Consider the following 48,903-nt stretch of genomic DNA (forward strand, 5'->3'; position numbering starts at 1 on the left):
GAGCTGCGCCAATTGTTCGACCGCGCCTTCGGCAAGGACGGCGATCAGCGGCCGAGCGCGGCCGAATGGAGCCGGGCCCTGCGCAGCTACGCGCAGCCTTCCAGCGGGCGCCTGGTCGTGTGCGGGCGCAATCGCGAGCACCAGCATTACGCCGGCCAGCCGTGTGCGTCGTGCGCGCGTGCCGATCTGATCGCGAAAACCGCGCGCGATGCCCGGCCGCGGCCGAAACCGAATCCGCGGCCCGAGCCGATGCGCGGCCGGCGCGGCCCGGTGTCGGCGGTGACCGCGGCGCAGATGGCGCAGATGCAGGCGCAACTGACCCGCATGCAGACGCAGATGCAGGCGCAGACCGCGCAGAACGTGGCGCAGGCGCAACGCTCCTGGTGGCGGCGGAGCCCCGCGGCGCCGCCCGCACGCGGTGGGTGGTCGTCGTGGCTCGCAACCGCGGTGCGGGTCGGCGTGGCGGTGGCCTTGTCCTGGTCGTTCGCCAGGCTCGCTCAGTTCGTCCAGGGCATGTACGCGCAGTTGCTGCCGAAGTCGGGCGCGGCGGCGCTGGACGGCTGGATGAACGCGATCCTGATGACCTTGCTCGGCGCCGGTTTCCTGGTCGCCTGCGCGGTGTTCATGCTGACCCTGCCGAGGATGCTCAAGAACCGATGAGCCGGCCGATGCCCGCGCGTTTCCGCTACACCCGCATGGCCTGGGGCAAGCTGGCGGTGCTGTTGCTGTTCACCTTGGTCCTGCTGGCGCCGTTCACCGGCTGGTTGATGTCCCTGCCGTTGTGGGCGATGGACGTGGCCGGGCATTGGGTGTCCTCGCCGCTGCACAGCCGCGACGAGCGTTGGTTCAACCTGGCCCTGCTGATGGCCGCGGTGCCCAGCCTGATCGCGTTGTTGATGCGATCGATCGAGCGCAACGACCGCGAGCTGCGCGTCGGCGTGGTGGTGGGGGCGTTCGCCGTGCTCGCGATCCTGTTCGCGCCGGCGCGCAACGCCCAGCGCTTTTCCACCGACGCGATCGTCGGCGCATCGGAATTCGCGGGCGCGAACGAGCGCAAGCCCGCGGCGATGTCCGATGCGCTGACCTCGCCGGCGCGCGCGGCCGCGCCGCCGCCGCAGCGTTCGGCGCGCGAACGCGAGGCCGAGATCGATGCGTTGATCCGTGGCGCCGCGGCCAGCGCGGCGCACGGCGATACTTTCTATCGCCAGCAACTGGCGATGATCGCGGTGCAGGCGCTAGGTTCGAATGCGCAGCGCGATGCCGGCCGCTACGACGGCGCGATGCGGTTGTATCGCGAAACCTCGGCGGCCCTGCAGCCGGGCGCCGCGGCCGAGCGGATCGAACCGATCGAACGCGCGCTGTCCGCGGCGATGGCGGCCGACCCTGCGCGCGCGTTGCCGCCGCGCGAGCTCGGTACCTGGCGGCTCGGCGCTTTCATGCAAGGGCTCAGCCGGCATGGCGACGCGGCCGAGCGGCCGCTCGACATCGTCGACGCCGAGAGCCTGCGCCGCTGGCGCGAGGCGGCGCGGACGAATTTCCTTCAGGCCTTGCGGGTCAACCCGACTTTCGACGGCGCCTGGCGCGGCCTGGCCTGGACCTGGATCTACGACCAGCCGGACCTGGCGCTCGGGGCGTTGACGATCGAGGCCGAACACGCCGGCCGCGCCGGCGGTTCGCGTGCGGTGCGCCAACGCATCGACGCCGCCGGCGGGGCCGAGGCCTCGCCGCGCTTCCAGATCCTGCAGGCGCGCGCCCAGGAAGCGGCGATGGAACAGCATGGCCTGTCGATTCCGGCCGCGGTGCGGGTGATGGCGCGCCGGTCGTTGCCGCCGCTGCCGCCGGCGGTGGCGGCGATGCAGAAGATGGTCGGCGACGGCGCGGCGGTCGAGTCCGCGCCCGAGGACCTGTCGACGATTCCGCGCCTGTCCGATGCCCTGGATGCGGTCGCCTTTCGCGGTGGGAAGCCTGCGCCGAGCGCGACCGCGCTGTTGGCCGGCCCCTGGCGTCGCGGCGCTCTCGTCGTCGCCGGCCCGCTCGACCTCGGCCGCTGGCGCGCGCGCGTCGGGGCCGCCGGACAAAAATCCTTCGATGCCCGCATCGCCGGTTGGCCGCGCTATCGCATTGCGCGCGGCTTCGATCTGCCGCGCGGGCTGGACCGCGCCGCGCCGGCGATCCTGGTCCTGCCGGCGATGATCGAACAGCCGCGCGGCGACCTCGGCAACCTGGTGTTGCTCGATGCTTCCAGCGGCGCCTGTTCGGGCCGCTACTGCGGCTGGGTCCTGCGCGGCCCCTGAGGCTCGCGCCGCGCGAAGTACTCTAGCGGCGAGCTGTGAGGCGCCGGCGAGGCGATGCCGGGCGGACCCGCCTCGCCTCGTCGCGGATCAGGCGTTCGGCAGTTCGGCGATGGTCACGCCGATGATCAAGGGCACTTCCGAGCTGGTGGTGCCGGTGAAGCTCAGGCTCGCCGGGTCGGCTTTCCAGCCGGCACGCGCGCTGCCGCCTTCGGCTTCGAGAGTAAAAGGACCGATGCGCAGGCCGGTGGCGAACTTGAAGACATTGGCGAAGCGGCGGAAGGTCGAGGTGGTGGTGCGGATGCTGAAGCTCGGCTTGTAGCCGACCACCATGCCGCTCTTGACCAGGCCGAAGAAGCCTTTCTCGCCGAACACCGCCTGGCCGCGTTCGTCGCCGAACGGGCTGTAGCCGTGGACGAAGGGGCCGTCGATCATGCTGCGCGCGAATTCGCCGTCGTACCAGCCGCCCGGGCGGATACCCACATGGCCGACCGCCTGGAAATCCAGCGACAGCTCGAGCTGGTTGTCGAACTCGAATTCGTCGATGCGTTCCCAGCGGCCGTTGATGCGCACCTGCCAGAACAACTGGCGGATCTTGCCCTGGCGCCCGGCCCAACTGCGGCCGAAATCGTAGCGCGCTTCGCGGTTGCTGAAACCGACGGTGGCGCCGGCCGGGCCTTGCCCGGCCCGGACCCGCGCGACCCAGCCGGCGGCATCGTGTTCGACCTGCCAGTCGGGCACCTTGGCCATCTTGATCAGGTTGAGATCGGCCAGGCGGACATGGAAATCGTCGCTGCCACAGCGGCGCTGGGCGGCGCCGAGTTCGGCGGCGTCGCACTGCGCGACCAGCGCCGAGTAATGCGCCTGCGCCTGGTTCATCGCCGCCTCGGCGGCGATGATGCGGGCCTGATAACGGCGGCCGCCGCTGCGGCCCAGCCATTCGGTGAAGCACGGCTCGTTGCCGGCGACCTGGTTGGCGTAGGCCGAGGCGGCCGAGGTCGTGGCCAGGGTGTAGTGGTTGGTAGCCACGACCAGTTCGTCGTCGGCGTCGTGCAGGTGCTGGCGCAGGCTCGGGTATTCGGTCGCGGCCGGGATCACGTTGAGGAACTGCTGATACGCCTGATGTACCGGATCGCCGCTCGATACGTAGGCGCCGATCGCGCTCCATTGCGGCGCGGTCGCGCAGAAATCGTGCTGGGCGGCGCTGATGAAACCGGCCTGGGTCAGCGGCCAATCCCAGCGCGTCGACGGATACACCAGTTGGAAATCGTCGGGCGAGACCTCGATCGAATCGGTCAGCGCCCGGTACAGCAGCCCCCAGGGCTTGTCGTCGAAGTCGTTATTGGCGGCCAGGCCGGCATCGAGGCGGGCGAGTTCGAGCAAGCGCCGATCCTGGGCGCCGTGACGGAACTGCGAGAGAGGGCCGATGTCGTCCTGCGAGTCGAGCGTGTCGCCGCCGTCGCCGCAGAACGTGTAGGGATGGTCGGACTCGGACATGGCCGGGCTCCTGCGAATCCGCCGGGGCGGTTCGTGCCGGGCTCCGTGCGCCGGCCGGCGCATCGGCCCCGGCGGCGGCACGCGGCGGTCCGGGTCGGCGCAGACTCCTCGCTGCGCCCGCGGCCCGCCTTACGGCAACCTTACGGTCGGTTTTTTATTTTCCTATCAATGACTTGGCATGAGTCTGCGGGCCCTCCGAACGGCCGCCGGCAGGTGCCGTGCGGCCGCATCCGCGGCGGTTCGGATCGGCAATGGCCGCTTTGCGGCGGGCCCGACGTGGGCCGCGAGGGCCGCCGATCGGGGCGCCCGCGCCCGCTGATTGCGCTGCGCCATCGGCGATAGCGGCGCTCGGCGGCAGGTTCGTATCGACCGCGAGGCGGGGACGTGGACGGCCTCGGCGAGTCGGCAACCGCGCAGCGGCGCTTGGGTGTCCGGGCCTCGGCAACTGCCTGGAGGCATCAGGCGCAAAGCCTCGCTGGGCGCCGGCGGCGGCGCGAGGTCTGCCGCGTTCGGCGGAAGGGAGCGGCCGCGACCGGCCGCGCCCTGCGGCGGATCGGATCAGCGCTTGCGCTTGCCGCCCTGCGGGGTGATTTCCGGGTCGTTGCCGACCTGCGGGTCGCAGGCGACCAGGTTGCCGCGCTTGTGGTCGCGCACCAGCACCGAGAAGAAGATCAGGGTCTGCACGTCGTTGCGGTTCATCATGCTGGCGCTGCGCCCGTCGGCGGCGATCTTGACGTCGTAGATCTGGTCCTTGGCGTCGGAGTTCAGCACGCCCTCGATCTTCAGGTGCTTGGACACTTCCTTCTCGAGGCGATAGGTGATCTTGACCGGGCTCTGGTCCTTGCCGACCGTGACCACGTCCGGCGAGAAACTGTAGAAGTACCGGCCTTGCCCGGCATTGCCGCCGAACACGACGTGGGCGACGGTCAGCTCGATGTCGAGGGTGGCCGTCTTGGTCTTGCTCTTGGTTTTCTGAGTCATTGCAGGAGTTCCTGAGGAGTGGGTGCAGCGTAGAAGGCGATGAAGTCAGGGTGGCGATAGCCGCGCTCGCGCAGCCATTCGATCTGGTGCGCAACCTCGGCCCGGGCGCCGAGATGAACCTGGGCGCGCACCCAACTGTCGAGCAGGACCCGGTCGCGCGACCGCGGGGCGCTGGCGGCGAGCAGTCCGTGCGCGCGGCGCCAGTCGGCGACGGCGCGCTCGCGTTGGCCGGCGGCGGCCAGACGTTCGCCGCGCGAGACCAGGGCGCGCGCCAGGGTCGACAGACTGGCGCCGTCGCTGCCGTCCGAATGCAGGGCTTCCAGGTCGGCCACCGCCCGGTCGATCTGCGCCGGCCACGGCGCCGTCGCGACCGCGCTGTCGACCTGGGCCAGGCGCAGGCGCACCACCGCGTCGAGCCGTCGCCATTCCGGCAAGGACTGCGCTTGCGCGAGCAGGGGCGCCAGGGTCGCCTGCGCCTCGCGCAATTGCCGGGCCGCCTGCGGGCGTGCGTCGCGCAGGGCGGCGATCCAACCGGCATGGGCGTAGGCGTGGGCGAGGTCGCGCCGCCAGGTGCGATTGTCTGGCTGCTGCTCGACCAGGCTGCGCAACAGGGACAGGGTTTCCTCGGCGTCGCGCGCGGCCTCGTCGAGCCGGCCGCGGTCCAGCGCCAGGATCGAGCTGCGCAGCAGCGCGGTCGCGAGTTTGCGCCGCCATGCGTTGGCATCGGGCTCGTCGGCGACCAGTTCGCGCAGCATCCCGGTCTGCAGGGCATAGCCGGAAGCGGCGGCGTCGAACTGGCCGCGCGATTCCTGCGCGGTGCTGAGCCAGGACAGGCTATCGACCAGTTCGTAGCGCAGCGACTTGTCGCCGGGCTTGCGCGCGAGCAAGGCGCGCTTGATCGCGACCGAACGCGCGAACAGGTCGGCGGCATCGTCGGTGCGCTGGCGGCTGTTGGCCAAGGTGCCGAGGTTGTTCAGCGCATACGACAGTTCGAGCTGCCAGCGCGGATCGGCGGGCGCGCGTGCGACCAGTTGCTCGGCCGCGCGCAAATAGTCGAGCCAGTGCGCATGCGCGGAGTCCATGCGTTTCTGGCGGAAATCGTAATAGCCCTGCCAATAGGCGACCGTGCCCGATTCGGCCAGGGCCTCCAGCGAGTCGGGCGTCTCCCGGCGCGCCCGCGCGACCGCCTCGGCGGCGCGTTCGAAGGCGGCGTTGGCCTCGTCGAACCGGGCCAGGTTCATCAGTACCTCGCCGACGGTGCGCAGGGCGCGCGCGTGGTTGACCAGTTCGCGCGGCTGCATGTCGGCTTCGGGCATGCGTTCGAGATAGGCCAGGGCCTGGCTGCCGACGCTGTCGAGCAGTTGCAGGTTGCCGATCGGGCGCAGTTGTTCGGCGAGGTCGCCGAGCATGAAGCCGACCAGTTGCTGGGCCTGGTCGCGGCGTTGTTCGGCCTCGCGCCGCGCCTGCCAGGCCTGCAGGCCCAGGCCGATCGAGACCAGGGTCAGCGCGGCCAGGGCGCCGATCGCGCCGGCCCGCAGCCATTGCTTGCGGCGTTGCTGGCGTTCGCTGGCGCGCAGGAATTCGAGGTCGGCCGCGCTGAGGTCGGCCGGCAGGCGGCGCGCGGCTTCGCGCGCTTCGGCCAGCGGCCGGCCGGGATTGAGCAGATGGTCGGAGCGGCGGCCTTCGCCGGCCCAGCGCCGTGCCGCGCGCTGCAGGCGTTCGCGCGCCTGCAGCAACTGGCGGTTGTCGCCGGCCCACTCGCGCGCGCGCGGCCATTGCCTCAGCAGCGCTTCGTGGGCGACGCCGAAGCCCGGCTCGCCGCCGCTGAGTTCGCCGACGAACAGCCGCGCGCGCACGAAGGCCTCGGCCAGCTCGCGCGCCGCGGCATCGTCGAGCGCGGACCACAGCACCCGCCGCGCGGTGATCGCGTCGCTGTCGGGGCGGATCACGATCAGGGCCGCGAGCACCCGCTCCAGGCTGGCCTGCGCGCTCGCCGGCAAGGCCGCGAACACCTGCTCGGCGCGATGCGCGAGCGCGCCTTCCAGGCCGCCGAGCTCGCGGTAAGTGCGCAGGCTCAACACGCCGCCTTCGTCCTGGCGCTCGTACAGGGCCTGCAGGGTGTGCTGCAGCAGCGGCAGCGAGTCCGGGTGCTCGGCGGCGGCGTCGCGCAGCACGTCGTCGAGCCGGATCGAGCTTTCCGGGTCTTCCTCGAAGCTCAGCCCGGCCAGGGCGGCTGGCGCGCGGATGATCTGGCCGATCTCGCCCAAGCGCGGAGTCAGCAGATCGATATGGCCGTCGCCGGCCTTGAGCTCGGCCAGGCCGGGCACCGCCTCGATCAGGCGCGGATAGAAATCGCTGCGGGTGATCGCGATCGCGGCGACGTGCCGGCAGCCGCACAGCGCCGCCATCGCCGCGCCGAAATCGCTGCGGTCGCGGGCGTCGATCGCCGGTTCGGCGACCACCGCTTCGCTGTGGTCGACGACCAGCAGCAGATGGGCGCGTTCGGCGCGGTGGCCGGTCATGCGCAGGAAGGCGTCTTCGATGCGGAACTGGACCTGCTCGGGCGCGTCGCGCAACTGCTGCTCCAGCGCTTCGGCCTCGGTCTCCAGGAACACCGGCCGCCCCAGCAGCGACCAGCCGCACAAGGCCTGCGCGAGCCGCGCGAGCAGGTCGCCGCCGCGGCAGGCGCCGAGGTCGAAGTAGACGCTGCTCAGCGCATGCAGGCCGTCGAAGCCGCCGTCCTGCTCCAACAGCGGCATCACCGCCGCGCGCAGCAGCGAAGTCTTGCCGCAGCCGCTGGCGCCGGAGACCAGGACGAAGCGGCGCTGGCTGTCGACTTGCTCGCGCAGAGTCGCCAACAACTCGGCGGTGGCGCGGCCGCGCCCGAAGAACACCCCGGCATGAGCCTGGTCGAACGAGCGCAGGCCCACGTAGGGACTGCCCTCGGTCCATGCCGCCGCGCGCGGCAGCCCGCTGCGGTAGTCGTCGGGGAAGGTGACCCGCGCGGCCAGGCGGTAGCCGCGCTTGCGGATGGTTTCGATGTAGTCGGGCTCGCGGCTGCGATCGCCGAGCCGGCGCCGCAGTTGGGCGATGGTCTTGTGAACCGGATTGTCGCCGTAGAACGTGCCGCGCCAGATCTCGATCAGCAGTTGCTCGGCGCTGATCACTTCGCCGGCGCGTTCGGCCAGCGCGACCAGCACTTCCATCATCCGCGGCTCGAGCGCGGTGGTGACGCCGTCGCGCACGATCGAAAGACGGTCGGGCTGTACCAGCAGTGCGCCGATGCGGAACTGCGATACCGATGCCAGGTTCTTGATCCGGTCGATGCGTTGATGCATCGCAGGGCACGCTCGCGAGAAGAGTCGGTCGATGTCCGGGGCCAAAAACGCACGAAGGCTTCATGCGCGCCCCGTCATCCATAACGACCGGTGCAGCGAGTCGGCGTAACAGGTGAAAGGCCGCCAGCGTCGTCGCGCCCCATCGCGACGTCGGGCAGGGAGGTGAATCCATGGGCAAGCTAACAAAATGTCGCGCGTTCGTGTGTGCTGGATCACGAATTTCAGTGACACGGTCGCGAATGGTCGCGGTCGGGCCTTGAGGTGGCCGGGCGCGGGGTGGTTTTGCGTAGGTCGAGCGCCGCGCCGGTGTCGGTGTTGGCCGGCCGTCGCGGCCGTTGCCTCGTCGGACTGGCCTGACCTGACCTGACCTGGCCTGGCCTGGCGTGGCCTGGCTGGCGTTGTCCGGCTCGGCATGGCCCGGCCAGGAGTGATGTGGAGCGAGGAATAAAAAAAGCCGGCCGGGGGCCACCCCCCGCGGCCGGCAGACGCTTGCGGCCGAGGGGGATCAGCCGCAGCAATAGCAGACCAGCGGACGGCCCGGGCCGCCGGGGCCGAGTTCGCCGCCGAATTCCGGGCATTCGCTGCGACACGCGAACGAGTCGCACGATTCCGATTGGGCCGGTGCCGCGCCGTTGCCGGCGATCACCTGGAAGGCGCCGAAGCCCATCGCCGCGGAGAACAGCAGGGCGGCGAGGACGACACGGGCACCACGATTGCGCTTGTTCATTACTGAGCTCCTGTCGATGTTCGCCGCGCCCTCTCCCAAGACCGCGGCGGATACGCCGGAGCCCGGCTCGACGCCGGTCCGGCCGGGAAACGCGGCCGGGGGCCGCGTCGTCGGCGGATGCCTGGGCATCCGCCGCAGCGTCGAGTCCGTCGACGCCGCATGTCTCATCGCGGCATCACCGGGGCGGCGAGCGCGGTCTGCACGGCGCTGCGCGGCGGCGCCGGCCGCACCGCGCGCATCAGTTCCTGCAAGGTTTGTTTGCTGTTGATGGCGCCGACGTGGTGGTAGCGCACCCGGCCATCGCGGCCGATCACCAGCAGCGACGGCACCTTGCGCGCGCGGAACAGCGCCGAGGTGCGGCGGTCGTCGTGGGCGATCAGGGGAAACTCCAGGCGGTGTTCGTCGGCGTAGCGGCGGGTCTGCTCGGGCGTGGCGAAGGCCACGCCGATCAGTTCGGCGCCGCCGCCGGAGGCGGCCTGCAACTGCGACGCGGCGAGTTTCAGCTGCGGCAACGAGGCGCGGCAATGCGGGCAGGTGGTGGTGAAGAAAAACACCACCTGGCTGTCGCCGGGCGGCTGGCCGAGCTCGCGCTGACGCCCGTCCAGCGATCGCAGCGCGACGCGCGGCACGTACATGCCGACATAGGGCTGGGTGACGCGATCGACCAGCCATTGCTGGTCGCTGCGCAGGCGCCCGACCTGCCAGGCGAGCGCGACGACGAGCGCGGTGGCGACGAGCAGCGCGGCCCAGAGCAGGCGCTGACCGGACCGCGAGGCCGAGGTTTCGATGTCGGGTGGCGACGACATGTCACGACCCTAACAGCGAGTGTCAATGCCGAACTTGACGAGGCTCACAATGGCGATGCGCGCGACGCGCAGGCGCGGTGGCGAGTTATCCAGGGTAGGAGCGGCGCGAGCCGCGACCTGCTTCAGTCGCGACGAGCCTCCGGTAGGCCGATTCAGGCTCCCACTGCTTCCCGAGCTGCGGACTTTCGCTGTCAGCTCGCGCACTCCTGCGCGCGCAGCGGCGCCAGCGGGCGCTGGCGCAACAACTGCGCCACGGCGACGCCGAGCAGGGTCAGCACGCCGCCGATCCAGTGATAGGCCTGCAGCGGTTCGCCGAGGAAGACCACCGCGAACAGCCCGGTGAACACCGGGGTCAGGTTCATCAGCACCGAGGTCTTGTCGGCGCCCAGGCGCAGCAGGCCGTGCATCCAGAACCAAGGCGCCACGGTCGAGGCGAGCAGCCCGGCGTACAGCACCAGCGGCAGGTTCTGCGCGGTCAACGCCACCGACGGCGCGAGCAGGAAGCCCGGCAGCAACAGCACGCTGCCGCACAGCACCTGCAGGTACAGCGACTCGCCATTCGGAATCGGCAGCGCCCAGCGCTTCACCAGCACGCCGTACAGTGCGTACGAAGACGCCGCCAGCAGCATCATCAGTTCGCCGCGGCCGAGGCCTTGCTGCAGCAGCCGCGCCGGATGGCCGCCGCTGAGCAGCCAGCTCAGGCCGGCGAAGGAAATCGCCGCGCCGATCAACATCCCCGGCGACGGCCGGGTCTTCAGCACCAACATGCCGATCACCATCGTCATCGGCGGAATCGCCGCAACGATCAGGCCCATCGACATCGCGCTGACGCTGTGCGCGGCGAAATAAGCCAGCGACTGGTACATGACCATGCCGAGCGCGGCCAGCACCACCAGCTTGCGCCAGTAGGGGCGCACCTGCGCGCGCAGCTTCCATACCCGCGGCAGCATGAAGGGGGTGAGCACGAGCAGGGCGACCAGCCAGCGGTAGAACGAGATCGCCGCCGGTTCGATGGCGTCGGCGGACAGCTTGCTGACGATCGTGTTGCCGGCCCAGATCAACGTGGCCAGGATCGGCAGTAACAAATGCATTGCGGCGGTTCCGTACAACGTGGGGCGGGCCATTCTAGAATGTCGGGTAATCGACAGATGTCTATAACCAGACAGGGCGTAGCGAGGCCCGGACAAGATGCGCCGCCACCGCCGTTTTGATTACCCCTACCGCTCGCTGCCGGGGCCCTTGCTGCTGCGCTACGAGGCGCTGGCGGTCGATACCGAAAGCGCCCTGCATCAGCATCCCTGGGGCCAGTTGGCCTTCGTCGAGTCCGGCAGCATGGCGTTCCTGATCGAGGAACAGCCGTTCTTCGCGCCGCCCGGCTATGCGGTGTGGATCCCGCCGAAGATGGACCACACCTCGCACAACCGGCGCGAGGTGCAGTGCCGCCTGATCAACATCGCCGAGCGCTACACGCCGATGCTGCCGAAAGCGCCGGGCATCGTGCGCCTGCATCCGTTGTTCGTCGCCGGGGTGGAGGATTTGTTCGACCGCGGCATCGAAATACCGGACACCCCGGCCGACCGGCGCCTGGCGCGGGTGTTGATCGACAAGCTGTTGGCCACGCCGATGCTGTCGCGCTTCGTACCGCAGAGCGAAGACCGTCTGCTGGGCCCGATCCTCGATGCCCTGCAGCACCGTCCCGGCGACAACACCACCCTGGAGCAATGGGCGCAGCGCGTGCACACCACCGAGCGCACCCTGAGCCGGCGCTGCCGCGACGAACTGGGCATGTCGTTCAGCCAATGGCGCCAGCGCCTGCGTTTCCAGCAATCGATCCCGCTGCTCGAACAAGGCCGCAGCGTGCAGCAGGTGGCGGTGGCGATGGGCTATGCCAGCGCCTCGGCCTTCATCGCCATGTTCCAGCAGTTCAGCGGCACCACCCCGCAGAAATTCCGGCGCTGACGGCCCCCGCCGACAGGCTTCAAGGACAGGAGCGGCGCGAGCCGCGACCGCGATCCCGCCACGACGGCGCGGGCGCCGATTCCCGCTCGCGTCTTGCGACCAAGGCAGGCGCTGGCCTTATTCGGCAAAGGTTACGGCGCGGCTTTGGCGGCGCTCTGCGCTGTTACCTTCCTGCGCACACCCTCCAGCATCGCATCCAGCGCCTTGCGGTCGTGGACCTTGCCGCGCAACACGAAGGTATCGATGCGCCGGGTGGCGCCGATGTCGCGCAGCGGGTCGGCGTCGAGCAGGACGATGTCGGCGGCCTTGCCGGCGGCGAGCCGGCCGTGCAGGCCGTCCTGGCCGAGGAAACGGGCGCCGTTGATGGTCGCCGCCTGCAGCGCCTGCAACGGGGTCAGGCCGTGGTCGACGAAGCGCTGCAGTTCGTCGTGCAGGCCGATGCCGGGGTGGTTGAAGGAATTGAGGAAGCCCGCATCGGTGCCGGCGAGGATCGCGACCCCCGACGACTGCAGCAGGGGCAGGATCGCCGCACTGCGTTCGTAGCGTCGGTGGCGGCGCTCGATCGCCGCAGCGTCGTCCTTGGCCGCGCGTTCGACCCGCCAGGCGTAGGTCGCCTGCAGGCCTGGGCCGATGTAGCGCAGATAGGCGTCGCCGCGGTGGTCGTCGCGGTCGAGGTAGGTCGTGACGAAACTGCCGTTGAGGGTCGGCGTGACCGCGGTGCCGCGTTTCGCCAGGCGGCGATAAGCGGCGCGCGCGGTGTCCTCGTCGAAGCTGGCCTGGATCCGGTTCCAGCCCTCGCGGCTGTCGATCTCGCCCCGCGCGACCATCGCGCCGATCTCGGCTTCCTGCGGCGAGCCGGCCTTGTAGGCGTATTCGATGTGCTCGATCGAGCTGAGCCCGGCGGCGCTGACCGCATCGATGGTCAGGGTGAACGGCACGTGCGCCGAAGTGCGCAGGCCGCGCGCATGGGCCTGTTTCAGGGCGTCGAGGAACAACTCCGGCGACAAGGTGTTGTCGGTGATCTTGACGAAATCGACCTTCCAGCCCTGCAGCCGGTCGAGCGCCTGGGAAATCTCCGCGGCGCTGCCGACCTCGATGTCGCCGGGCCAGATCGACTCGTAGCCTTCGAGTTTCGGACCCGAGGTGAAGATGGTCGGGCCGTCGAGACGGCCGGCGGCGATCGCCTCGCGCCACTCGAACACGCTCGGGCTGAGGTCGCCGGCGGCGTCGCGCACCGCGGCGATGCCGTGGGCCACGTACAACGGCAGCAAGTTCTTGTTTTCTTCGATCAGCTTGTCGCCGCCGCCGAAATGGACGTGCATGTCCCACAGCGCCGGGATCGCATATTTGGCCCGGGCTTCGATGGTTTGTGCGGCTTCGTAGCTGCTGGCCTTGGCGTCGTCGACGATGGCGACGATGCGCTCGCCGCGCACCGCGATGGCCTGGTCGGCGCGGGTCTCGCCGTCGACCACGTCGATCACGTTGGCATGCCGGATCAGCAGGTCGATGCGTTCGGCGGCGGCGCCGGCGGTGGACGAGAGCGCGAGCAGCAAGGCGGCGGACAGGCGGATCGAGGGGGGCATGCGGAACTCCGGGAGCGCGGCCGCCGCGACGGCGACCAGGACGGTGACGGCGCAAGCGCGGGCCGCATCGGCATTGTGCCCGAGGCCGGCCCCGCTTCGGCTTCGCGATCTCCGACCGAGTGCCATTCCGCCAGACCCGGCCATGTTCATAATGACGGCGGTCCGCCGCCCGGCGCAGCTACGCAAGCCGGCGCAGCCACGAAAATCCGGGCCGCCCGCGGCCGCCGAAGCCCTGCGGAGGGGCCGCATGAGGAAAGTGAAAAGGTTGGCGACGCCGCCGTCGTTGCGCCGGCCGGAATTGCTGGACTGGGCCCGCGAAATCACCGCGTTCTACAGCCGCCCGGTCGAGGAACGCCAACGCCAGCGCGCACCGTTCGAACGTTACGAACCCCTGTTCCTCGGCCCGGACGTGTTCGCCGCGCTGCACGCGCAGTTCAACGGCAATTGCGCGTACTGCGAATCCGGTCTGCAACCACACGAAAGCCGCATCGATCCGTTCCGCCCGATCCTGGCCGCGGCCGATCCGCGCACGCGCGAGGAAAGCCCCGATCACTACGGTTGGCTGGCGTTCGAATGGCGCAACCTGATGTATGCCTGCAACGAATGCGTTTCGGCCAAGCGCAATCTGTTCCCGGTCGATACGCCGCGCGCCTTGCCGATGACCGCGTGGCGGCAAACGGTGGCAAGCGAGAACGCGTTGTTGATCGACCCCTGCCGCGACGACCCGGTGCGGCATCTGCTGTTCCGGCCCGACGGCCTGCTGGCCGCCAAAACCGACAAGGGCGAGGCGACCATCGCGGTATTGAATCTCAACCGCCCGCGTTTGGTGGATGCGCGGCGCTCGGCGATATTCGATTTGCTGCGATGGATCCATCAAGCGATCGATCCGGGAGCCGACCCGATCGAAAACCAATGGATCGAGGAACTCGACAACCTCCGGTACAGCGGCGCGATCCGGTCCGCACTCGACACCGTGGCCAAGGAAACCGCGCGCCGGGCCGGGCTCAAGCCCATCGTCGGCTTCCGCCCGTCGCGCGATATTCCGCGTCTGGCCGGGCACCATGAGGTCTGGGACCGGGTCGCCTACGAATACCTGTCGGGCGCGGACAAAACGCCGGTCTCCGAATCCCTGCGGAGCGCGGCGAGCGAGTATTACGCAGTCAGGCCCAGGCTGGACGCGTCCCGCGTCGAGCGCGTGCGCATCTTCAACTTCAAGGGCATCGACACCCTGGAGCTGGAGTTCGCCCATGCGCAGGCCTCCGACAGCAATGCCTCCGGGGTGATGCTGCTCGGCGAGAACGCCGCCGGCAAAAGCACCGTGCTGCAAGCGCTGGCCCTGGCCTTGATGGACCAGCGCCTGCGCAAGGGCTGCCGGGTGGAGGGCGCCGATTTCCTGCCGCGCCAGCGCGAGTCCTGGGAAGTGCTGACCGACCGGCCCTATGTGGAAGTGCTGCTGTCGTCGGGCGACACCCGCCGCATCGAGATCGATTCGCTCGGCCGCATCGAAGACCATACCGAGGCGGCGCCGTCGATGGTTCTGGCCTACGGGGCGAGGCGCTTCTTCCGCTCGCAGGACCGCATCCACAAGAACGCGGTCAACCGCAGCCTGTTCGATCCTTTCGCCAAGCTCGAAGACCCCTCGCCGTGGCTGGTCGAGGCGAGCCGGCAGCATTTCAACGCGGTGGCGCGGGCGATGCGCGAGGTGTTCTCGTTGCACGATGACGACGACATCTTCCGCGGCCCGGGCGGCCACGTCATGGTGCGCGCCCACGGGCGGGTGACCCCGGTCGAGCGCATGAGCGACGGCTATCGTTCCCTGTTCGCGATGGCCGTGGACATCATGCGGCGCATGGTCGAGGCCTGGGGCAATCTGGAATACGCACAGGGCATCGTCCTGATCGACGAGATCGACGTGCACCTGCACCCGCGCTGGAAGATCGAGGTGATGTCGGCGCTGCGGCGGGCGATGCCGAAGGTGCAGTTCATCGTCACCGCCCACGACGCACTGTGCCTGCGCGGCATGCGCGACGGCGAAGTGCATGTGCTGTACCGCGACCGGCACGACCGCATCCGCCCGCGCGAAGACCTGCCGAACATCGAGCTGTTGCGCAGCGACCAGTTGCTGACCTCGGACTTCTTCGGCCTGGCCAGCACGGCGCGGCCGCAGACCGAGGCGGCGCTGAACCGTTATGCCTACCTGCTTGGGTTGCCCGAACCGAAGCCGGAAGAGGCGCAGGAACGCGCGCGCCTCGCCAGCTCGTTGCAGGCGCTGCCGCGCGGCGACACGCCCGCCGGGCAACTGATCGGCGAGGCCACCGAGCGCTATATCGAATCCCGGCGCCGCGGCTCGGCGATCGAACGCAGCGCGATGCGCGAAGACGCGTTGGAGGAAATCGTGCGCCGGCTGGAACGGCACTTGGGCGTGGAGACGAGCCGATGAGATATGTCGACCGTCGCGGCGTCGCAGCCCCGCCGTCGCTGACGGCCGATGACGGCGCCGGGGCCAGGGAGCTCGAGCGGGCCCACGGCCACTATCGCGACCAGCGCGCGGGCAGCTTCGCCTTCGCCGCCTACAAGAGCGCCGATGTGGCCGAGGCGATGCGGACCCTGTTCGGCGGCAAGTGCGCGTACTGCGAGTCCTTCCACAGCGCCAGTTCGCCGACCGACGTCGAGCACTATCGGCCCAAGGCCGGCGTGGAGGGCGATGCCGCGCACCGCGGCTATTGGTGGCTGGCGGCCGACTGGTCCAACCTGCTGCCCAGCTGCGCCTTGTGCAATCGCCGCAACGGCTTGCGCATAGCGCAATCGGGCATGGGGCGTGCGGCCGTGGCGGGACAGGCGCTGGTGACGGTGGGCAAGGGCAATCTGTTTCCGATCCGGGGCCGGCGCGCGACCGGACCGCGCGAAAACTGCGAGGCCGAAGATCCGCTGCTGATCGATCCGACCCGGCGCGACCCGGCCGCTCATCTCGACTGGCCCGAAGACAAGCTGTCGCTGGTGGCGCCGCGCTTCGACGGTCGCGAGCACGATGTCTACGGCAAGGCCAGTATCGACATTCTGGGCTTGAATCGGCAGGACCTGGTCGAAGAACGCACTCGCTATCTCGCGCTGGCGCGGGCCTTGCTGGCCGGGGCCGAGTCCCTGCTGGCCGTCGCCAGCGGCCTGGCCGACGAGGCGCGGCAGGATTGCCTGCAGCGCTTCGACGAACAGCTGACGGTGCTGCAGAAGATGTGCGCGGCCGATCAGCCGTACTCGGCCATGCTCGGCGCGCATCTGAATCAGCGGCTGCACGGTTTGCTCGAGGAGTACCGCGCCTTGCTGGCGCAGCGGCGGGCACTCGACGCGCCTCGGCAGAGTCGAGACGAAGTCGCCGAGGACGCGATCGACGCCTGATCTCGGCGCTGGGGAGTCATAGCCGGGGTCTGCGTAGCCATTGCCAGAGTGGTCGTTGGTCCTCTGCCCCAGGCAGATGCGCTATGGGCGAGCAGGGCAGACAGGACGGCTGCCGCGCCCATCGGCGCCCAAAGAAAAACCGGCCGAAGCCGGTTTTTCTTTTCGCTTGCGGTCGCGTACGCCGCGAGGCCCGGGCTCAGCCCTGCGCGGGCTTGGCCGGCTTCGCCTCGGGCTTGGCCGCCGCCGGCTTGGCGCCTGCAGGAGCCGGCGCGCCCGCCGCCGAAGCCTGCCAGCCGCAGCTCTGGCCTTCGTTCTGCTGCTTCAGCCAGGTCTGCAGCGGAGCGAAATATTCCAGCACCGCCGAGGCGTCCATTTTCTCGTTGCCGGTCAGTTCCTTCATGGTCTGCTGCCACGGCTGGCTCGCGCCCTTGCTCAGCATCGCCTGGAACTTCGCGCCGGCGGCCTTGTTGCCGTAGAAGCTGCACTCGTACAGCGGGCCCTTGAAGCCCGCCGCGTCGCACAGCGACTTGTAGAACTGGAACTGCAGCACGTGCGAGAGGAAGTAACGCGTGTACGGGGTATTGCCCGGCACGTGGTACTTGGCGCCGGCATCGAAGAACTCTTCGCCGCGCGCCTCGACCGGGGCCACGCCCTGGTACTTCGCTTTCAGGTCCCACCAGGCCTTGTTGTACTCGCCCGGCTTGATCGAGCCGTCGAACACGCCCCAGCGCCAGCGGTCGATCATCAGGCCGAACGGCAGGAACGAGACCTTGGCCAGGGCCATGCGCATCTGCGCGTTGATCAGCGCCTCGTGGCTCTGCTGCTGGCTGCCGACCAGGCCGATCGACTGCAGATACTTCGGCGTCATCGCCAGCACGATGGTGTCGCCGATGGCTTCGTGGAAACCATCGTGCGCGCCGGTCTGGAACAGCGGCGGCTGGTTGTTGTAGGCCAGGTAGTAATAGACGTGGCCGAGCTCGTGGTAGATCGTGGTGAAGTCTTCTTCGTTCGGCTTGATGCACATCTTGGTGCGCACGTCGCCGGCCATGTTCATGTCCCAGGCGCTGGCGTGGCAGACCACGTCGCGGTCGCGCGGCTTGATGAACTGGGTCTTGGTCCAGTAGCTGTCGGGCAGCTTGGGCATGCCGAGCGAGACGTAGAAGTCCTGAGCGCGTTCGGTCATCTGCTTGGCGTTGGCCAGGTTGGCGTCGACCTCGATCTGAGCCTGCTCGGCGGCGGCGCGGTCGCCCGGGTTCTTCGCCGTCTGCAGGTCGAAGTTGTGCTGGTACTGCCGCGCGAGCGCACCGTTGATGTCGAGGCTGCCGGCCTGCTGCTCGCTGTACGGCGCCAGTACGTCCCACATGTTGCCCCAGTCCTGCTGCCACATATTGCCGAGCAGATGCGCCGGCAGCATGCCGCCGGTGGTCTCGCCCTTGTCGGCGCCGTACTTGGCTTCCAGGCGCGAGCGGGTATAGCAGTGCAGTTGTTCGTACAGCGGCTTGACCTGGCCCCACAGGCGATCGGTTTCCGCGGCGAGTTCGACCGGGCTCATGTCGTAGCCCGAGCGCCAAAGTTCGCCGGTGTCGGCATAGCCGAGGTTGCGCGCGCCTTCGTTGACCAGTTCGACGAAGCGCGTGTAGTCCTTGCGCATCGGCTTGGAGATCGTGTGCCAGCCCTTCCATGCGTCGAGCTGAGCGTCGTAGTCGCGGCTGTTGCGCAGCACATCTTCGAGATCGCCGAGCTGGCGGCAATCGGTGTCGCCGGTGCCGCTGCAGTAGGTGCCCGAGCCGTACATGCCTTCCATGCGCGTGGCGATCTGGGTCAGTTCGGCGAGCTTGGCCGGGTCCTTCGGCGCCGGCATCGAGGTGGCGATCTTCAGCAACTGGATCGCGCGCGCGCTCGCCGGCGACATCTGCTGGCCTTCGAACTTCTTCGACTGTTCGATCCAGCTGTTGAGCTGGGTCAGATAGCGCTCGTTGGCCTTGGCCGAGAGCAACTGGCTGTCGTCGTTGATGTAGGTCGAGGACAACCACTGTGCCGAGGTCATCTCCGGATACATTTTCTTGTATTCGTCGTTGACCCGGGCGATGAACTGGTCGGCGGTTTCGCCTTCCGGCGCGGCGGGCGCCGTGGTGCTGGAGGAGGGGGTGGGGTCCTTCTTGCACCCGGCCAGGCCGATCACGGCCGCAGCGATGCCAAGCGCCAACAAGGCGCGAACATGGTTCATGTGTGCTCTCTCCAGGAAGTGCCGCGCTGTGCCGCGCGAGCCAGAAGGCTAGAGGCCGGTTCGATCCGGCGCAAGCCGACCGTCGTCAGGGCGTCCGGGCGACGCGCCGGGAAGCTCCGGACACCGCTGGTCCGACCGAGGTTCTGCGCACATTCGGCACATCAGCTGAACTGAAAACGGTTACGCGCGGGGCGGTTCAGATCGATATTTGACCGATTCAGGCCGTTCAGCTCACGCACGGCAGCGAGACACGCCTTCAATTTCGTTATTTTATCGTTACGTGTAATCGTTTAAATTGTTAATTTTTCGGTATTCATTTTCACCTAGTGCAACACACAGAGACTTTGTGAGAATTTCGTTCAGATTTCGGGACGGCGCAACTCGGCCAGGTTCCTACCCATGTCACAAAAAGGGATTTGATTTGTGACGCCAAAACGGAAAAAGTGACGCCCAGCGGCAGCCGTTCATCGGCGACGCTTGGGATGGGTGGATCCCACGGGGAATCGTTTTGGCTTCAACAGGAAAGGCATGAAACACACGATGAGCTCTTCCGATGGCAGGCGGTACCGGCCCCTGGCGACGACTTCGTCGCAGCGCAACCGGCGCGAAGGTGGCGAATGCCTGTTCACGGCCGATCTGAGTTGGGCGCGCGACGAAGCGCCGGTCGAACCTCCCCACGGCAGCCTCAACCTGAGGCGCGTCGCCATGGCTGCCTTGCTGGCGCTGGCGGTGGTGGGGATCGTGATGATGAATGGGCCGGCCGACGCCGGTCCCGTCCGGCGCGTCGAATCGGCGCTGCCGGCGCCGGTCAGCGAAGCCGAGCCCGCGGCGGTCGACGCCGCGCGGACCGCGCAGATTTCGCCGGTCGCGTTCTGAGAACGCGGCCGGCAGGCACTCGGTGGGGGTAAGCGCCTGGATGGCGCAGTCAGGGGAAGGGAAGCTGTAAGAAGACGGAAAGGGTTATGGGGATAGCCCGATCCGCACGGTTCGAATGGCGTCGGCGCCAGGGAGGGCGTCGGTGGCCGCTCGCAGTGTCCTTATTCTCTTCCTTGGTACTTTCCTTCAGGTGCGAGGCCTTACTCGTATCCAGGTTGCCTCTCTCTGCTTTTTGTAGGAACGACATGAGTCGCGACCGCGGGGGGGCGCGCAGAGATGAAAGGCCGTCGCCGTTCGTTGAAGCGGCGTGCCCTCGCCAGGGTAGGGCGGCGCAAGCCGCGACATCGTTGTAACCATCTCGCATCCAGAGGCTGTCTCTGCATCCTGTAGGAGCGGCGTGAGTCGCGACCCCGGACGCGCAGAGATGATGAGGCCGTCGCCGGTCTTAGAAGCGGCGTTTCTTTCGCAGGGTAGAAGCGGCGCAAGCCGCGACCGCGTCGTTACGGTCTCGCGGCGCATCGTTCATCGAACGATGATCAAAGATCAAGATCAAACCCAAAGCTTCCGCCACTAAAGCGGCGGGTTACTTTCTTTTGTCTAAAGCAACAAAAGAAAGGTAACCAAAGAAAAGTGCTTTTCTTTGAATCAAGGGCCCACGCGTTCGATGCATCCGCGGTGATTTTTCATACGGGACATCCCTGTCCCGATGAAAAACGGCGCGCATCCTTGCGCGCCGCCCTCCGGGTCTTCTTTGGCCTTCGCGAATACTCTGCGACGCACGGCAACAGCAACAGCAACAGCAACAGCAACAGCAACGGCAACGGCAACGGCCAATGCCAAGGTCAAGGTCAAGGTCAAGGCCAAGGCCAAGGCCAAGGCCACCGGCCACCGGCCACCGGCCGAAATCCGAGCGTGGCGACGCGCTCTCTCTGTAGGAGCGCCGCAAGCCGCGACGTCGTTGCAACTATCTCGCGTCGTCACTCCCATCCAGGTTACCTCTGCTTCCTGTAGGAGCGACGTGAGTCGCGACAAGGGACGCGCAGAGATGACGAGGCCGTCGCCGTCCGGCGAAGCGGAGTGCTATAGCCAGGGTAGGAGCGGCGCAAGCCGCGACGTCGTTGCGACCATCTCGCGTCGTCACTCCCCTCCAGGTTACCTCTGCTTCCTGTAGGAGCGACGTGAGTCGCGACAAGGGACGCGCAGAAATGACGAGGCCGTCGCCGGTCTTAGAAGCGGCGTTTCTTTCGCAGGGTAGGAGCGGCGCAAGCCGCGACATCGCCGCCACAGTCTTGCGGCGCATATTTCAAGAAGGATCTGGATCTGGATCGGATCAAGATCAAACCCAAAGCTTCCGCCACTAAAGCGGCGGGTTACTTTCTTTTGTCTAAAGCAACAAAAGAAAGGTAACCAAAGAAAAGTGCTTTTCCTTGAATCACAAGCCCGCGCGTTCGATGCCTCCGCGGTGATTTTTCATACGGGACATCCCTGTCCCGATGAAAAACGGCGCGCATCCTTGCGCGCCGCCCTCCAAGTCTTCTTTGGCCTTCGCGAATACTCTGCGACGCACAGCAACAGTAATAGCAACAGCAACAGCAACAGCAACAGCAACAGCAACGGCAACGGCAACAGCCAAAGCCACCGGCCGAAATCCGAGCGTGGAGACGCGCTCCGTGTAGGAGCGGCGTGCGCCGCGCCCAAGGGACGCGCTGTCCCATCAATGCCTATGTGATCGGTCGCAGCGGCGCCGCTTTCGCCGGGTGGGCGGCGCAAGCCGCGCTGCGAATCCGCGGCTGGCGGCGCGGTCGACCGGGGTTGCGCGGTCGCGGCTTGCGTCGCTCCTACCCTGGGTCCGGGACTGCGTTCGACGCGATATCGATGCTGTGCGGTCGCGACTTACGTCGCTCCTGCAGAGGCTGCGGACGCGGTGCCGCGAGGTCGAGCCGAGGTAGCAGCCTGACCCGAAAACGCACCGATGGCGCAGGCGACCCGCCGAGGGCTACAACGCCAACACCCGCTCCGGCAGCCGCACCAATCCGCGCTCGGCCAGCCACTGCCACGAGCTTTCGGCGTCCTGCTCGACGTAGGCACGCGCCGAGCCGAGGCGGAAGCTGTAGCCCCAGGTGTCCATGTCTTCGAATATGCGCTCGCGGCTGGCGCCGGGGATGGCGTCGCCCATCAGGCATTGGAGCACGCACACAGCGTCCTCTTCCTCGATCGAGTCGGTGGCGTCGGTGTGGACCTCGGCGCGGCGCTCGGGCGGCAGCACGATCAGATGGGCGGCTTCGTGCAGCAGGGAATGCAAGGGGGTGTCGCCGCGGGCGTACACGGTGCTGCCGATCAGGCCGGCTTCGGTGTCGCCCCAGTAGCTGCCCGGGATCGGCTCGCCGTCGTCGACGCGCTGCAGGCGCAGATCGTAGCGTGCGAGCAGGGCGGCGACGTCGTCGAAGGCGAGGTGGGACAGGGTCAGCATGGCGCGCTTTGGCAGGGTGTTGTCGTTTGAAGCTAAGCCCGTGCTGCTGGTAACGAGTGGCGAGCAACCAGCGGTGAAGAGCGAGTAGTGGGGAGTGAGTGCCAGCGAAGAGCGGACGCGGTGGCGGCGCAGCTATGCCGATGTGTCCGGCGGATGCGCTCGTCGGTCATGCGCATCGCTGGTCTTGCGGCGATGGCGAACCGGACTCGCGGCCCGGCAAGGCGGCTTGCGCCGCCCGCTGGGCGCTCCGGCAGGTTCGCGGCCGGCAGGCCGGCCGCGCCGGTCAGGCCTGCGCCGGGTTTTCCGGCAGGGCCACCGAGATGTCGAGGACCTTGTTGTCGCCTTCTCCGATCAGGTCGACCTTGACCGATTCGGCGTCGACGTTGACGTATTTGCGGATCACCTCGAGCAATTCGCGCTGCAGCATCGGCAGATAGTCGGGGCCGCCACCGCCGCGGCCGGCGCGCTCGTGGGCGACGATGATCCGCAAACGGTCCTTGGCGACCGATGCGGTCTGCTTCTTGGCCAGCAGGAAGTCGAACAGACCCATAAGCTCAGCCTCCGAAAATCTTGCTGAAGAAGCCCTTCTTTTCCACTTGCGTGAAGCGCATCGGTCGGGTGTCGCCGAGCAGGCGGGCGACGGCGTCGTCGTAGGCCTGGGCGGCGTCGGATTCGGTTTCCAGGATCACCGGCTCGCCCTTGTTCGAAGCGTTGAGCACGTCGCCGGATTCCGGGATGACGCCGATGGTCTTGAGGCCGAGGATTTCTTCGACGTCGCCGATGCTGAGCATCTCGCCGCCTTCCACGCGCTTGGGGCTGTAGCGGGTCAGCAGCAAGTGCTCTTTGACGCGCTCGCCGTTCTCGGCGCGGCGGGTCTTGGACGACAGCAGGCCCAGGATGCGGTCGGAGTCGCGCACCGAGGAGACTTCCGGGTTGACCACGACCACCGCCTGGTCGGCGAAGTACATCGCCAGGAACGCGCCCTTCTCGATGCCGGCCGGAGAGTCGCAGACGATGTAGTCGAAGCCTTCGGCGGCGATGTCCTCGAGGACCTTCTGCACGCCTTCCTTGGTCAGCGCGTCCTTGTCGCGGGTTTGCGAGGCGGCCAGGATGTAGAGGTTGTCGAAACGCTTGTCCTTGATCAGCGCCTGCTTGAGGTTGGCTTCGCCGTTGACGACGTTGACGAAGTCGTAAACCACGCGGCGTTCGCAGCCCATGATCAGGTCGAGGTTGCGCAGGCCGACGTCGAAGTCGATCACGGCGACCTTGTGGCCGCGACGGGCGAGCCCGCAGGAAAGGCTGGCGCTGGTGGTGGTCTTGCCGACACCGCCCTTGCCCGAAGTGACTACGATGATTTCGGTCAAAACTCGTTCCTCCAATGGTGCGGCTTCAATCCAGAGCCGCAATTTTGATTTGTTCGTCTTCCAGCCAGATCTGCACGGCCTTGCCGCGCAGTTCCTTCGGGATGTCTTCGAGCACCTTGTAGTGGCCCGCGATCGCTACGAGTTCGGCATGGAACTCGCGACAGAAGATGCGGGCTTTTTCGTTGCCTTGGGCGCCGGCCAGGGCGCGGCCGCGCAGCGGGCCGTAAATGTGGACCGAGCCGTCGGCGATGACCTCGGCGCCGGCGCCGACCGTGGTCAGCACGGTCAGGTCGCGGTTGTCGGCATAGATCTGCTGGCCGGAACGGACCGGGGCGGACTGAATCATGCCCACCGACGACGCGGCCGGCGCGGCGGCGGCCGGGGCGGCCGCGCGCGACCGCGCCGGCTCCGGGGCCGGCGCGACCGCCGGGGCTTCGCGGCGCGGCGGGGGCGGGGCGGCTTCCGCGGCGGCGCCGTCGGCGCGCTCGTAGGAGGCGCGGAACTTGGCCAGCAGCGGCAAGCCCAGGGCCTGGGCCAGGCGATCGGTTTCGCTGGTGCCGTAGGCCAGGGCCACCGGCAGCACGCCGGCGGCGCGCAGGCCGTCGAGCAAGGCCTGGGCGGTGCCGGCATCCGGGGGCTGGCTGAGACCCCCGAAGTCGATCACCACCGCGGCCCGGCCGAACATGTTCGGGGCGCGCTGGACCCGGCTGCGCATCTCCTCGACCAGGCGTTCGACGTCGAGGGTGCGGATGCGCAGGTTGGCGATGCCGACCTGGCCGATCTTGAGTTCGCCGGCCTGTTCGTAATCCACGGCCACGTTCACAGGCCGGTCCCGGTAGGACGCGGCGCCTGGGCGGCGAGCGGGGCGTGCTGGACCGGCACCCGCGGGCGGGCCAGCCAGCTGGCCTCGGGGAGGGCGTCGCCATAGGTCTCGCGGACCCAGGCATAGCTGCACAGCGGTTTCATCAGCATGGCCGCGCGCACGCCAGCCTCTTCCATGACGTGCTGGCCGACTTCGCGGAAGCCGAAACTGCCATGGAACAACAGCGCCGGGTCGTTGCCGCCTTCGAGGAAGACCTCGCAGGCCAACTGCGGATAGCGCAGTTCGGCATAACTCTGGGCGTCGGCGTAGAAGGCACGGCCGACACCGCCGCCGCGGCGCCGGCTGGCGACGACGATGCGGTCGATATAGAAGAAATCCGGATAACGCTCGCGAAACCAGCGGAAATTGCTGCTGTCGTGGTCGCTGCTGGCACCGACGCCGATCAGGAATCCGGCCAGGGTGCCGTCACGTTCGGCGACGCGGAAATATTCGGCGGTGTCGAAAAAATGACGCAGACGGGCCGCATCCAGCGGCAGGATCGCGGGTCCGGCGGCATTGTTGAGGGCAAGGACGGAATCCAGCTCGTGCTCTCGCACGTCGCGGACAACGATCGACATTCCACGCTCCAAGTATTCAAAAGCCGGCACGCGTTCCGTGCCGGCGTCCCGATTATCGCATGGCGGTCGCTCCGGGGGCGAACGCCAAGTGCATGACTTCTGGACGGCTCCGGCGCGTGCCCCATACCGTTAGCATGCATTCATGCTGGCCCGCCTCACCCCCACCCAATTGATGCGCTTCGCGGGGCTGTTCACCTGGGCCATGGCCGGGTGCTGGCTGGTGACCGTGTGGCTGGAGCCCGAGGCGGTGTCGACGCTGCCCGGCAGCGGCGAGCACCCCTTCTTCCTGCTGGTCCTGCGTTGGCTGGCGGTCTACCTGACCTTCGGCGTGGTCTATTGGTGGGCCAGCCGCGGCCTGGGCCAGCGCCGGCCGGGGCCGGCCGACCATGCCCTGCTGCTGGTCCTGACCTGCTGCGCCATCGGCGCGGGCTATTACTCCAACAGCGGCATCGGCAGCATCCTGCTGATGGTCGTGGCCGGGCTGCTGCCGTGGCTGTTGCCGCTGCGGATCGGCGTGGCCTGGCTGATCCTGAGCAATCTGTCGATCATTCCGGTATTCGTGATCGCGATCCACTACCCGCTGCTGGTGGCGGTGGTGCAGTCGGTGGCCTACGCCGGCTTTTCCAGCCTGGTGTTCGTCAGTTCGCTGGTGGCGATGCAGCAGGCCCAGGCGCGCGAGGACCAGCGCCGGCTCAACGCCGAACTGCGCGCGACCCGCGCCCTGCTGGCCGAAAGCGCGCGCATCAACGAGCGCACCCGCATCTCGCGCGAGCTGCACGACCTGCTCGGTCATCACCTGACCGCGCTGAGCCTGAACCTGGAAGTCGCCGGCCACCTCTCGGAAGGGCGGGTCAAGGAGCACGTCCAGCAGGCGCATACTCTGGCCAGGTTGCTGCTGACCGACGTGCGCGAGGCGGTGAGCCAGCTGCGCGAGAACGGCGCGATCGACCTGGCCCTGGCCCTGCGCCCGCTGGCCGAAAACGTTCCGGCGCTGGATATCCGCATGGACATCGAGACGCCGCTGACCCTCGACGACCCGGAGCGCGCCCACGTGCTGCTGCGCTGCACCCAGGAAATCATCACCAACACCGTGCGCCATGCCGGCGCCGAACACCTGTGGATCGACGTGCGCCGCAACGACGGCCACATCGTCATGAGCGCGCGCGACGACGGCCGCGGCGCCGATCACCTGGTCACCGGCAACGGCCTGCGCGGCATGCGCGAGCGCCTGCAGCAATACGGCGGCCTGCTCAGCATCGAAACCCGTGCGGATGCCGGCTTCTGCCTGCAACTGACTCTGCCCGCCACCGCGGCCATCATGGCCCGCGAAGGAGCTTTGACATGATTCCCAACCCCATCCGCGTGCTGCTGGTCGACGACCAGACCCTGGTCCGCCAGGGCGTGCGCTCACTGCTGGCCCTGGCCGACGGCATCGAGGTCGTGGCCGAGGCCGGCGACGGCCGTCAGGCCGTCGAGATCATCCCGACCGTGCGCCCGGACGTGGTCCTGATGGACATGCGCATGCCGGTGATGTCGGGCCTGGAGGCGCTGCAGGCCCTGGCGCGCTCGGGCTACCTGCCGCCGACCATCATCCTGACCACCTTCGACGACGACCAACTGGTCCTGGCCGGGCTCAAGGCCGGCGCCAAGGGCTATCTGCTCAAGGACGTGTCGCTGGAGCAACTGGTCGGGGCGATTCAGGCCGTGGCCGACGGCGGTTCGCTGGTTCAGCCGGCGGTAACCCAGCGCCTGCTGTCGGGCCTGGAGCACATGCGCAACGATTTCGTCAGCCTGGACCGGCCCGACCCGCTGACCGAGCGCGAGACCGAGATCCTGCGCCTGATGGCCGGCGGCTTTTCCAACAAGGAAATCGCCAACTCGCTGGGCGTGGCCGAAGGCACGATCAAGAACCACGTGTCCAACATCCTGTCCAAGCTCGGCGTGCGCGACCGCACCCGCGCCGTGCTCAAGGCCTTCGAGCTGCAACTGGTCTGAGCATCGGTCGGCGCCGAAGCCCGCGCGGATCCGCGCGCGAGGGCGTTCGGTGCGACCGCCGCGCGCCGCGCCGGTCCGGGCGGCCGCGTCGATGCGGTGTGCGATTGACTGCAGTTGCGCATCGGCGCGCCGGCGAGGGCCGGGCGTACTCTCGCGAATGTGGCGCCTTGGCGGCGAAAAGCCGGCCGTTTCCGGGCTTTTGGGCGCGCAATGCCGGGCTCTGCACGGCCTCGGGCCTGCGACCGGCACCGTGCAAGATGCGGCCCGTCGATTTTCTTGCCTGTGATGGCTGCCCTTGCCGGGATTTATCTTGCTACGATTGTGGGTCTGCGCCCCGGCCCGATCCGGGCCCGGCCCTGGAGAACCTGAATGACCCGTCTGATCGAGATTTTGATTTCACTGGCGATCGTCGCCGTGCTGTTTCTGGTTGTCGGCGTGGTTTTGCCGTCGAGCCGCCATCTGTCGCACTCGGTTGAGACCAACCGCAAGCTGACCATCGTGTTCGACACCTTGAACAGCCTGCGTCGCTTCAAGGATTGGAACCCGCTGGTGCTGCGCGACCCGGCCATGGAGGTCAAGCTGACCGGCAAGGATGAGGGCGTGGGCGCCCGCCTGGAGTATTCGTCCAAGGAACGCGGCCTGGGCAAGGGCAGCTGGGAAATCGTCAGCAGCGAGCCGGGCAAGTCGGTCGGCTACAAGATCGTCAACGAGGAGCGCGGCGACAACAAGCGCACCGAGTTCAAGCTGCGTCCGACCGGCAAGAACAACCGCAACGTCGAGATCACCCAGACCTACGACGTCGACTACGGCTGGAACCTGCTCGGCCGTTACTCCGGCCTGTACGTCAGCAGCAACGTCGGCGAAGACATCAAGATGGGTCTGGCGCGCCTGAGCAACCTGCTGGCGACCGTTCCGAACTACGACTATTCCAAGCTCGCCGAGACCGATCCGGCCAACGCGCCGAAGGTCCTCGACCGTCCGGCCGAGAACGTGCTCAGCGTGACCGCCGCGGTCGAGCGCGACAACGAGAAGATCAAGTCGCAGATCCACTCCAACATGGAATGGATCAAGAAAGTCATCGCCGCCAACGGCCTCGAGGCGGTCGGTCCGATCCGCGTGGTGACCAACGAGTTCGGCAGCGAAACCTATTCGTTCGACGTGGTGCAGGTGGTGCGCAAGATCGGCGACACCAGCACCGAAGCGACCAAGCTCGACGTCAAGATCGACGGTGCCGGCAACCCGGTCAAGGCCGAACTGTGGCCGGCGAGCAAGGTCGTCGTCGCCTCGAGCGGCGGCCACAACATGGCCGCGCTGGCTCCGGTCCGCGACGCCGTCCGCGCCTGGGCGCTGACCCGCGGCTACACCACGACCGAGCGTCCGTACGAAGTCTGGAAGGCCGGCATCGACCAGAGCTTCGACCCGGCCCTGGGCCAGTTCGACGTGTACTGGCCGATCAAGTAATACCGGACGTGGGGGCCGCTGCGGCGGACCCGCGCTCGACGAAACGCGCCGCGGTTTTCGCGGCGCGTTTTTTTTGGGGCGCTGGTCGGCGCTGGCGCCTGTTCGGCTTCGGCTACGACTTTTGCTCTTGCTTGGAGGATGCGCCGCGAGCCGGCTGGGCCGTGGTCGCGACTCACGTCGCTCCTACAGGGGACTGATTGCGGCATTGCGGCGCAGGCGTCGCCTTTGCAGGAGCGAGCTAAGTCGCGATTGCGAGCTTTCAAGCTCGTGCTCAGGCCGGCCATAGCCCGGTCAGGGCAGGAGCGGCGCAAGCCGCGACCGCCATGTCTCCATTTCGCTTCGCCATTGTGGTTTTGTGTAGGAGCGAGGTGAGTCGCGACCGCGGAACGCGCAGGGGGCTACTTGGCCGTCGTCGTTCGTAGAAGCGGCGTGCTTTCGTCAAGGGTAGGAGTGGCGCAAGCCGCGACATCGCTGCTCGGTCTTGCTGCGCACGCTTTAAGAAAGATCTGGATCAGGATCACACCCAAAGCTTCCGCCACTAAAGCGGCGGGTTACTTTCTTTGTCTAAAGCACCAAAAGAAAGGTAACCAAAGAAGTTGCTTTTCTTTGAATCACAGGCCCGCGCGTTCGGTGCCGACGCAGGGATCTACATACGGGACATCCTTGTCCCGATGAAAAACGGCCCGCATCCCTGCGGGCCGCCCTCTGGGTCTTCTATGGCCTTCGCTGGTGTTCGGCTGCGCACAGCCAAAGCAATGCAGCGGCAACGGCGACGACAATGGAGCATGCGACGCCGCTGCATGGACATGGTTCGCCGCCCAATTCCTCTCAACCGCCACATCCGCATGGCCAAGCCCGCGCCACCGTCGGGCCCGGCTGCTATCGTGCTCCTCCGGCGGCGCCGGTTCGGCGCATATCGAGATTCCGACCCATGGCTAACCCTCCGCACGACCTTTCCTCACCCACATCGGCACCCCCAGGGGCGCGTGCGCTCTCCGCCGCCGGCGCGGTGCTGGCGGCTTTGGCGGTGGCCTTGTCGGCCTACGCCGCGCATGTCGCCGACCCGGCGGCGCAGTCGCGGTTGCAGACGGCAGCGGTGTTCGCGTTCGGTCACGGGGTGGCCCTCGCGGCGCTGGCGCCGATCGTGCGGCGTCGGCTTGCGCGGGTCGCGTTGTCGGCCTTGCTGGTCGGTGTGCTGGTGTTTTCCGGCGGCCTGGCGGCGGCGTATTTCTTCGGCGCTTCGACCCGTTTGCTGCCCTACGGCGGCAGCCTGATGATCCTGGCGTGGCTGGTCTACGCCGCCGATGCGCTGAGGCGTTGAGATGCCGCGACATGTCCGGGGGTTCGATGCCGAGGCGGCGCATGCGTATCTGAGCAAGCGCGATCGCAAGCTCGGCGCATGGATGAAGAAGGTCGATCGGCTGGAGAACGGCCCGATTCCGAGCGATCCGCGCTGGCGCCAGCGCTTCGATCCGGTCGATGCCCTGGCCCGGGCGATCTTGTTCCAGCAACTCAGCGGCAAGGCCGCCTCGACCATCGTCGGCCGGGTAGAAGCGGCGATCGGCAGCGACCGCCTGCATTACGACACGCTCGGCCGCTGCGACGACGCGGCGCTGCGCGCCTGCGGTGTGTCCGGCAACAAGCTGCTGGCCTTGCGCGACCTGTCCGCGCGCGAATCGCGCGGCGAAATCCCCGACCTGCGGCGGATGGCGACGATGGACGACGACGCGATCATCGCCGCGCTCGTGCCGATCCGCGGCATCGGCCGCTGGACGGTCGAGATGATGTTGATGTTCCGCCTCGGTCGCCCCGACATTCTGCCGATCGACGATCTCGGCATCCGCAAGGGCGCGCAACGGGTCGACCAGCTCGACGAGATGCCGGCGCCGAAGGCCCTGGCCGAACTCGGCGAACGCTGGGGGCCGTATCGCAGCTACGCCAGCCTGTACCTGTGGCGGATCGCGGATTTTTCCGATGTCGCCAAGCCCAGGACCAATCGCTCGCAGGATTGAGCGGGGCCCGGGGCGTCGGGATCGCGACGGATTCTCAGAACGAGGGCGGTTGGTAACGCCAGTGCCACGGCTCGTAGACGATGCCGTGCGGATTGTCGCGCGGGTAGCTCATGAAGTAGCCGTAGCCGCCGGCGTTGTCGCGCAGCCAGGCGAAGGCGGTGGTGTGCTCGAAGGACTCTTCCGCCGGCGGTTCGCCGGGCGTGCCGATGTCGAGGGCGAGGCCGCTGTGGTGCTCGCTGTAGCCCGGCGCGGCGTTGACGGTAAGGATTTCGTCGACGCGCAGGCCGCGCGTGAGCTTGCGTTCGAAAATGCCGAGTTGGTAATGATGGCTGCGATAACCGGAAATCGCGTCGAGAACGATGCCGTCGAGCCACGCCGCCTGGCGCAGGTGGGTCCAGGCGCGCGCGGCGCCGGGGTGCAGCCACAATGGTCGACGGAAGCGATCGACGCCGGCGTAGGCGAGGCGGTCGGGTTCGGCGACCAGGGCCAGGCCGGTGCGCGCCTCGTACCCGTCGCAGTCCAGGCCGAGGGCGGACAAGCGCTCCTCGATCCGGTCCAGCGGCAGTTCGCCGATCCGCAGCAGCCCCTCGCGTCGGTATTCGACAATGGCGTCGAGCGCATCCAGGGCGTGCTCGATGCCGTCTTCGTGGATCAGCCGCGGGACCAGAGGCAGCAGGCCCTCGGGCAGGTGGGCGGCGAGGAAACGGCCGTCGCGCTTGCGCCGCAGCACGTGGCGCGCACGCGACAGGGCGCGCGCGTCGTGGTTGCTGCGCGCGCGCAGCAGGCCGCCCGGCCAGAGTTCGATCTCGGGCGTATTGATCAACAGGTGGCCGTGGCCGCGCATGCGCTCAGATTAGCCGGCGAGGGCGCGCCGCGCCACGGCGGCGGGCCGGTGCATCGCCAGCCGAGCCGGGTCAGGCCGGCTGCTTGAAATACAGGCGGGTGCCGAGAATGCTCGGGTCGTGCTCGACCGAGACCAGCTCCCACCCGTGTTCGCCGCGCCGGTCGAGTTCTTCCTGGATGCGTTGGCGCATCGGCGACTCGAACAATTGATAGGTCAGCTCGACGACGTGATGCTTCCACTTCTGGGTCATGGGTCCTCCTCGGGAGTCGGGGTATCCGGGCGCGCCAGCCGGCCATTCTTGCGCAGGCCCTCGCGCAGGACATATTCGATCTGGGCGTTGAGCGAACGCAACTCGTCGTCGGCCCAGCGCTGCACGGCGGCGAGCACCTCGGCGTTGATGCGCAGCGGGTAGGCCTTCTTTTCGCTCACCGCCGCTGCGTCCGCTGTTCGCCGCCGGGACGCTCGCGATAGCTGCGGCGCGCGGCGCCGATCGCGAGGATCAGGGCGACGGCGAGGCCGTTGACCGCGAGCAGCAGCGCCACCACGACCACGGCGATGCGGCTTTCGTCGGCGCCGGCCCAGTAGAAGCCGGCGCCGCCCAACAGCATGGCCGCGCCGGTCGCCGTCAGCAGGCGTGCCAACTTCGCCGCGGTGCGGGCCGGGTCGGGCAGGCGCGAGGCGTCCAGGCCGTTGATCAGGTGCAGGTTGCCGCGCGCGACCAGTACCGCCGAGACCAGGATCGGCACGGCGCTGACCGCCATCGCGAGGGGGACGAGGGAGTCGTGGACCGTCATCGAAGTGCGCTCAGTACAAGGTGCCGGCGTTGACGATCGGCTGCGCGCCGCGGTCGCCGCACAGCACCACCAACAGGTTGCTGACCATGTGCGCCTTGCGCTCTTCGTCCAGTTGCACGACACCGTTCTTCTGCAGCTCCGCCAGGGCCATCTCGACCATGCCGACGGCGCCGGCGACGATCCGAGTGCGCGCGGCGATCACCGCATTGGCCTGCTGGCGCTGCAGCATGGCGTGGGCGATCTCCGGCGCGTAAGCGAGGTGGCTGATGCGCGCGTCGATCACGTTGACGCCGGCATCGGCGAGGCGGTCCTGCAGTTCTTGCTGCAGGTGCAGCGAGATCTCGGCGGCATGGCTGCGCAGCGAGAGCTGGCCGTCCTCGTGCTGATCGTAGGGGTAGCTGGTCGCCATCGCGCGCAGCGCCGATTCGGACTGGATGTGCACGAAGGTTTCGTAATCGTCGACGTTGTAGACCGCTTCGGCCGAATCGACCACCTGCCAGACGATCACCGCGGCGATCTCGATCGGGCTGCCGTCGAGTTCGTTGACCTTGAGCTTGCCGCTTTCGAAGTTGCGCACGCGCTGGCTGACCTTGCGCTTGGCGTAGAGCGGGTTGTTCCAGCGCAGGCCGTTGTCCTTGACCGTACCGATGTACTTGCCGAACAGGCTCAGCACTGCGGCCTGATTGGGCTCGATCTTGTACAGGCCGGACAGGCCGAAAAAGGCGAGGGCGCCGATTAGGATCGCCAGGATCACGCTGGTCCCGCTTTCGCTGGTGAGGCCGCCGAGGAAGGCGTAGGCGCCGACCGCGCCGAGGCCGATGCAGCCCAGCAGGACCGGAATGCCGGCGAGGGATTGGGTGGGATTCTCTTTCATGGCGTCGGCTCGGTCGTTGTCTGGTGATATTGATATCAAATTGATATCAGAAGTGGAATGGCCGGCCGTCGGAAAGGCCTGTTCGGCGGCACCGACCGTGCGCGAGCGTTATGAGGGGGCGGAACGGGGACCGCCTTCGCGGGCGGAGTGACGGCCGGGCCGGCTGGGCCGGGTCGGGCCGGGATCAGCGGCGGCGCGCGAACGCTCTCATGGGGCGATCCGGTACAGCGGCGCCGGGATGAACTCGCCGGTGGCGTAGAGGCTGCGGCCGTCCGCCGACCAGCCCAGCGCTTCGGCCTGCGGCAGCCAGGGCAGGTCGCTGACCCGCGGCCGGGCGGCGACCGCCTGGGCCCAGCTCTGGCGGGGCTGGCGCGGATACAGCAGCAGATAGCGGTAGGTCATCACCGCCAGAGTGTCGCCGTCGGGCGAGATGTCGGCGGCGGTGACCTGGCCCTGCAGCTTGGCCCGGGCCGGGTTGTTGCGGCTCAGCTGCGCATCGGGCTCGGGGATGCCGGCCAGGCCGCCGAGCCGGGTCGCGGTCTGCAGGGCGTTGCCGGCCGGCATCAGCGGCAGCGAGAACAGCTCCGGCGGCTGCCGCTTCTTGGAGATCAACAGCACTTGTTTGCGCGCGATGTCGACCGCCACCGCCTCGCAGTCGCGGGCCCCGTCGGGCCAGCGGAAGGCGATCGACCAGGCCGGCTTGAGCCGCGCGTTCTCGATCTTGGCCGGCTCTTCGATCACGTGTAGTTGCAGGCTGCGGCGCAGGCCGCCGTTGTCGCCGGTGTCGGCGATCAACAGGTATGAGCGCCCGTCGAGCTCGAACGCGGCGATGTCTTCCCAGTCGGTCTTGGTGACGCCTTCGATGCGCAGGGTCGCCAGCCGATCGCCGTTGTCGGCCACCGCGAACAGGCGTTCGGGGTTACCGCCGTCGTCGTGCATCCACAACACCCCGGGGTGGCGGCGCGAGGCCGCCAGGCCGCTGATCTCCGACAACTGCGGGTCGAGCATCATCCCCGCCAGTCGGCTGCTGCCGTGGGCGGGCGCCTCCGGCTCGTCCGAGCAGGCCGCGAGCAGCGTCGCCGCGAGCAGCAGCGCCAGTCGCCGCGCCGCGCGGGGGCGGCGAGCAGGGGAGCACTGCGGTGCGGGGGCGACGGCGCGCGACGCGGGCCGAGGACGGGCGAAGGGCATGGCCACAGCATCGCATGGCCGATGCGCGCCGCCATAGCCCGGCGCCGCGGCTATCGCGCGGAAAGTTAGACTAGGCTCATCCACCCCAGGGTTTTACGAGGATTCCGCATGACCACGCTCGGTACGCCGCTGTCCCCGCACGCTTTCCGCGTGCTCCTGCTCGGTTCGGGCGAGCTCGGCAAGGAAGTGGCGATCGAGCTGCAGCGGTTCGGAGTCGAGGTGATCGCGGCCGACCGCTACGCCGACGCGCCGGCGATGCAGGTCGCCCATCGCAGCCACGTCCTCGACATGCTCGACGGCCAGGCCATCCGCGAGCTGATCGCGGCCGAGCGGCCGCAGCTGATCGTGCCGGAAATCGAAGCCATCCATACCCAGACCCTGGTCGAGCTGGAGCAGGAATTCGCCGCGCGCGGCAGCGACACCCGGATCATCCCGACCGCGCGCGCGGCGCGCCTGACCATGGACCGCGAAGGCATCCGCCGCCTCGCCGCCGAGACCCTGGGGCTGCCGACCTCGCCCTACCGTTTCGTCGACACCGCCGAGGACTATCGCGCCGCGGTCGCCGAGCTCGGCTTGCCGTGCGTGATCAAACCGGTCATGTCGTCCTCGGGCAAGGGCCAGAGCCTGGTGCGCAGCGCCGATGCCGTCGATGCCGCCTGGGATTACGCCCAGACCGGCGGCCGCGCCGGCGCCGGCCGCGTCATCGTCGAAGGCTTCATCGACTTCGACTACGAAATCACCCTGCTGACCGTGCGCCACGCCGCCGGCACCACTTTCTGCGCACCGATCGGTCACCTGCAACGCGACGGCGATTACCGCGAAAGCTGGCAACCGCAGGCGATGGCGCCGGTGGCGCTGGCGCGGGCGCAGGAAATCGCGCGCACCATCACCGACGACCTCGGCGGCTACGGCGTGTTCGGCGTCGAGTTGTTCGTCAAGGGCGACGAGGTGTGGTTCAGCGAAGTCTCGCCGCGTCCGCACGACACCGGCCTGGTCACGCTGATCTCGCAGGACCTCAGCGAGTTCGCCCTGCACGCGCGCGCGATCCTCGGCCTGCCGATCCCGACCATCCGCGAGTTCGGCGCGTCGGCCTCGTGTGCGGTGCTCGCGCAGGGCCACGGCGTGCCGGTGTTCTCCTGCGTCGACACCGCGCTGGGCCAGGTCGATACTCAGCTGCGCTTGTTCGGCAAGCCGCGGGTCGAAGGCCAGCGCCGGGTCGCGGTGACCTTGGCGCTCGGCCAGGACGTCGACGAGGCGCGCGCCAAGGCGCGCGAGGCCGCCGCGCAGCTCAAGGTCGAATTGCGCTGACCGCCGCGCGCGGTCAGCATCGACGGATCGGCGCCGCATCGAAGGCGCCCATCCCCAGCATCCCCCGGCATCGTCGTACCGCCGCCACAGCACCGCGTCTTCACGGGAGCGCCATGAACGAGACACAGGGCTACGCCGTATTTTTCTTCCCGCAGGCGCTCGAAGCGCTCGGCGAAGCCATCCGCCCCTACCTGCTCGACGGCCCGGCCGGCGCGCACGTGCTGTGTCGCGAAATCGACACCGGCGGCGCGTTCACCGAGATGACCCTGGAAGGCCGCACCTCCGATGGCCGCGACATGTCGCTGGAACTGATGGTGCCGGGCAACATGGTGCGGATGATCGTGTCCGCGCACGGCGAAGGCGCGTTCGGCTTCGGCCCGCGCGTGGTGCGCACCGCACCGTCGCCCGGCGTGACCGCCGCGGCGACCCCGGTCGCACCGGCGCCGGTCGTCGTGCCCGGGGCCACGCCGGCGGTGCCCGATGCGCCCACGCCGGTGACCGCGAAGGACAGGCCCGAGTGAGCCGCCGAACGCCGCCTGCCGATGCAAGCGCGGCGTGCGGGACGCGGCAGCCCGCCACGGCGCCGGACGGCGCGCCGATAAGACGTCAGCCATGAGCAGGACCGATACCGTCACCTTGTATCGCCCGGTGGGGCCCGAGGAACTCGCGCTGTTGCGCCGGAGCGGGTTCAAGCGCTGGCCGCCGCGATTGCCGGAGCAGCCGATCTTCTACCCGGTCAGCAACGAGCGATACGCCGCCGAGATCGCCGAACGCTGGAACGTAAAAGACAGCGGCTACGGCGCGGTGACCCGGTTCCAGGTGCGCGCCGATTTCATGGCGCGCTACCCGCTGCAGAAGGTCGGTGGCGAGCACCACACCGAATGGTGGGTTCCGGCCGAGGAACTGGATCAGCTCAACGATCACATCGTCGGGACGATCGAGGTGATCCGGGAGTTTCACGCTACGGAATGAACCTCTGAAACCGCATGCCCCGAGACCGCACTATCGTTGGGGCGGTACTTGCACGCTCCTCACTGCCGCTGCGCAACCGTCGCCTCACTCGCGCGGCGGATGACGTGCACGGTCGCATCCGGATAGCGGACCCGGCCTATCTTGTGAGTCGCTGCGTAATCGATCGATGCCGCCTCGGGCGGAGGCGGCGCTCCCCATTCGATTCCGTCGAACTCATGTGGAAACGGCGTGCCGTTCGGATTGACGGAGTGCAGATACACCCCGTTGCTGCCGGTGTCTTCGCTTAGCGTGGCCCAGCACTGCACCGGGAACGGTCGCCCCACGCGAGTGCTTCCAGGTCGAGCATAGGCGGCAGGTCAGCTCGGCCACGCGCATCCGGTCCGACAGCGAACGATTGCCGCGGCTTCGCCAATCGACATGGGTATGCCAGAAATCGAAGAAGTCGCTGTCTGCGAGTCGGTCGAGGGACCGAGGGAGCCGGCGTTCGACGCGAGTCCAATAAGCATCCATGCGTTTGAGATAACGCCGGTCCATCGATTCGTTCTTAATCCCCAATTTCAATCCGCCAGATCCACCCACACCAGGTGGTGGTCGCTGGCTTCGGAGATCTTCGCGTCGGCGGTGTCGGGTTTCGGCCAGAACACGCCGGTGCCGCGCACGGTCCAGCCGCGCGAGGGCAGGGCGTAGTCGAGGCGCAGGGTGCCGGCCTTGGGGCCGAAGTCGCCGGTGTGCTCGGCGGTGTCGCCCTTGCGTGGGAAGCCGTAGAACTTCGCGCGTTCGGCCGCGCCTTCGCTGCGCGGGGTCCGGCTGGCGTCGACCCGCGGATGCTCCAGCAGTTGCTTGATCGAGCCCGGCACGCCGTCGCCGTCGACCGGATCGGCGTTCATGTCGCCGACGATGACGAAGCGCGCGTCCTCGGCGAGCCCGCCGCAGCGGCCCTGATCGTCGCACAGCCAGGCCGGGCTGCCGCCGTCGAGGTAGCGCGCCCACAGTTTGATTTCGTCGTGGTTGCGCGCGCCGTTGCGGTCCTCGGGGCCGTCGAACACCGGCGGGGTCGGATGCGCGGCGAGCAGATGCAGCACGCCGAACGGCGTGCGCACCGGCACGTCCCAGTGCGACTTCGACGACAGCCGCATCTGCGGCCACGCCGTCGCCGAATACCAGGGCTTGCCGGTGTCGGGATGGCGCGGCTGACGCGCGCCGGGCAGGGCGCTCCATTTGAAGGTCTGGAACGTGCGCACCGCGGCGGTGTCGATCGGATAGCGCGACAGCACCAGCATGCCGTACTGGCCGGGGTGCATGCCGTAGCCCCAGGCGTCGTTGCCGCGCGCGCGGTCGCCGCGCTGGGCATCGCCGGCCAGGCCGTCGCCGTCGAGGTCCAGGCCGCTCGGTACGCCGGTGTTGACCGGGGCCAGATAGCGGTAGGGATAGGCCAGCGCCGCGCCGCCGCCGTCCTGCGCCACCTCCAGGTAACGGCGTTGGAACAGCTCGGCCGCGCGCTGCTGCGCGTCGTAGTCGAATTCGTTGAGCAGCACGATGTCCGGACGCACCCGCTGCAGCACTGCGGCGATCTTGCGCGCGTGGCCGTCGTCGGATTCCAGGCGGCGGATCAGGCCGCCGTCGGCATCGTCGTAGAGCGAGGTGTTGTAGGTCGCCACGCGCAAGGGCGCTGCAGTCGACGCGTCTGCCTGGTCGCGGACCCAGGCCTTGGGATCGCCGTGTACGTTCACCTGGGTGCAGGCCGTCAGGAGCAGCGCGGCCAGGGCGGCGCATGCGTGGAAGGGAAGGCGGGAGGCGGGGAATCGAAGCATGCGCGCATGATGGCATGGCCTCGCCGCGGCATCGTGACAAGTCCGGGCGGGATCGCGTGCGGCGCGGCGGCCGAGCGAGCATCCGATGCGCCGGGATGCGGCCGATAACCCCGCAAACAACGACGCCCCGGCGAAGCGGGGCGTCGCGTCTAACCAAAGCGTGTCGCGGGAATTACAGGGTGCAACCGAACGCGGCGTACTGCGCCTTGCTCTGGTCCAGCGCGGTCTTGCAGGCGGTGGCCAGGCTGGCCTTGCCTTCCGGCGTACCGGCGGCCTGCTTCCAGGCGCTGCGGCTCGAATCGATGCCGCTCTGGAATGCGGCGCGCTGGGCTTCCGGCACCTTCTCGGTCAAGCAAGCCGAGATCTTGTTGAGGTAATCGTCGCATTCGGGCACGCCGACGCTGTCGACGGCAGCGGCAGCCGGAGCGGCTGCCGGGTCGGTCGCTGCCGGAGCGGCGGTATCGGCCGGCGCGGTGGCGGCCGGGGCGTCGGCGGCCGGAGCAGCGTCGGCCGGCTTGTCGGCCGGCTTGTTGCAGGCGGCCAGCGCGAGGGTGATCGCGGCGGCCAGGAACAGGGTGTTCAATTTCATTGCGGACTCCATGTGGCGTTGAGTTGGTGGGTGGCGGCTCCATTGCCATGCCTGAGCGGCGCCGTTCCCGCACGTCGTTGGTTACGACCGGGCTACGAAATACACGACCTGAATGAGACGAGTGTTACAAATGTGTAAAAACGCGCCAATCCCGGCCGTCGAAGGCCTCCAACGGACGGAAGCGGCGCTTGTAGTCCATCTTCGGATGCCCGGCGATCCAATAACCGAGGTAGAGATGGCTGCGCCGTTCGCGCCGGGCCCATTCGATCTGGCGCAGGATCGCCAGGGTGCCGAGGCTGCGGTCGGCGAACTCGGGGTCGTAGAAGGTGTAGACCGCCGACAGGGCGTTGTCGACCACGTCGGTGACCGCGACCGCGAGCAGCCGGCCGTGGCCGCGCGGCGCCGGCTCGCGTAACTCCAGGAAACGGTTTTCGCTCCAGCTGCCGATCAGGAACTGGTCGAACTCGACCGCGCCATGGCCGTCCATGCCGCCGCCGGCGTGGCGCGAGGCGAGGTAGCGCTTGTAGAGATCGAGCTGTTCCTCGTTGCGTTCGGCCGGATGCACGCGCATCTCGACCTGCGCATTGCGAGCCAGGCAGCGGCGCTGGCTGCGGTCGGGCACGAAGCGTTCGACCGGGATGCGCACCGCGACGCAGGCCCGGCAGCCGCTGCAATGCGGTCGGTAGACGATGTCGCCGGAGCGGCGGAAGCCCCAGCCCAGGGCGTGCGGATACCAGTCGCGCAGGCGCGGATCGCGCGGGTCTAGCACCAGGTCGCGGGCGACGCGCTCGGGCCAATAGCCGCAGGCGTGCTCGCCGGTGTGGAACAGGCGGAGGTCGTCGCTGTCCGGCTGCGGTTGCGTGCCCATGGGGGCAGCATAGCGCCGCATCCGTGCGCTGCGCATCGGGTCCGGTCGCTGTCTTGCCACTGAACCGGAATGGAGGCTTGTCAACCGCCCCGGGCCGGGGACGTTGATCCGGTCATCGGCGCCACGGTGGCGCCCGCCGCAGGAGTCCACGTATGAACCGTACCCCCCTCTATGTCGCCCTGTTCGCCGCGGTCGCGCTGGCCGGTGCGGCGATCGCCGCGCCGCAGGACGGCGCCGCGCCGAAGCGCGAGCGCGTCCGCATCGACGCCAACCAGGACGGCGTGATCACCCGCCAGGAAGCCGCCAAGCACCCGCGCCTGGCCGAGAAATTCGACGGTCTCGACAAGAACCGCGACGGCAAGCTCGACGCCGGCGAGCGCCCGCAGCATCGCGGCGGACGCGGACACGGCGGCCGTCACGGCGGCCATGGCGGCATCGCCGGGCTCGACACCGACGGCGACGGCCGCATCAGCCAGGCCGAGGCGGCGAAGTCGCCGCGCATCGGCGAGTCCTTCGCCAAGGTCGACCGCAACCGCGACGGCTATCTGGTGCGCAGCGAGTTGCGCGCCTACCACGAGAGCGAGCGCCCGAAGCGCGAAGCCGAGCGCGCCAAGCGTTTCGACGAGCATTTCGCCGCGGCCGACCTCAACCGCGACGGCAAGCTCAGCAAGCTCGAAGTCGACGAGAAGATGCCGCGGCTGGCGCGCAATTTCGCCTTCTTCGACGAGGATCGCGATGGCTTCCTGAGCAAGGCCGATCTCAAGCCGATGCCGCATCGCTGAGCGGGCACTGCCGCGGCCGAGCGCCGCGGCGAATGCCATCCGGCTTACGGGCGCGCTCGGCGCGCCCGTTTCTTTTTTGAAGAGCGTACACGCGCAGCGCGTCGCGCCGTCGGTGCGCGACATCGCCCAACGCGCGCCGGTTCAGTCGAAGCGTCCGGCGTGGTACAGGCTGTAGATCACCGCGGCGAGCAACACCGTCGAGCTCCATACGATCGCCTGCGGGCCCAGGACCCAGCGGTACATGCGGTCCTGGCGCGGGTCGCGTCCGCTCTCGCGGCGGATCCGATCGAAACTCGGCCCGAGCATGCGCGGCAGCGTCTTCAGATACATCCAGGCGCCCGCCACCAGGGTCAGCAGGGTCAGCGCGATGGGGACGATCCAGCCGCTGCTGAGTTCCAGCGACACCAGCAAGGCCAACGCCATCGACAGGCTGAGGCTGGTCATCTGCCAGGTCAGCCGGACGATCCGCTGGCGCTCTTGCGCGGTCCCGGCGAAGGACAGCAGATAACGCGTGGTCAACACGGTCGCGATCGTGCCGCCGATGAAACCGCTGATCAACGGCCCGACCGAGACCTCGGCCCAGCTCGCGAACCGCAGCGACAGCGCCGCTGTGTCGAGCGGCGTGCCGGTCACCGCTTCGGTCACCGGCGAGACCACCCGTTCGATCAGGAACATCGACACGCTGCCGACCAGGCCGCCCATGGTGCCGGTGATGCCGGCGCCGAACTTGCCGGCCAGGCCGGAGCCGAAGGTGCCTGCGGCGACCACCGCGGTGGTGGTGCCGGTCGGAGCGATCACGCCGAGCGCGCTGGCGACCATGGAGGTGAAGCCGACCGAGGGCGCGCTGGCGCGGGCGAACACGGCGAAGCGGTCGAGCAGTTCGCTGCGCACCGTGCTGCGCGCGCGCGACAGGCGCTTGCGCACGGCGGCGTCGCTGAGGCCCAGCAGGGCCGCGACCTGCTGCGAGCTCTGGCCTTCGCGGTAATACAGCAACAGCACTTCGCGGCTTTCGTCGGGCAGGGCCGAGATCAGTTCGGCGGCCACTTCGGTGCGTTCGGCTTCGATCAGGCGCTCGACCGTGCTCGGCTCGGGATCGGCCGCGGCGGCGATCGCCGCCTCGACGTCGTCGACGCCGCGCGGCAGTCGCTGGCGCGAACGCAGATGATCGTTGGCGAGGTTGCGGGTGATCTGGCGCAGCCAGGGCAGGAAACTCGAGGGGTTCTGCAGCTTGCGGATGTTCTGCCAGGCGCTGAGGAAGGCCTCCTGGGCGATGTCCTCGCTGGCGTGGACGTCGCGCACCATCGCCAGGGCGATCGAGGTGACCGAGTTCTGGCAGGCCGAGACGATGCGCGAATAAGCGGCGCGGTCGCCGCCGGCCGCGGCCGGCAGGTCGTGATCGATGATCGAGTGCAGGACTTCGGCGTTCATGCGGCGCTCCGGCGCATGGGCGGGCAGGACAGCGTCTCGAAGGACGCCCGGACGCGGGCGGCGGAGGGCGGGGCGTGCGTCGAGCGAGGCATCGGGCGGGGCGTCATGCAGGGTCTCCAGGCGACGGCATCGCGCGATGCCTGTCCACCATGACGTCGCGCCGGCGGAAATGTGACCGCAACGGCCGCGCGTACGCACGGCGCCTTGAGAACGCGGGCGGACACGCCGGGGCCCGGGTGTTCGGGCGGGAGACCGGAGCGGCCTCAGCCCATCGCGCGCACGGTCTTGATCGCCCGCACCACCGTCCACTGGCCGGCGACCCGCTTGACCTCCAGGGTCTTGTAGACCGCCGCCAGACGATGGTGATACGCCGTGTACTCGATGCGGCCGCCGTCGGCGCTGGTCGGCCTGAAAGCGTGGACCTGGATCAACTCGGCCGGCTGGCCGTCGCGGGCGCGGCTGCCTTGCTCTTCGTCGGCGATCTCGACGCACTGGCTCATCGGCAACAGGCGCAGGCCGGGGCGGGCGAGCGCGGTCAACAGCTTGCGCGGAGCGTCGCGTCGGTCGATGCGCAGGCATTGGGTCGGCTGGTCGGCCTCGGCCAGTTGCTGGGCGAACACCGCGGCGGCGAGCGCATCGGGCACCGCGGCGACGCTGCCGTCGAACTTGTGCTTCTGCAGCGCCACCTCGGCCGCGTCCACCGGCGGCGCGACGGCCGGGCGGTTGCGCAGGTTATGGATCATCGCCAGGCCGAGGACGATGGCGATGCACAGCAACAGGCCGATCTTGATGCGGAAGGCGCGCTTCTGCCCGGGCGTGCGGGTCTGGTCGATCCGCGACTGGAACCGGAACGGCGCGTGGCTGGGCTCCTCGGCGCGGGTGCTGTCGATCAGCCCGGCTTCGCGGAGCAGGTCGCGCGCGCGCAGTTGATCGCTCGAGCGCACCACCCACACCGCGGGGCGCTCGCCGCCCGGTTCGCTGTACTTGAAGCTGGAACGGCGATTGCCCTTGTAGGAGCGGTCGTTGGTGACGCGCACTTCGATGCCGGCGTCGCGCAGCAACTGCGCCACGCCTTCGACGTTTTCCAGTCGCGGACTGCTGAAAACCTGCCTCATGTCAGTCCTTCGCCGGAACGGTACGGGCCGCGGCGGCGTCGCGCACGACGCGGATCAGGCCTTCTTGCGCGCTGCTCGCGACCAGGCGGCCATGGCGGTCGAAGATCTGGCCGCGCGCCAAGCCGCGCGCGCCTTGCGCACTGGGGCTGTCGATCGAGTACAGCAGCCAGTCGTCGGCGCGGAACGGGCGGTGGAACCACAGCGCGTGATCGAGCGAGGCCATCTGCACGTTCGGCTGGTAATAGCTGATGCCGTGCGGAAAGGTCGCGGTGCCGAGCAGATGGAAATCCGAGGCGTAGGCGAGCAGGGCGCGATGCAGCTCCGGCGCGTCGCCGACCGGTTCGCTCAGGCGGAACCAGACCTGCTGATACGGCGGGCGCTTGGGCGGATTGAGTTCGTCGCGCGGATAGACGTGGCGGAACTCGAACGGCCCCTGCCGCGACAGCCAGCGCTGGACCTTGGTCGGCAAGGTCGCCATGACCTCGGCCGGCACCGTCGGCGCCGGATCGATGTCCTCGGGCTTGGGCACTTCCGGCATCGACAACTGGTGCTCGCCGCCTTCCTGCGCTTCCTGGAACGAGGCGGCGAGGAAGAAGATCGGCTGGCCGTGCTGGATCGCGGTGACCCGGCGCACCGAGAAGCTGCCGCCGTCGCGGGTGCGGTCGGCCTGGTAGACGATCGGCGCTTCGATGTCGCCGGCCTTGAGGAAATAGGCGTGCAGCGAATGCGCGTCGCGGGCGCTGTCGAGGGTCGCCTGCGCGGCCGACAGGGCCTGGCCGAGCACCTGCCCGCCGAACACGTACTTGGTGCCGATGTCGCGGCTCTGGCCGCGGAACAGATTGTCTTCCAGACGTTCCAGCGACAGCAGTTCGATCAGTTCGGAAACGGGGGAACTCATGCGGCCGGACCTGCGGAAAACGAAGCCGGCAGTATAGCGGAGGCCCGGCGGGGGCCTGGGCGGGCGCGGCGGCCGATCGAGCGGGTGATCGGGCCTGCGAGCCCGACACCCCGGCGCCCGGCGCTCAAGCCAGGCGCTGCAGCCCGCAGGCGTCGAGCACTTGCGGCCAGGGGAAACGCGGGCCGGGGTCGAGTTTGCGCCGCACTCGGCAGGCCGGGTCGTCGCTGGCCTCGACCTCGGTCGTGTCCAGGTCTTCGTGGCCGGCGATCAGGCGCAGCGAAGGCAGTTGCGCGCGCAATGCCGCCAGCAGCGCCAGCAAGGCCTCGATCTGTTGCGGCGTATAGGCCTCGTCCATCGCCTGGCGGCGCGAATCCAGCCAGTCGGGATAACGGCCGGTGTTGACCAGCTCGATGCCGATCGAACGCTCGTTGTAACCGCGGGTGTGGTGAGCGATGCGCTCCGGCGCAACGTAGCGCGAGACGCCGCCGTCGCGGTCGATGTAGTAGTGGCCGCTGTTGCCGGTGCCCGATTGCGGGTAGAGCACGCGTTCGCCGTAGTCGCGCGCGGCGGCCAGGTCCGGCAGCTCGGTGCAGTGGATCACCACGAGGTCGATCGTCGCGGGGTCGCGCGCCTGCAACCGCGTTTCGTAGGGCAAGGGGGCGAGGACGAGGTTCAGGGGCGGCATGAGGCCGGATGCTACCATTCGCCCTCACACGGAGCCCCCATGACCCTGCCGCCCGCCGATTCCGCGCTAGGAAAACTCATGGCCACGCTGCCGCGTCCGGGTCGCGTGGAATGGATCGGGATCCGGCCCGCGCGCGGCACCGCGATGCAGGCGCTCGACGAAGTGCTGGCCCAGGCCGGCGCAGGTCTCGCCGGCGATCGCTACAAAGGCCGCAGCGGCGAACGCGGCATCACCCTGATCCAGGCCGAGCATCTGCCGGTGATCGCGGCCCTGGCCGGGCTCGACGCGGTCGAACCGGCGCGCCTGCGCCGCAACATCGTCGTCTCCGGTCTGCCCCTGATCGCGCTCAAGGGCCGGCGTTTCCGTCTCGGCGAGGCCGTGCTCGAAGGCACCGAGTCCTGCGATCCGTGCTCGATGATGGAAGCCGCGCTCGGCCCGGGCGGCTTCAATGCGATGCGCGGCCACGGCGGGCTGTGCGCGCGCATCGTCGAAGGCGGCAGGATCCGGCGCGGCGATGCGCTGATCGTGCTGGCCGATGCGCAGACCCGTGCGACCGCAGGCACGGCGGTCTGATTCTCTCTACTCGATCTGACGCATGGCTACGACCGGACACTGCATTCTTTCCCATGGCTTCGAAAGCGGCCCTGACGCGACCAAGGTCACCGCCCTGGCCGAGGTCGCCGCGCGCTACGGCTGGAGCCACGAGCGTCCCGACTACACCGACCTCGACGCCGATCGGAAGGTCAGCGAACTCGGCGACGTGCCGGCGCGCATGCAGCGCCTGCTCGCCCTGGCCCGCGCCGCGGCCGAGCGCGGGCCGGTGCTGCTGGCCGGTTCCAGCCTCGGCGCCTATATCTCCGGATGGGTGTCGATGCGGGTGAAGCCGGCCGGCCTGTTCCTGATGGCGCCGCCGATCCGCATGGGCCATGCCGAGCCGATGCAGGCCGCCGAAGTACCGATCAGCATCATCCACGGCTGGGACGACGAACTGATCCCCGCCGCCGACGTCGTCGCCTGGGCCCAGTCGCGCCGTGCGCGCCTGCTGCTGGTCGACGACAGCCACCGGCTTTCGGCGCACGTCGAAGGCAGCGCGGAAGCCTTCGCGCGTCTGCTCGAACGAATCTGAGTAAGCACCGAAATGAGCAAGTTTTACGCAAGCTGCGGCAAGGGCCTGGAATACCTGCTCGCCGACGAACTGATCGCGCTGGGCTGCCAGCGCGCGACCGCCGCCACCGCCGGCGTCAATGTCGAAGGCAGCTTGGCCGACGCGCAGCGCGCGGTGCTGTGGTCGCGGCTGGCCAGCCGCGTGCTGTGGCCGATCGCCGAGTTCGACTGCCCCGACGAGCACGCGCTGTACGCCGGCGTCGCCGCGTTGCCGTGGCCGGAGCACATGGAGAGCGTGCATACGCTCGCGGTCGATGCGCATGTGTCCGGCGAAGCCATCACCCATGCGCGCTACGCCGCGCAGCGGATCAAGGACGCGGTCGTCGATGTGATGCGCGCGCAAACCGGCGCGCGCCCCGACGTCGATACCGACACCCCGGACCTGCGCCTGAACTTCGTCCTGCGCAAGGGCCGCGGCATCCTCTCGATCGACCTCGGCGGCGGTTCGCTGCATCGGCGCGGTTGGCGGCAGAAGCAGGGCGAGGCGCCGCTCAAGGAAAATCTCGCCGCGGCGGTGTTGTTGCGCGGCGGTTGGCCGAAGCTCTACGCCCAGGGCGGCAGCTTGTTCGACCCGATGTGCGGCAGCGGCACCTTGCTGATCGAAGGCGCGCTGATGGCCGCCGACGTGGCGCCCGGCCTGCTGCGTCATGGCGCCTTGCCGCCGACCCGTTGGCGCGGGTTCGACTTCGCCGGCTGGCGCGCGCTCTGCGAGCAGGCGCGCACGCGCGAAGCCGCCGGCCGCGCCGCGCTGCGCCCGGCCTTCGCCGGCAGCGACGTCGACCCGCATGCGATCCGCTCGGCCCGCGACAACGAGGTCATGGCCGAACTCGCCGGGGTGATCGCCTGGAACGTGTCCGCGGTCGAATCGCTGCAGTCGCTGCCGTTGGCGCAGGCCGCGGCGCAACCCGCAGAGCGTTCTCTCCGTGCGGGCGGGGATCCAGGGTCGGATCGCAACGAGACTTCAGGGGGCGAAAAAAGCGTGGCCGGACAGGAGCGTGGCTTCGATGACGCAGGTGCGGCGGTTGCGGGCTCGGCTGCCCCAGTCGGCCTCGTCGTCTGCAATCCGCCCTACGACGCGCGCCTCGCCGCCGATCCCGCGCTGTACCGCGCGCTCGGCGACGCGCTCAAGCGGCTGGTGCCGGGTTGGCGCGCGAGCCTGCTGTGCGGCGACGCCGCGCTGGCCCAGGCCACCGGCCTGCGCGCCGGCAAGAAGTACCAGATCTTCAACGGCGCGATCGAATGCGCGCTGATCGTATGCGACCCGATCGCCCGCGTCGGCCATGCCGAACAGCGCGCCAAGGCCGAGGATGCGGCGCCGCAGCCCTTGTCGGAAGGCGCGCAGATGGTCGCCAACCGGCTGCGCAAGAACCTGCGCAAGCTCAAGTCCTGGCGCGAACGCGAGGGCATCACCTGCTTCCGCGCCTACGACGCCGACCTGCCCGAGTATTCGGCCGCGATCGACGTCTACGCCAGCGACGACGCCGAACCGCGCACCTATCTGCACATCCAGGAATACGCCGCGCCGGCCGACATTCCCGAGGCCGACCAGCGCCGCCGCCGCAACGAGCTGTTCGCCGCCGCGCGCGAGGTGTTCGCGGTGCCGCGCGAGCGCGTCGCCCTGAAGACCCGCAGCCGCGGCAAGGGCGGCAGCAAGTACGGCCAACTCGACCAGCGCGGCGAGGTGCTGGTCGTGCGCGAGGGCGCCGCGCGCCTGCGCGTGAACCCGTTCGATTATCTCGACACCGGCCTGTTCCTCGACCACCGGCCGATGCGCCTGCGCATCGCCGCCGAGGCGCGCGGCCGCCGGTTCCTCAACCTGTTCGGCTATACCGGCGCGGCCACCGTGCAGGCCGCGGTCGGCGGCGCCAGCGAAACCACCACGGTCGACCTGTCGGCGACCTATCTGCAGTGGTGCGCCGACAACCTGCGCGAGAACGGCATGGGCGGCGCCCAGCACCGGCTGGTGCAGGCCGATGCGCTGGCCTGGCTGGAAGCCGACCGCAGCCGCTTCGACCTGATCTTCTGCGACCCGCCGACCTTCTCCAATTCCGCGCGCGCCGACGACTTCGACATCCAGCGCGAGCATGTGCGCCTGCTGCGCGCCGCGGTCGCGCGCCTGGCCGACAACGGCGTGCTGTATTTTTCCAACAACTTCCGCCGCTTCCGGCTCGACACCGAAGCGGTGGCGCAGTTCGCGCAGTGCGAAGAAATCAGCGCCGAGACCATCCCGCCGGATTTCGCCCGCGATGCGCGGATACATCGCTGCTGGCGAGTGGAACCGCGTTGAGGCGGTCGCCGGTGGTTTCGGTCGCAACAGGCGGATGCTCCGCTGTGGAGTTCCAGCCATGAAGCCGCATCGCAAAGTCGGAACCTGGACGTTTTTTCGCCAGTGGCTCAAGAACCCGCTGCGAGTGGCCGCAGTGGCGCCGTCGAGCGCCGAACTGGCGGCGGCGATGATCGCCGAGCTGCCCGACGACGTCACCCGGGTAATCGAGCTCGGCGGCGGCACCGGCGCGATCACCCGCGCCTTGCTCGAGGCCGGCATTCGCGACGAAGACCTGCTGGTGCTGGAGCTCAACGAAGAGCTGCACGCGCACCTGCACCTGCGCTTCCCGCGCGTGCCGGTGCTGCTGGGCGATGCGCGCGAATTGCCGCAGCTCGCGCGTGCGCACGGCTATCTCAAGCAGGGGCCGGCCGATGCGATCGTGTCCGGGCTCGGCCTGTTGACCATGCCGCACCCGCTGCAGCGCGACATCCTCAAGGCCGCGTTCGCATGCCTCAAGGACGACGGCGTGCTCGTGCAGTTCACCTACGGCCCGGCCGCGCCGGTCGCCGATGCGGTCGCCCGCGCGCTGTCGCTGCAGGTGCGCCGCGGCGATTTCGTGCTGCGCAACGTGCCGCCGGCGACGGTGTTCGTGTATTCGCGCGTCCGGCGCTAGGCGCGGACACGAGAGTAGGAGCGGCGTAAGCCGCGACCAAGGGACGCGCAGAAGCGGCGAGGCTTTCGTGACTCGCCGAAGCGGCGTGCTATCGCCAGGGTAGGAGCGACGTGAGTCGCGACCAAGGGACGCGCAGAAGCGGCGAGGCTTTCGTGACTCGCCGAAGCGGCGTGCTATCGCCAGGGTAGGAGCGACGCAAGTCGCGACCAAGGGACGCGCAGAAG

General features: G+C 68.7%; 46 protein-coding genes and 2 pseudogenes (1 of these 48 cut by a window edge). 20 read left to right on the forward strand and 28 right to left on the reverse strand.

Annotated elements, in window-relative coordinates:
• Both AC6CH2_RS12405 and AC6CH2_RS12410 read left to right on the forward strand, forming a co-directional pair.
• On the forward strand, positions 1-660 hold the final stretch of the coding sequence (locus AC6CH2_RS12405; RefSeq protein WP_498269480.1) for a protein kinase domain-containing protein. 834 nt of this gene lie to the left of the window's left edge; 660 of the gene's 1,494 nt are visible here — the last part of the coding sequence; its start codon lies beyond the left edge, outside the window; the stop codon is at positions 658-660.
• Positions 661-668: 8 nt separating this feature from the next.
• A complete protein-coding gene (locus AC6CH2_RS12410; protein WP_498269481.1) occupies positions 669-2,294 on the forward strand; it encodes a hypothetical protein in 1,626 nt (541 codons plus the stop codon).
• Between the two features lie 87 nt (positions 2,295-2,381).
• On the opposite strand, the gene AC6CH2_RS12415 is transcribed toward AC6CH2_RS12410, so the two are convergent.
• From AC6CH2_RS12415 to AC6CH2_RS12440, 6 genes are all read right to left on the reverse strand, one after another.
• Positions 2,382-3,788: a hypothetical protein gene (locus AC6CH2_RS12415; RefSeq protein ID WP_498269482.1), complete on the reverse strand. Its 1,407-nt coding sequence runs from the start codon at positions 3,786-3,788 to the stop codon at positions 2,382-2,384.
• 558 nt (positions 3,789-4,346) lie between these two features.
• The gene (locus AC6CH2_RS12420) at positions 4,347-4,769 is read right to left on the reverse strand and encodes a hypothetical protein (RefSeq protein WP_498269483.1); all 423 of its coding nucleotides are present in this window, start codon (positions 4,767-4,769) and stop codon (positions 4,347-4,349) included.
• Positions 4,766-8,107, reverse strand: coding sequence for an nSTAND1 domain-containing NTPase (locus AC6CH2_RS12425; RefSeq protein ID WP_498269484.1), 3,342 nt, complete (start codon positions 8,105-8,107; stop codon positions 4,766-4,768). The genes AC6CH2_RS12420 and AC6CH2_RS12425 overlap by 4 nt, the downstream gene beginning before the upstream one ends.
• Before the next feature lie 505 nt (positions 8,108-8,612).
• Positions 8,613-8,834: a hypothetical protein gene (locus AC6CH2_RS12430; RefSeq protein ID WP_498269485.1), complete on the reverse strand. Its 222-nt coding sequence runs from the start codon at positions 8,832-8,834 to the stop codon at positions 8,613-8,615.
• A gap of 164 nt (positions 8,835-8,998) precedes the next feature.
• A complete protein-coding gene (locus tag AC6CH2_RS12435) occupies positions 8,999-9,640 on the reverse strand; it encodes a peroxiredoxin family protein (protein ID WP_498269486.1) in 642 nt (213 codons plus the stop codon).
• A gap of 191 nt (positions 9,641-9,831) precedes the next feature.
• A complete protein-coding gene (locus tag AC6CH2_RS12440) occupies positions 9,832-10,731 on the reverse strand; it encodes a DMT family transporter (protein WP_498269487.1) in 900 nt (299 codons plus the stop codon).
• 97 nt (positions 10,732-10,828) lie between these two features.
• Between AC6CH2_RS12440 and AC6CH2_RS12445 the strand changes: the two genes are divergently transcribed.
• Positions 10,829-11,599: an AraC family transcriptional regulator gene (locus AC6CH2_RS12445; RefSeq protein ID WP_498269488.1), complete on the forward strand. Its 771-nt coding sequence runs from the start codon at positions 10,829-10,831 to the stop codon at positions 11,597-11,599.
• A 131-nt stretch (positions 11,600-11,730) separates the two neighbouring features.
• On the opposite strand, the gene AC6CH2_RS12450 is transcribed toward AC6CH2_RS12445, so the two are convergent.
• Positions 11,731-13,182 (reverse strand): amidohydrolase family protein, encoded by a 1,452-nt coding sequence (locus AC6CH2_RS12450; RefSeq protein WP_498269489.1) that lies wholly within the window; start codon positions 13,180-13,182, stop codon positions 11,731-11,733.
• Between the two features lie 247 nt (positions 13,183-13,429).
• On the opposite strand from AC6CH2_RS12450, the gene AC6CH2_RS12455 reads away from it, so the two are divergent.
• Positions 13,430-15,622, forward strand: coding sequence for an AAA family ATPase (locus tag AC6CH2_RS12455; RefSeq protein ID WP_498269490.1), 2,193 nt, complete (start codon positions 13,430-13,432; stop codon positions 15,620-15,622).
• Entirely contained in the window at positions 15,619-16,575 is a 957-nt protein-coding gene (locus tag AC6CH2_RS12460; RefSeq protein WP_498269491.1) for an HNH endonuclease family protein, read from the forward strand. The genes AC6CH2_RS12455 and AC6CH2_RS12460 overlap by 4 nt, the downstream gene beginning before the upstream one ends.
• 196 nt (positions 16,576-16,771) lie before the next feature.
• Here AC6CH2_RS12460 and AC6CH2_RS12465 read toward each other — a convergent pair whose 3' ends face one another.
• Complete coding sequence (locus AC6CH2_RS12465) at positions 16,772-18,802, reverse strand: M2 family metallopeptidase (RefSeq protein ID WP_498269492.1); 2,031 nt, start codon at positions 18,800-18,802, stop codon at positions 16,772-16,774.
• 528 nt (positions 18,803-19,330) lie between these two features.
• Here AC6CH2_RS12465 and AC6CH2_RS12470 point away from each other — a divergent pair.
• The gene (locus AC6CH2_RS12470) at positions 19,331-19,678 is read left to right on the forward strand and encodes a hypothetical protein (RefSeq protein WP_498269493.1); all 348 of its coding nucleotides are present in this window, start codon (positions 19,331-19,333) and stop codon (positions 19,676-19,678) included.
• A gap of 1,432 nt (positions 19,679-21,110) precedes the next feature.
• On the opposite strand, the gene AC6CH2_RS12475 is transcribed toward AC6CH2_RS12470, so the two are convergent.
• The 6 genes from AC6CH2_RS12475 to AC6CH2_RS12500 form a co-directional block, all read right to left on the reverse strand.
• Positions 21,111-21,317, reverse strand: coding sequence for a hypothetical protein (locus AC6CH2_RS12475; RefSeq protein WP_498269494.1), 207 nt, complete (start codon positions 21,315-21,317; stop codon positions 21,111-21,113).
• Positions 21,318-21,674: 357 nt separating this feature from the next.
• On the reverse strand, positions 21,675-22,148 hold the full coding sequence (locus AC6CH2_RS12480; protein ID WP_498269495.1) for a hypothetical protein: 474 nt from the start codon (positions 22,146-22,148) through the stop codon (positions 21,675-21,677).
• A gap of 283 nt (positions 22,149-22,431) precedes the next feature.
• Positions 22,432-22,698 carry a cell division topological specificity factor MinE gene (minE, locus tag AC6CH2_RS12485; RefSeq protein WP_408950535.1) on the reverse strand — a complete coding sequence of 89 codons (267 nt, stop codon included), beginning with the start codon at positions 22,696-22,698 and terminating at the stop codon, positions 22,432-22,434.
• A 4-nt stretch (positions 22,699-22,702) separates the two neighbouring features.
• Positions 22,703-23,512 carry a septum site-determining protein MinD gene (minD, locus tag AC6CH2_RS12490; RefSeq protein ID WP_408950534.1) on the reverse strand — a complete coding sequence of 270 codons (810 nt, stop codon included), beginning with the start codon at positions 23,510-23,512 and terminating at the stop codon, positions 22,703-22,705.
• 25 nt (positions 23,513-23,537) lie between these two features.
• Positions 23,538-24,329 carry a septum site-determining protein MinC gene (gene minC / locus AC6CH2_RS12495; protein ID WP_498269548.1) on the reverse strand — a complete coding sequence of 264 codons (792 nt, stop codon included), beginning with the start codon at positions 24,327-24,329 and terminating at the stop codon, positions 23,538-23,540.
• A 2-nt stretch (positions 24,330-24,331) separates the two neighbouring features.
• Complete coding sequence (locus tag AC6CH2_RS12500) at positions 24,332-24,952, reverse strand: GNAT family N-acetyltransferase (RefSeq protein WP_498269496.1); 621 nt, start codon at positions 24,950-24,952, stop codon at positions 24,332-24,334.
• 142 nt (positions 24,953-25,094) lie between these two features.
• Between AC6CH2_RS12500 and AC6CH2_RS12505 the strand changes: the two genes are divergently transcribed.
• The 5 genes from AC6CH2_RS12505 to AC6CH2_RS12525 all read left to right on the forward strand — a co-directional run bounded on the left by AC6CH2_RS12505 (position 25,095) and on the right by AC6CH2_RS12525 (position 30,420).
• Entirely contained in the window at positions 25,095-26,297 is a 1,203-nt protein-coding gene (locus AC6CH2_RS12505; RefSeq protein WP_435397388.1) for a sensor histidine kinase, read from the forward strand.
• Positions 26,294-26,947 carry a response regulator gene (locus AC6CH2_RS12510; RefSeq protein ID WP_057918692.1) on the forward strand — a complete coding sequence of 218 codons (654 nt, stop codon included), beginning with the start codon at positions 26,294-26,296 and terminating at the stop codon, positions 26,945-26,947. The genes AC6CH2_RS12505 and AC6CH2_RS12510 overlap by 4 nt, the downstream gene beginning before the upstream one ends.
• 369 nt (positions 26,948-27,316) lie before the next feature.
• On the forward strand, positions 27,317-28,408 hold the full coding sequence (locus AC6CH2_RS12515; RefSeq protein WP_498269497.1) for a polyketide cyclase: 1,092 nt from the start codon (positions 27,317-27,319) through the stop codon (positions 28,406-28,408).
• A 931-nt stretch (positions 28,409-29,339) separates the two neighbouring features.
• Positions 29,340-29,729: a DUF423 domain-containing protein gene (locus AC6CH2_RS12520; RefSeq protein WP_498269498.1), complete on the forward strand. Its 390-nt coding sequence runs from the start codon at positions 29,340-29,342 to the stop codon at positions 29,727-29,729.
• 1 nt (position 29,730) lies between these two features.
• Entirely contained in the window at positions 29,731-30,420 is a 690-nt protein-coding gene (locus AC6CH2_RS12525) for a DNA-3-methyladenine glycosylase family protein (RefSeq protein ID WP_498269499.1), read from the forward strand.
• 34 nt (positions 30,421-30,454) lie between these two features.
• On the opposite strand, the gene AC6CH2_RS12530 is transcribed toward AC6CH2_RS12525, so the two are convergent.
• The 6 genes from AC6CH2_RS12530 to AC6CH2_RS12555 form a co-directional block, all read right to left on the reverse strand.
• On the reverse strand, positions 30,455-31,264 hold the full coding sequence (locus tag AC6CH2_RS12530) for a M15 family metallopeptidase (RefSeq protein WP_498269500.1): 810 nt from the start codon (positions 31,262-31,264) through the stop codon (positions 30,455-30,457).
• Between the two features lie 70 nt (positions 31,265-31,334).
• Entirely contained in the window at positions 31,335-31,514 is a 180-nt protein-coding gene (locus tag AC6CH2_RS12535; protein ID WP_498269501.1) for a hypothetical protein, read from the reverse strand.
• Positions 31,511-31,693 carry a type II toxin-antitoxin system antitoxin gene (locus AC6CH2_RS12540; protein WP_498269502.1) on the reverse strand — a complete coding sequence of 61 codons (183 nt, stop codon included), beginning with the start codon at positions 31,691-31,693 and terminating at the stop codon, positions 31,511-31,513. Before AC6CH2_RS12540 ends, AC6CH2_RS12535 begins: the two co-directional genes overlap by 4 nt.
• Positions 31,690-32,058, reverse strand: coding sequence for a hypothetical protein (locus AC6CH2_RS12545; protein ID WP_498269503.1), 369 nt, complete (start codon positions 32,056-32,058; stop codon positions 31,690-31,692). The genes AC6CH2_RS12540 and AC6CH2_RS12545 overlap by 4 nt, the downstream gene beginning before the upstream one ends.
• 10 nt (positions 32,059-32,068) lie before the next feature.
• A complete protein-coding gene (locus tag AC6CH2_RS12550) occupies positions 32,069-32,932 on the reverse strand; it encodes an SPFH domain-containing protein (protein ID WP_498269504.1) in 864 nt (287 codons plus the stop codon).
• A gap of 207 nt (positions 32,933-33,139) precedes the next feature.
• Complete coding sequence (locus tag AC6CH2_RS12555) at positions 33,140-34,120, reverse strand: hypothetical protein (protein ID WP_498269505.1); 981 nt, start codon at positions 34,118-34,120, stop codon at positions 33,140-33,142.
• A gap of 108 nt (positions 34,121-34,228) precedes the next feature.
• Here AC6CH2_RS12555 and purT point away from each other — a divergent pair, with 108 nt between their 5' ends.
• The 3 genes from purT (at position 34,229) to AC6CH2_RS12570 (ending at position 36,400) form a co-directional block, all read left to right on the forward strand.
• Positions 34,229-35,428 (forward strand): formate-dependent phosphoribosylglycinamide formyltransferase, encoded by a 1,200-nt coding sequence (gene purT, locus AC6CH2_RS12560; protein ID WP_498269506.1) that lies wholly within the window; start codon positions 34,229-34,231, stop codon positions 35,426-35,428.
• Positions 35,429-35,541: 113 nt separating this feature from the next.
• Positions 35,542-35,949, forward strand: coding sequence for a hypothetical protein (locus AC6CH2_RS12565; protein WP_498269507.1), 408 nt, complete (start codon positions 35,542-35,544; stop codon positions 35,947-35,949).
• 91 nt (positions 35,950-36,040) lie between these two features.
• A complete protein-coding gene (locus tag AC6CH2_RS12570; RefSeq protein ID WP_498269508.1) occupies positions 36,041-36,400 on the forward strand; it encodes an ADP-ribosylation/crystallin J1 in 360 nt (119 codons plus the stop codon).
• Positions 36,401-36,459: 59 nt separating this feature from the next.
• On the opposite strand, the gene AC6CH2_RS12575 is transcribed toward AC6CH2_RS12570, so the two are convergent.
• The 4 genes from AC6CH2_RS12575 to AC6CH2_RS12590 all read right to left on the reverse strand — a co-directional run bounded on the left by AC6CH2_RS12575 (position 36,460) and on the right by AC6CH2_RS12590 (position 39,689).
• A complete protein-coding gene (locus AC6CH2_RS12575; protein ID WP_498269509.1) occupies positions 36,460-36,723 on the reverse strand; it encodes a hypothetical protein in 264 nt (87 codons plus the stop codon).
• 234 nt (positions 36,724-36,957) lie between these two features.
• Positions 36,958-38,211 carry an endonuclease/exonuclease/phosphatase family protein gene (locus tag AC6CH2_RS12580; protein ID WP_498269510.1) on the reverse strand — a complete coding sequence of 418 codons (1,254 nt, stop codon included), beginning with the start codon at positions 38,209-38,211 and terminating at the stop codon, positions 36,958-36,960.
• 172 nt (positions 38,212-38,383) lie between these two features.
• The gene (locus AC6CH2_RS12585) at positions 38,384-38,800 is read right to left on the reverse strand and encodes a hypothetical protein (RefSeq protein ID WP_498269511.1); all 417 of its coding nucleotides are present in this window, start codon (positions 38,798-38,800) and stop codon (positions 38,384-38,386) included.
• A 124-nt stretch (positions 38,801-38,924) separates the two neighbouring features.
• The gene (locus AC6CH2_RS12590; protein ID WP_498269549.1) at positions 38,925-39,689 is read right to left on the reverse strand and encodes an arginyltransferase; all 765 of its coding nucleotides are present in this window, start codon (positions 39,687-39,689) and stop codon (positions 38,925-38,927) included.
• Positions 39,690-39,820: 131 nt separating this feature from the next.
• On the opposite strand from AC6CH2_RS12590, the gene AC6CH2_RS12595 reads away from it, so the two are divergent.
• Complete coding sequence (locus AC6CH2_RS12595) at positions 39,821-40,450, forward strand: EF-hand domain-containing protein (RefSeq protein WP_498269512.1); 630 nt, start codon at positions 39,821-39,823, stop codon at positions 40,448-40,450.
• A 141-nt stretch (positions 40,451-40,591) separates the two neighbouring features.
• On the opposite strand, the gene AC6CH2_RS12600 is transcribed toward AC6CH2_RS12595, so the two are convergent.
• From AC6CH2_RS12600 to AC6CH2_RS12615, 4 genes are all read right to left on the reverse strand, one after another.
• Entirely contained in the window at positions 40,592-41,878 is a 1,287-nt protein-coding gene (locus AC6CH2_RS12600) for an RNA polymerase sigma factor (protein WP_498269513.1), read from the reverse strand.
• Between the two features lie 263 nt (positions 41,879-42,141).
• The gene (locus AC6CH2_RS12605) at positions 42,142-42,993 is read right to left on the reverse strand and encodes a hypothetical protein (RefSeq protein WP_498269514.1); all 852 of its coding nucleotides are present in this window, start codon (positions 42,991-42,993) and stop codon (positions 42,142-42,144) included.
• A 1-nt stretch (position 42,994) separates the two neighbouring features.
• Positions 42,995-43,891, reverse strand: coding sequence for an acyl-CoA thioesterase II (tesB, locus tag AC6CH2_RS12610; RefSeq protein WP_435396498.1), 897 nt, complete (start codon positions 43,889-43,891; stop codon positions 42,995-42,997).
• A 124-nt stretch (positions 43,892-44,015) separates the two neighbouring features.
• Positions 44,016-44,576, reverse strand: coding sequence for an N-acetylmuramoyl-L-alanine amidase (locus AC6CH2_RS12615; RefSeq protein ID WP_498269515.1), 561 nt, complete (start codon positions 44,574-44,576; stop codon positions 44,016-44,018).
• 39 nt (positions 44,577-44,615) lie between these two features.
• Between AC6CH2_RS12615 and AC6CH2_RS12620 the strand changes: the two genes are divergently transcribed.
• The 5 genes and pseudogenes from AC6CH2_RS12620 to AC6CH2_RS12640 all read left to right on the forward strand — a co-directional run bounded on the left by AC6CH2_RS12620 (position 44,616) and on the right by AC6CH2_RS12640 (position 48,679).
• Positions 44,616-45,149, forward strand: a complete 534-nt coding sequence (locus AC6CH2_RS12620) for an MOSC domain-containing protein (protein ID WP_498269516.1) — start codon at positions 44,616-44,618, stop codon at positions 45,147-45,149.
• A gap of 22 nt (positions 45,150-45,171) precedes the next feature.
• A complete protein-coding gene (locus AC6CH2_RS12625) occupies positions 45,172-45,702 on the forward strand; it encodes a hypothetical protein (RefSeq protein ID WP_498269517.1) in 531 nt (176 codons plus the stop codon).
• Between the two features lie 12 nt (positions 45,703-45,714).
• Positions 45,715-46,629: pseudogene (locus tag AC6CH2_RS12630) on the forward strand (THUMP domain-containing protein); the annotation flags it as partial.
• 153 nt (positions 46,630-46,782) lie between these two features.
• Positions 46,783-48,027: pseudogene (rlmKL, locus tag AC6CH2_RS12635) on the forward strand (bifunctional 23S rRNA (guanine(2069)-N(7))-methyltransferase RlmK/23S rRNA (guanine(2445)-N(2))-methyltransferase RlmL); the annotation flags it as partial.
• 58 nt (positions 48,028-48,085) lie between these two features.
• The gene (locus tag AC6CH2_RS12640; protein WP_498269518.1) at positions 48,086-48,679 is read left to right on the forward strand and encodes a class I SAM-dependent methyltransferase; all 594 of its coding nucleotides are present in this window, start codon (positions 48,086-48,088) and stop codon (positions 48,677-48,679) included.
• Positions 48,680-48,903: the final 224 nt, after the last annotated feature.

This window comes from Lysobacter sp. GQ73, assembly GCF_059758755.1.

Excerpts from the sequence above, each read along its gene's own strand:
- tesB (WP_435396498.1), bottom strand. The coding sequence starts at position 43,891 with ATGAGTTCCCCCGTTTCCGAACTGATCGAACTGCTGTCGCTGGAACGT.
- AC6CH2_RS12455 (WP_498269490.1), top strand. The coding sequence starts at position 13,430 with ATGAGGAAAGTGAAAAGGTTGGCGACGCCGCCGTCGTTGCGCCGGCCG.
- AC6CH2_RS12505 (WP_435397388.1), top strand. The coding sequence starts at position 25,095 with ATGCTGGCCCGCCTCACCCCCACCCAATTGATGCGCTTCGCGGGGCTG.
- AC6CH2_RS12510 (WP_057918692.1), top strand. The coding sequence starts at position 26,294 with ATGATTCCCAACCCCATCCGCGTGCTGCTGGTCGACGACCAGACCCTG.
- AC6CH2_RS12425 (WP_498269484.1), bottom strand. The coding sequence starts at position 8,107 with ATGCATCAACGCATCGACCGGATCAAGAACCTGGCATCGGTATCGCAG.
- AC6CH2_RS12595 (WP_498269512.1), top strand. The coding sequence starts at position 39,821 with ATGAACCGTACCCCCCTCTATGTCGCCCTGTTCGCCGCGGTCGCGCTG.
- AC6CH2_RS12525 (WP_498269499.1), top strand. The coding sequence starts at position 29,731 with ATGCCGCGACATGTCCGGGGGTTCGATGCCGAGGCGGCGCATGCGTAT.
- AC6CH2_RS12445 (WP_498269488.1), top strand. The coding sequence starts at position 10,829 with ATGCGCCGCCACCGCCGTTTTGATTACCCCTACCGCTCGCTGCCGGGG.
- AC6CH2_RS12625 (WP_498269517.1), top strand. The coding sequence starts at position 45,172 with ATGGCTACGACCGGACACTGCATTCTTTCCCATGGCTTCGAAAGCGGC.
- AC6CH2_RS12430 (WP_498269485.1), bottom strand. The coding sequence starts at position 8,834 with ATGAACAAGCGCAATCGTGGTGCCCGTGTCGTCCTCGCCGCCCTGCTG.
- AC6CH2_RS12470 (WP_498269493.1), top strand. The coding sequence starts at position 19,331 with ATGAAACACACGATGAGCTCTTCCGATGGCAGGCGGTACCGGCCCCTG.
- AC6CH2_RS12565 (WP_498269507.1), top strand. The coding sequence starts at position 35,542 with ATGAACGAGACACAGGGCTACGCCGTATTTTTCTTCCCGCAGGCGCTC.
- purT (WP_498269506.1), top strand. The coding sequence starts at position 34,229 with ATGACCACGCTCGGTACGCCGCTGTCCCCGCACGCTTTCCGCGTGCTC.
- AC6CH2_RS12555 (WP_498269505.1), bottom strand. The coding sequence starts at position 34,120 with ATGCCCTTCGCCCGTCCTCGGCCCGCGTCGCGCGCCGTCGCCCCCGCA.
- AC6CH2_RS12580 (WP_498269510.1), bottom strand. The coding sequence starts at position 38,211 with ATGCTTCGATTCCCCGCCTCCCGCCTTCCCTTCCACGCATGCGCCGCC.
- AC6CH2_RS12640 (WP_498269518.1), top strand. The coding sequence starts at position 48,086 with ATGAAGCCGCATCGCAAAGTCGGAACCTGGACGTTTTTTCGCCAGTGG.
- AC6CH2_RS12600 (WP_498269513.1), bottom strand. The coding sequence starts at position 41,878 with ATGAACGCCGAAGTCCTGCACTCGATCATCGATCACGACCTGCCGGCC.
- AC6CH2_RS12440 (WP_498269487.1), bottom strand. The coding sequence starts at position 10,731 with ATGCATTTGTTACTGCCGATCCTGGCCACGTTGATCTGGGCCGGCAAC.
- AC6CH2_RS12590 (WP_498269549.1), bottom strand. The coding sequence starts at position 39,689 with ATGCGGCGCTATGCTGCCCCCATGGGCACGCAACCGCAGCCGGACAGC.
- AC6CH2_RS12585 (WP_498269511.1), bottom strand. The coding sequence starts at position 38,800 with ATGAAATTGAACACCCTGTTCCTGGCCGCCGCGATCACCCTCGCGCTG.
- AC6CH2_RS12605 (WP_498269514.1), bottom strand. The coding sequence starts at position 42,993 with ATGAGGCAGGTTTTCAGCAGTCCGCGACTGGAAAACGTCGAAGGCGTG.
- minE (WP_408950535.1), bottom strand. The coding sequence starts at position 22,698 with ATGGGTCTGTTCGACTTCCTGCTGGCCAAGAAGCAGACCGCATCGGTC.
- AC6CH2_RS12420 (WP_498269483.1), bottom strand. The coding sequence starts at position 4,769 with ATGACTCAGAAAACCAAGAGCAAGACCAAGACGGCCACCCTCGACATC.
- AC6CH2_RS12460 (WP_498269491.1), top strand. The coding sequence starts at position 15,619 with ATGAGATATGTCGACCGTCGCGGCGTCGCAGCCCCGCCGTCGCTGACG.
- AC6CH2_RS12515 (WP_498269497.1), top strand. The coding sequence starts at position 27,317 with ATGACCCGTCTGATCGAGATTTTGATTTCACTGGCGATCGTCGCCGTG.
- AC6CH2_RS12615 (WP_498269515.1), bottom strand. The coding sequence starts at position 44,576 with ATGCCGCCCCTGAACCTCGTCCTCGCCCCCTTGCCCTACGAAACGCGG.
- AC6CH2_RS12415 (WP_498269482.1), bottom strand. The coding sequence starts at position 3,788 with ATGTCCGAGTCCGACCATCCCTACACGTTCTGCGGCGACGGCGGCGAC.
- AC6CH2_RS12435 (WP_498269486.1), bottom strand. The coding sequence starts at position 9,640 with ATGTCGTCGCCACCCGACATCGAAACCTCGGCCTCGCGGTCCGGTCAG.
- AC6CH2_RS12550 (WP_498269504.1), bottom strand. The coding sequence starts at position 32,932 with ATGAAAGAGAATCCCACCCAATCCCTCGCCGGCATTCCGGTCCTGCTG.
- AC6CH2_RS12480 (WP_498269495.1), bottom strand. The coding sequence starts at position 22,148 with ATGCTGACCCTGTCCCACCTCGCCTTCGACGACGTCGCCGCCCTGCTC.
- AC6CH2_RS12535 (WP_498269501.1), bottom strand. The coding sequence starts at position 31,514 with ATGACCCAGAAGTGGAAGCATCACGTCGTCGAGCTGACCTATCAATTG.
- AC6CH2_RS12465 (WP_498269492.1), bottom strand. The coding sequence starts at position 18,802 with ATGAACCATGTTCGCGCCTTGTTGGCGCTTGGCATCGCTGCGGCCGTG.
- AC6CH2_RS12500 (WP_498269496.1), bottom strand. The coding sequence starts at position 24,952 with ATGTCGATCGTTGTCCGCGACGTGCGAGAGCACGAGCTGGATTCCGTC.
- AC6CH2_RS12570 (WP_498269508.1), top strand. The coding sequence starts at position 36,041 with ATGAGCAGGACCGATACCGTCACCTTGTATCGCCCGGTGGGGCCCGAG.
- AC6CH2_RS12520 (WP_498269498.1), top strand. The coding sequence starts at position 29,340 with ATGGCTAACCCTCCGCACGACCTTTCCTCACCCACATCGGCACCCCCA.
- AC6CH2_RS12620 (WP_498269516.1), top strand. The coding sequence starts at position 44,616 with ATGACCCTGCCGCCCGCCGATTCCGCGCTAGGAAAACTCATGGCCACG.
- AC6CH2_RS12410 (WP_498269481.1), top strand. The coding sequence starts at position 669 with ATGCCCGCGCGTTTCCGCTACACCCGCATGGCCTGGGGCAAGCTGGCG.
- AC6CH2_RS12450 (WP_498269489.1), bottom strand. The coding sequence starts at position 13,182 with ATGCCCCCCTCGATCCGCCTGTCCGCCGCCTTGCTGCTCGCGCTCTCG.
- AC6CH2_RS12545 (WP_498269503.1), bottom strand. The coding sequence starts at position 32,058 with ATGACGGTCCACGACTCCCTCGTCCCCCTCGCGATGGCGGTCAGCGCC.
- AC6CH2_RS12530 (WP_498269500.1), bottom strand. The coding sequence starts at position 31,264 with ATGCGCGGCCACGGCCACCTGTTGATCAATACGCCCGAGATCGAACTC.